The organism is Bradyrhizobium sp. (genome assembly GCF_035935975.1).
Lineage (GTDB): Bacteria > Pseudomonadota > Alphaproteobacteria > Rhizobiales > Xanthobacteraceae > Bradyrhizobium.
Map to the genome: position 1 here is coordinate 1 of NZ_DASYWN010000053.1, position 56564 is coordinate 56564.

Genomic DNA, 56564 nt, shown 5'->3' on the forward strand with positions numbered 1-56564 from the left:
CGCCTCACGGCAGCCGGAAAGGCCCACAACGCCGCTCTCATCGCCTGCGCGCGAAAGCTCCTGATCTATGCCAATACCGTCCTGCAACGAGGCACGCCGTGGACCGAAAAACTCCTCGGCGTTTAATGGTTGCTACGGCACCGCCCCTGCCGGCGTGCAGTTGAGCCCGAATCCGTCCCCTTTGCCTTGATTCCCACCCCCGCCGTCGATACGGTCCCGCGCGATTCAAAACCCCCGCGAGAGCCTGATCTGACGATGGACGCCTCATTGCCCGCCCATATGCGCCCGGAACGCTCGTTCCAGGGTTTTATCCTCGCGCTCCAGCGATTCTGGGCCGAGCAGGGCTGCGTGATCCTGCAGCCCTACGACATGGAGATGGGCGCAGGTACCTTCCATCCGGCGACGACGCTGCGCGCGCTCGGGCCAAAGCCCTGGAACGCCGCCTATGTGCAGCCCTCGCGCCGGCCCAAGGACGGCCGCTACGGCGAGAATCCGAACCGGATGCAGCACTATTACCAGTTCCAGGTGATCATGAAGCCGTCGCCGCCGAACCTTCAGGAGCTGTATCTGAAGTCGCTCGCCGCGATCGGCATCGATTCCGCCCTGCACGACATCCGCTTCGTCGAGGACGACTGGGAGAGCCCGACGCTCGGCGCCTGGGGTCTCGGCTGGGAGTGCTGGTGCGACGGCATGGAAGTCAGCCAGTTCACCTATTTCCAGCAGGTCGCCGGCTTCGAATGCGCGCCGGTTGCGGGCGAGCTCACCTACGGGCTCGAGCGCCTCGCGATGTATGTGCAGGGCGTCGACCGCGTCTACGACCTCAACTTCAACGGCCGCGAGGGTGACGCCAAGGTCACCTATGGCGACGTGTTCCTGCAGGCCGAACGGGAATATTCGAAGCACAACTTCGAAGTTGCCGACACCGCGATGCTGTTCGAGCAGTTCAAGATGGCCGAAGCGGCCTGCCGGAAATATCTCGACGCCGGCTGGAAGGACGGCAAGCGCGAAGCGCACCTGATGGCGCTGCCGGCCTATGACCAGTGCATCAAGGCGAGCCACGTCTTCAACCTCCTGGATGCGCGCGGCGTGATCTCGGTGACGGAGCGGCAGAGCTACATCTTGCGTGTGCGCGAATTGGCAAAAGCCTGCGGCGAGGCCTGGATCCACACTGAAGCGGGCGGAGCGGCCTGATGCCCGAACTTTTGCTTGAACTGTTCTCGGAAGAGATTCCCGCGCGCATGCAGGCCAAGGCAGCCGACGATCTGCGCCGCCTGGTCACCGACAAGCTCGTTGCCGAAGGCCTCGTCTACGAGGGCGCGAAAGCCTTCGCGACGCCGCGCCGCCTTGCGCTCACCGTGCACGGTATTCCCGCGCGTCAGCCTGATCTCAAGACCGAACGCCGTGGCCCGAAAGTGGGTGCGCCCGATGCGGCCGTGCAGGGCTTTCTGAAAGCGACAGGTCTGAAGTCGCTGGACGAGGCCAAGATCCAGCGCGATCCCAAGGGTGATTTCTACATCGGCCTGATCGAAAAGCCCGGCCGCGACGCGATCGACGTGCTGGCGGAAATCCTGCCCGTCATCATCCGCACTTTCCCCTGGCCGAAATCGATGCGCTGGGGCGCGCGCTCCGGAAAACCGGGCTCGCTGAGCTGGGTGCGTCCGCTGCACGCGATCACCGCGACCTTCGGGCCCGAGACGGAAGATCCCGATGTCGTGAAGTTTTCGGTGGATGGCATCGAGACCGGCCAGACCACCTACGGCCACCGCTTCATGGCACCGGCCGCGATTTCCGTGCGCCGCTTCGAAGATTACGAAGCGAAGCTGAAGGCGGCAAAGGTCATCCTCGATCCGCAGGCGCGCAAGGACATCATCTTTGCCGACGCCAAGGAATTGACGTTTGCGCAAGGCTTCGAGCTGGTCGAGGACCAGGTGCTGCTCGACGAGGTCTCGGGCCTCGTCGAATGGCCCGTTGTGATGATGGGATCGTTCGAGGCGGAATATCTGGCGATCCCCGACGAGGTGATCCGCGCCACCATCCGCAACAACCAGAAGTGCTTTGTCGTCAAGGATCCCAAGACCGGGCAGCTGACCAACAAGTTCGTCCTCACCGCCAATATCGAGGCGACCGACGGCGGCAAGGTCATCGTATCAGGCAACGAGCGCGTGATCCGTCCGCGCCTGTCGGATGCGAAGTTCTTTTACGAGACGGACCTGAAGACCAAGCTCGAGGATCGCCTGCCGAAATTCGAGCAGATCGTGTTCCACGAGAAGCTCGGCACGCAGGCTGCGCGCATCAAGCGCATCGAGCGTCTCGCCGCGGAGATCGCGCCGCTGGTCGGCGCCGATGTCGCCAAGGCGACGCGCGCCGCGCATCTGGCGAAGGCCGATTTGCTGACCGAGGTCGTCGGCGAGTTCCCTGAGGTGCAGGGCCTGATGGGCAAATACTACGCGCTGGCGCAGGGCGAGGACGCCTCCGTCGCCGCCGCGTGCGAGGAGCACTACAAGCCGCAAGGCCCGACCGATCGCGTGCCGACCGATCCGGTCAGCGTTGCGGTTGCGCTTGCGGACAAGATCGACACGCTCGTCGGCTTCTGGGCCATCGACGAGAAGCCGACGGGATCGAAAGACCCGTATGCGCTGCGTCGTGCGGCATTGGGCATCATTCGTTTGATCGCCGAGAACGCGCTGCGTCTGTCGCTTATGAAGGTGGCGGCGTCGGCGCTCGCCGGCCTGTCGGTGAAGCCGGCCGACGCGCAGAAGCTCCCGAGCGATCTGCTCGCCTTCTTCGCCGATCGCCTCAAGGTGCAGCTCCGCGATCAGGGCGCACGTCACGATCTCGTCGACGCCGTGTTCGCGCTCGGCGGCCAGGACGATCTCCTCATGATCGTCCGCCGCGTCGAGGCGCTCGGAAAGTTCCTCGACAGCGACGACGGCAAGAACCTGCTCGCCGGCACCAAGCGCGCCAGCAACATCCTCTCGATCGAGGAGAAGAAGGACAAGCGGACCTTCGACGGTGCGCCCGATGCCGCGCTCTACAGCCTCGGCGAGGAGAAGGCGCTGGCGAAGGCGATCGGCGAGGTGAAGGCGGAGGCGAGCACCGCCGTCGCCAAGGAGGACTTTGCCGCTGCCATGAGCGCGATGGCAAAGCTGCGCCCGCCGGTCGATGCGTTCTTCGACAAGGTTCGCGTCAACGACGACGATGCCAAGGTGCGCGAGAACCGGCTGAAGCTGCTGAACGAGATCCGCAGCGCGACGCGTGCGGTGGCGGATTTCTCGAAGATCCAGGATTGAGGCGCGCTGGCGCGACAAACAGCGCTGTCATTCCGGGTTCGGTGCTGCGCACCGCCCCGGAATGACCGCTCAACAAAAAAGCCCCGCCCGGCGGGGGGAAGACCGGGGCGGGGCCTGATGTCCGAGACAAGCTTCACGCGTCAGCCTGATTGATGTGACGCGCCGGACATCGAGTTGAACGACGGCGTTTTCAGGCGAAGCGGGCACCCGTTCGCGAGAAGAAAACGCGTCAAACGAGGGGCTAGTCCATCACCTCGACGATGCGCCGTGAGCGCGGCTCGACCAGCACGGTCTCGCCGTTCACGACGGTGTAGCGATAGGTGGTGGTGCCGAAACGTTGCGGTACGTCATAATAGGTGATGCCGGTCTCGGGTAAGGTGGCACCGACCACCACGCGATCCGGAATTCTGAAGGCCGGCACACGCTGTTCGACGACATAGTCACGGAAAGCCGGCCGCTGCTCGACCGTTATGGTCGGGCCGCTATCGACGACGACGGGCGCGCGCCCAACCGTGATACCGGATTGCGCGGACGCCGCGATCGGCGAGCCGAGCGCGACGCCAAGCGCTGCGAGGGCGAGAATCCTGTTCCGCATAGGCAACTCCTTCGAAGTGATTTTAGCCGGCGCCAATGGCGCGACCGGTTGCCAATGCATGCGTCATGGCAATGTTCCGGGAAAAGCCCTGCCGCATACGCGGCAATTTCGGGCAGTTTTCGCGAAGCCGGGAACCCGCGCGGCGGCCTATGCGTCTCTACCCGCGGAACCCGGTCCGGTATGATCCGGCCGCGATTCGCCTCACACCACGGAAAGACAATTCATGCACATCACCGTCGCTCACATCTCGCCGCTCTTGTCGCTGCTGGCGGGTGTGCTGATTCTGATCATGCCGCGCCTGCTGAACCTGATCGTTGCGATTTTTCTCATCATAAATGGTGCGATCGGGCTTGGATTGTTGAAGTGGCTCCATCTCTAGGCCTTCATTTTCCGGAACTCTTCGACTTGCGCGGGCCTGCTCAAAGTGGTGTAAGGCGCGCGATTTCCCATTCCTCTCGCAGGTTGTGTGCAAGCTATGGCCAAAGCCGCCTCGAAGCCTAATAAAACTCCAGCGAAATCAAAGTCCTCTGCCGCCGCAAAGGCCGCGCCGCCGGCCCGCAAGGCGCTGGCCAAAAGCGCCCCTAAGCCGGTCGCCAAAGCTGCTGCAAAGGCTGCCGTAAAGCCCGCTGCGAAGGCCCCCGCCAGGCCGGCTGCAAAGCCCGCTGCCAAGGTTGCTGCAAAGGCTGTGACCAAGCCGGTTGCCCCGAAGAAGGCGGCCCCGGCCAAGGCGGCACCGGTCACGGCCAAGGCCGGCAAATGGGTCTACACATTCGGCGACGGCAAGGCCGAGGGCCGCACGGAGATGCGCGACCTGCTCGGCGGCAAGGGCGCCAACCTCGCCGAGATGGCCAATCTCGGCCTGCCGGTGCCTCCCGGCTTCACCATCCCGACCTCGGTCTGCACCTACTTCTACGCCCACGACAAGTCCTACCCGAAGGAATTGCAGTCGCAGGTTGAGAAGGCGCTCGACCATGTCGGCAAGTTGACCGGCAAGGTGTTCGGCGACACCAAGAACCCGCTGCTGGTCTCCGTGCGCTCCGGCGCGCGCGCCTCGATGCCGGGCATGATGGACACCGTGCTCAATCTCGGCCTCAACGACGAGACCGTGGAAGCGCTGTCGGAACTGTCGGGCGACCGCCGCTTCGCCTATGACAGCTATCGCCGCTTCATCACCATGTATTCGGACGTGGTGCTCGGCTTCGAGCATCATCACTTCGAGGAAATCCTCGACACCTTCAAGGACAGCCAGGGCTACACGCTCGACACCGACCTGTCCGCCGAGGACTGGGTCGAACTGGTCGGCAAGTACAAGGACGCCGTTGCGCGCGAGACCGGCAAGGACTTCCCGCAGGATCCGCACGACCAGCTCTGGGGCGCGATCGGTGCGGTGTTCTCATCCTGGATGAACGCGCGCGCGGTGACCTACCGCAAGCTGCACGACATTCCGGAGTCCTGGGGCACCGCGGTCAACGTGCAGGCCATGGTGTTCGGCAACATGGGCGAGACCTCGGCGACCGGCGTTGCGTTCACGCGCAACCCCTCGACCGGCGAGAGCAAGCTCTACGGCGAGTTCCTGATCAACGCGCAGGGCGAGGACGTGGTGGCGGGCATCCGCACGCCGCAGGACATCACCGAGGAAGCGCGCAAGGAGTCGGGCTCCGACAAGGCGTCGATGGAAGCGGCGATGCCGGAGGCCTTCAAGGAGCTGACGCGGATCTACACGCTGCTCGAGAAGCACTACCGCGACATGCAGGACATGGAGTTCACGGTCGAGCAGGGCAAGCTGTGGATGCTGCAGACCCGCGGCGGCAAGCGTACCGCGAAGGCGGCGCTGCGCATCGCGGTCGAACTCGCCAATGAAGGCCTGATCACCAAGAAGGAAGCGGTGACGCGGATCGATCCGGCATCGCTCGATCAGCTGCTGCATCCGACCATCGATCCCAACGCCAAGCGCGACGTGATCGCGACCGGCCTGCCGGCTTCGCCCGGTGCGGCCTCCGGCGAGATCGTGTTCTCGTCGGATGAGGCGGCCAAGCTCCAGGGCGACGGACGCAAGGTCATCCTGGTCCGCATCGAAACCAGCCCGGAAGACATCCACGGCATGCATGCCGCCGAAGGCATCTTGACCACCCGCGGCGGCATGACCTCGCATGCGGCGGTGGTGGCGCGCGGCATGGGCAAGCCTTGCGTCTCCGGCTGCGGCACGATCCGCGTCGATTACGGCCGCGGCACCATGAGCATCGGCTCGCGCACCTTCAAGACGGGTGACGTCATCACCATCGACGGCTCGCTCGGCCAGGTGCTCGCCGGCCGCATGCCGATGATCGAGCCGGAGCTCTCCGGCGAGTTCGGCACGCTGATGAACTGGGCCGACCAGGTCCGCAAGATCGGCGTCCGCGTCAACGGCGACACGCCGGACGATGCGCGCACCGCGATCAAGTTCGGCGCCGAAGGCATCGGCCTCTGCCGCACCGAGCACATGTTCTTCGAGGAGACGCGCATCCGTACGGTGCGCGAGATGATCCTCTCCGAGGACGAGCAGTCCCGCCGCGCCGCGCTGGCAAAGCTGCTGCCGATGCAGCGCGCCGACTTCGTCGAGCTGTTCGAGATCATGAAGGGCCTGCCCGTCACGATCCGTCTGCTTGATCCGCCACTGCACGAGTTCCTGCCGCACACCCATGCCGAGGTCGAGGAGGTGGCGCGTGCCATGAACACCGATCCGCGGCGCTTGGCTGACCGCGCGCGCGAGCTCTCGGAGTTCAATCCGATGCTCGGCTTCCGCGGCTGCCGTATCGCGATCGCCTACCCTGAAATCGCCGAGATGCAGGCCCGCGCGATCTTCGAGGCGGCGGTTGAGGCCGAGAAGCGCACCGGCAAGGCCGTCGGCCTCGAGGTGATGGTGCCGCTGATCGCGACCAAGATGGAGCTCGATCTCGTCAAGGCACGCATCGACGCCACCGCGAAGGCGGTGATGCGCGACAACAACACCAAGATCGCCTATCAGGTCGGCACCATGATCGAGCTGCCGCGCGCTTGTCTGCTTGCAGCCGAGATCGCGGAGAGCGCCGAGTTCTTCTCGTTCGGCACCAACGACCTCACGCAGACCACCTACGGCATCAGCCGCGACGACGCGGCGAGCTTCCTCGGTCCCTACGTGACGAAGGGTATCCTTTCGGTCGATCCCTTCGTCGCGCTCGACCAGGAAGGCGTCGGCGAGCTCGTCAAGATCGGCGTCGCCCGCGGTCGCAAGACGCGCCCGAAGCTCAAGGTCGGCATCTGCGGCGAGCACGGCGGCGATCCCGCCTCAGTCGCCTTCTGCCACAACATCGGCCTCGACTACGTCTCCTGCTCGCCCTACCGCGTGCCGATCGCGCGGCTTGCCGCCGCGCAAGCCGCACTCGGCAAGGCGGTTGCGAGCCAGGCGTAAGCGCGAGTTGAAATGTTGAATGCGAAGAGGCGGGGCCAAAACCCCCGCCTCTTTCATTTTGGGCGGGACTGCATCCACGCCGTCATTGCGAGCGCAGCGAAGCAATCCAGACTGCCTCTGCGGAAAGACTCTGGATTGCTTCGCTACGCTCGCAATGACGAGACTGCGGGACGGCCTTGCCACACACTCGTTCTCATCGCCCGCCTTCGCGGGGCATGACACCAACCATGTCGAAGCGTCGCGCAACGGAACTCACCGCGCGTCCCATAATGATACGCGCCGTCAAGAGTTCCTTCACCATACGCATTGACCGTTCGTTTACCGCTTCTCGCGACGCGGCATTTACCAACGCGCAGCATCGCTCCGTGAAAACACCTGTGTTCGCTTGAGTGTGCCGCGCGCGCAACGCCGGTTAACGCCCCGGCAACCTAAATTAGATACTGACAATAAAGATCGAATTGCACGGACGTACTGAGTTCGATCTGACGAGCGTAAGCGTAGCGTGAGCGTGTTGATGTCAGTGTTGCGTAACCATCCGAAGGGCGCGCGGTTCGCGTCCTTCGGAATCGGTCTCTGCATCTTCGCATTGATGCCCAGAGAGACCGGCTATCAGGACATTGCTTCTCTGCTGGCGCGTCAGCCCGGCGTCGCCGAGCGCTGGCAGAAGCAGGTCTATTCCGCGGCGTCCTCGATCCAGCTCGCCACCTACAGTTTTTCCCGCCCCATCGGCACCTCGGTTCCGCAGAGCGCGATGGTTCGCCTCGCAAGCCTCGATGGCCGCGACGTCACCGGCGCGATTGCCCGCAATCCGGCGCTCCAGGCGCCACCGCGCTATCAGGCCGCGGATTTCCCCAAGGTCGATCGCTCGCTGAAGGGTGACCGCCTCGCAACCGTGACGCCCGCGCTGGCGCCCGAGACGGCCGCACCGGCTTCAGTGCCCGCGCAGGAAGATCCCGCGACGTCGAACAGCTCGGTGTTCGGTGCCAAGACCGCCGCGTTACCCCAAGCCATGTCACAAGCCATGTCGCCAGAGTCCGCGGCCGCGCTCGACCCGGAGCTTGCCGAAGCGCTGCGCGCGCCGCCGCTGCCGCAATATTCCAATCCGCCGCAGGCCAGCGACGTCGCGCGCTCGTTTGCGGTGCAGCCGCTCGAGGCGCTGAAGCGGGCCACCGCGCCGGCCGCGCCCGCGCGCGATCCTTTCAGCGTCAAGACCTCGAACCTGTTCTTCGGCAGTTCCTCGCTCGGCGGCAATGTCGAAAGCATCGAGAGCTGGCAGCCCGGCGCCGAGCCGCTGATCGTGATGGCCGACCCCGACATGAAGGTGACGGCCTCGCTGACGCCGCCGACGGCGGAGATCGCCAAGGATATCGAAAGCGGCGAGAGCGTCGCGCCGAAGGGCGAGGTCAACGCCGACAACCAGCGCGCCAAGTCGCCGGCGGAGCGGCTCGCGCTCGACGACAAGGCGCGCGTGAAGTCGGAAAAGTGTCTCGCCGAGGCGGTCTATTTCGAATCCCGCGGCGAGGCCGTGCGCGGCCAGATGGCGGTGGCGCAGGTGGTGATGAACCGCGTGTTCTCAGGCAAATACCCTGACACCGTGTGCGGCGTGGTCTATCAGAACAAGTATCGCCACTTCGCCTGCCAGTTCACCTTCGCCTGCGACAACAATCCCGACGTGATCCGCGAGCCCGAAATGTGGGACCGCGCCAAGAAGATCTCGAAGGCGACGCTCGACGGCCAGATCTGGCTGCCGGAAGTCGGCAAGTCCACGCATTACCACGCCTATTGGGTGCGCCCGTCCTGGGTCGCCGAGATGAAGAAGATGTACAAGACCGGCGTGCACACCTTCTACCGCCCGCGCGCCTGGGGCGACGGCAGCGAGGAGCCGAGCTGGGGCACCCCGGCACAAACCGCCGCGCTGTCGGCCGAGCTCGCGCAGGAAGCTAAGAGCTCCGCCGAGCTGGGCGCGACCGAGCGGAGGTAGTTTGCCGTAACTCTCGGCGCTTGCGGCCATCCTTCGAGACGCCCGCCGTTGGCGGGCTCCTCAGGATGAGCTTCCGTTCCGCGTCGAAATCTTCGACCCTCATGGTGAGGAGCGCCGCTTGCGGCGCGTCTCGAACCACGAGGCCGAGCTGGTTCTCAGCTCACGCCTCGATATCTAGCGCGCAATCAAAGTTCGGCGCCGAATGCGTAAGTGCCCCAGCCGAAGCATAATCGACGCCGGTCGCCGCGATCGCGGCGATCGAGTCCAGCGTGACGCCGCCGGACGCTTCCAGCTTGAGGCGCCCCTCGTTGATCCGTACCGCCTCGCGCAACGTCGCAAGATCCATGTTGTCGAGCAGCACAGCGTCGGCAAGGCCGGTGTCGAGCACCTCGCGCAATTGCGGCAGCGTATCGACCTCGATCTCGATCTTGACGAGATGGCCGGCATGGGTGCGGGCGCGCTCCAGCACCGGGCGGATGCCGCCGGCGACCGCGATGTGGTTGTCCTTGATCAGGATCGCATCGTCGAGCCCGAAGCGATGGTTGAAGCCGCCGCCGCAACGTACCGCGTATTTCTCCAGCGCCCGCAGTCCCGGCGTGGTCTTGCGCGTGCAGCAGATCCGCATTTTCGTGCCTTCGGTGTGCGCGACGTAGTCGGCCGTCAGCGTCGCAATGCCCGACAGCCGGCCGACGAAGTTCAGCGCGGTCCGCTCGGCCGTGAGGATCGCGCGGGCAGGCCCGGAGATCGTCAGCACCTGCTGGCCGCGGGCAACGCGTGCGGCGTCGCGGACATGGGCGCGGACCTCGATGTCGGTTGAGAGCTTTTGCAGCGTTGCCAGCGCCAGCGGCAGGCCGGCGATCACGCCGGATTGCCGTGCCACGAGGATCGCCTGCGCCTTGGTTGCTTCCGGTATTGTGGCGAGCGAGGTGATGTCGCCGGCGCGGCCGAGGTCCTCGTCGAGGGCGCGATGCACGGCCTCGTCGATCGCGAGCGGCGACAGGAAGGCGTCGGGATAGAGCAGGGAGGCTGAGGTGATCATAACAAAACTCCGTCAGGCGATCATGGGTTGCGCAAGGCGCGGCAGGCGGTCGCTCAAGCTCTCCGCGACCTCGCGCGCCGCGGTGAGCGTCGTCATCGTTCGCTGCGCCAGCGCGGGCAGCTCCACAGGATAATCGGAACGGAAATGCGCGCCGCGGCTCTCGCGCCGGCTCCATGCCGCGGCGGCGACGAGCAGGGCCGCTGTCGCCATGTTGCGGATGGTGATGTTCGCTGCCGTGCGCTCGAGCGCGGCGAAGTTTTGCACGGCGTCCGCAAGCCCGTCGCCATCGCGGATCACGCCGACATTGGCGCTCATCATCGCACGTAGCTGCTTCACGCTTGCTGCGTCCGGTATACCCCCGCGCGGCGCCACCAGTGCGTCGGGAAGGCGGCTCGGCGAGGGGATCGCGCGGCCGGCGATGTCGTCGGCGATCCGCGCGGCGTAAACCACGGCCTCCAGCAGCGAATTGGAGGCGAGGCGGTTGGCGCCGTGCGCGCCGGTGGACGACACCTCGCCGCCGGCCCAGAGTCCGTCGATCGAGCTGCGGCCGCGTGCGTCGACCGCGATGCCGCCCATGTGGTAGTGCACGGCCGGCGCGATCGGGATCGCTTGCGTCGCCGGATCGATGCCGGTGGCGATGCAGCTTGCATGCACGGTCGGGAATTTGTCCGCAAAGCGCGCGCCCAGTGCTTCTCGCGCGTCGAGGAAGGCGCCGCGTCCTGCGGCGATCTCGGCGAACACGCCACGGGCCACGATGTCGCGCGGCGCGAGTTCGGCAAGCGGATGGCGCGCGAGCATGAAGCGCTCGCCATTGTCGTTGATCAGCGTCGCGCCTTCGCCGCGCAGCGCCTCCGTCGCCAGCGGCGCCGGATCGCGCCCCACCATGATGGCGGTCGGGTGGAACTGCACGAATTCGGGGTCGGCGATCACGGCGCCGGCGCGGGCCGCGACGGCAAGGCCGGAGCCGCTGGCCTCGAACGGATTGGTGGTGACGGCATAGAGATGGCCGAGGCCGCCGGTCGCAAGCACGACCGTGCGCGAGGCGAGCAGGACCGGCCGTGCCGCGGGATTGCCGGCCTCGCGCAATTGAAGACCGGTGACAGCGCCGTCCTCGGTCAGCAGCGCTTCGGCGACAAAGCCTTCGATCAGCCGGATCGACGGCGTGCGGCGCACGGCCTCGCCCAGGGCCGCGATGATCGCCGCGCCTGCACCGTCGCCGCGCACATGCACGATGCGGCGTGCGGAATGTGCGGCTTCCTGTCCCACGGCGAGCCGACCTTCGAGGTCGCGGTCGAACGGCACGCCATAGGCGAGCAGATCGTGGATCCGCGGCGCCGCCTCGCGCGCGATGCCGAGCGCGACCGCTTCATCGACGATGCCGCCGCCGACCGCGATGGTGTCGGCGGCATGCGCTTCCGGCGTATCGCCTTCGGCCACCGCCGCTGCGATGCCGCCCTGTGCCCAGGCGGAGGACGCGCCCTGTCCGAGCGGTGCGGCCGATATCAGCGTCACCGGCCGTGGCGCGAGCTTCAGCGCGCAGAATAATCCGGCGAGACCGCCGCCGACGATGACGACGTCGTCGGTGGAGCGGGTGAGGTTGTGGATGTTGTCTTGCATGGTGTGCTCTCAATTCTTCAGATTGATCATCCGCTCGACCGAACGGCGCGCGCGCTCGGCAAGCGCGGGATCGATCGTGACTTCCTCGCCGAGCGTCAGCAGGCTCTCCAGGATGTTGGCGAGCGTGATGCGCTTCATGTGCGGGCAGAGATTGCAGGGACGCAGCATCTCGACGTCGGGCAGCTCGGCGCGGACATTGTCGGCCATCGAGCATTCCGTGATCATCACCAGGCGCCGCGGCCGCCGTTCGCGCACCCAGTTGATCATGTGTGCGGTCGAGCCGGTGAAGTCGGCCTCCGCCAGCACGTCCGGCGGACATTCCGGATGTGCGATGATCTGCACGGAGGGATCGGCCTCGCGATAGGCGCGCAGCTCCTCGCCCTTGAAACGCTCGTGCACTTCGCAGGCGCCTTTCCAGGCGATGATCTTCACGTTGGTCTTCGAGGCGACGTAGGTTGCGAGATAACGGTCGGGCAGGAAGATCACGGTCGGCGCGTTGAGGCTCTCGACCACCTGCACCGCATTCGACGAGGTGCAGCAGATGTCGACCTCGGCCTTCACTTCCGCCGAAGTGTTGACGTAGGCGACCACGGGCACGCCGGGAAACTTTTCACGGAGCAGGCGGACGTCCGCGCCTGTGATGCTGGCGGCCAGCGAGCAGCCGGCGCGCGAGTCCGGGATCAGCACCGTCTTGTCCGGGTTGAGCAGCTTCGAGGTCTCCGCCATGAAGTGCACGCCGCACTGGACGATGATGCCTGCTTTCACCTTGGTGGCTTCGACCGCGAGCTGGAGCGAGTCGCCGCCGATGTCGGCGACGCAGTGGAAGATCTCGGGCGCCTGGTAATTGTGCGCGAGGATCACCGCGCCGCGCGCCGCCTTCAGCTCGTTGACGGCGTGAATAGTCGGCGCCATCAGCGGCCACTCGATCGGCGGGATCACGTCCTTGACGCGCGCGTAGAGCGGGGCCGTGGCGCGTTCGACCTCCGCCGTCCATTCCAGCGAGGGCATCGGCAGCGAAGTGCCCTGTCGCGGCGGCGCGGCGCGAGGAGAGGTGGTTTGGCCCTGAGGCCGGCCTGCGAAGTCGTCGGGGCCGTAAAGTCCAGTGATCGGCATGGAAGCCTCCCGTGAATGCTAATTATGCTCTATTTGAGTATATATGGGTCCTGAGAAATCCGGCCGAGAGGGCCGGTGGATTCGCCAGGGCTTACATATACTCAATCTGAGTAAATCAAAGATAACACGCGACGGAGGACGCCGCTAGGCCCGGCCGCACACATTCCCGTCAAGACGCGCCGGCGCGCGTCAGGCGAGGCCGCATTGAAATGCAATGCTCCCGCGATAGCTCTCCGTGGAACGCAATCACTTTTGACTTGGGGTTTTCATGCATCTGCATTAAACGGCTGACTCGCGGTGACTTATTCCGGACCGCCAACGACAGATGAGGAACACCATGTCGACGCAAGTGGGCGAACTCGGTCCGGCTTCCCGTTCCTCCTCCTGGCGTACGCCGGCGATCATCATTCTCTGCGGCTGTGCCATCGGCATGCTCGGCTTCGGCCCGCGCTCGGCGCTCGGCTTCTTCGTGCAGCCGATGAGCCATGAGTTCGCCTGGGGCCGCGACGTGTTCGGTCTCGCCATCGCCGTGCAGAACCTGTTGTGGGGCCTGGGCCAGCCGCTCGCCGGTGCTGTCGCCGATCGCTTCGGCCTGTTTCGCGTGATGTGCGTCGGCGCGCTGCTCTATGCCGGCGGTCTCTTGCTGATGCGCTATTCCTCGACGCCGCTGTCGCTCAACTTGGGGGCGGGCGTCATGGTCGGCTTCGGCCTTGCCGGCTGCTCGTTCAATCTGGTGCTGTCGGCGTTCACAAAGCTGTTGCCGGCGGAGAAGCGCGGCCTCGCGCTCGGCGCCGGCACGGCGGCGGGCTCGTTCGGGCAGTTCCTGTTCGCGCCGATCGGCGTCGCGCTGATCGACAATTTCGGCTGGCAGCAGGCGCTCACCGTGTTCGGCTTCCTGATGCTGCTGATCATCCCGCTGTCGCTGGCGCTCTCGACGCCGCGGGTCACGACCACGGCCAATGCGGCGCCCGCGGACGAGCAGACGTTTACGAAAGCGCTCGCCGAAGCCTTCGGCCATCGCTCCTACGTGCTGCTCGTGCTCGGCTTCTTCACCTGCGGTTTCCAGCTCGCCTTCATCACCGTGCATCTGCCGGCCTTCCTGGTCGATCGCGGCATCTCGACGCAGACCGGCGGCTGGGTGATCGCGGCGATCGGTCTGTTCAACATCATCGGATCGCTCAGCGTCGGCTATCTCCAGAATAGCTTGCCCAAGCGCTACATCCTCTCGAGCATCTACTTCACGCGCGCGCTGGCCACGCTGGCCTTCATCTCGTTCCCGATCACACCGTTCTCGGCGATCGCGTTTGGCGCCATCTCCGGCCTGACCTGGCTGTCGACGGTGCCGCCGACCTCCGCTCTGGTGGCGTTGATGTTCGGCACGCGCTGGCTTGCCACGCTCTATGGCTTTGCCTTCGTCAGCCATCAGGTCGGCGGTTTCCTCGGCGTCTGGCTCGGCGGCATTGTGTTCGAAAAGTTCGGTTCCTACACGCCGATCTGGTGGCTCTCGATCCTGTTCGGCGTGCTCTCTGCGCTGATCAATCTTCCGATCGTCGAGAAACCGGTTCATCGGGCGGTTGCGCAGCCTGCCTGATCGGCTAAACAATCCCGACCAACAAGTCAGGGAGTGCAGTCGTGGCCACATTCAAGGCGATCCGGATCGACAAGGCGGACAAGGGCACCACCGCCGCGCTCACGCAGTTCGACGAAGCCGAGCTGATGGACGGCGACGTCACCGTCCGCGTCGAATGGTCGACGCTGAACTACAAGGATGGCCTTGCGCTCACCGGCAAGGCGCCGGTGGTGCGCCGCTTCCCGATGATCGCCGGCATCGATTTCGCCGGCACGGTCGAAGCCTCCTCGCATCCGCAGTGGAAGGCGGGCGACAAGGTCGTCTGCACCGGCTGGGGCATGGGTGAGACCCATCTCGGCGCCTATGCCGAGAAGGCGCGGGTGAAGGGCGACTGGCTGGTCGCCTTGCCGCAGGGACTGTCGACGCGGGATGCCATGGCGATCGGCACGGCCGGCTTCACCGCAATGCTATCGGTGCTGGCGCTGGAGAAGCACGGCCTGTCGCCGAAGAGCGGCCCCGTCGTGGTGACGGGCGCGGCCGGCGGCGTTGGCTCGGTCGCCACCGCCGTGCTGTCCAAGCTCGGTTACCACGTCATCGCCTCGACCGGCCGTGCCGCGGAAGCGGATTACCTGAAGGAGATCGGCGCGGCCGAGGTGATCGACCGCAACGAGCTGTCGGCGCCGGCAAAACCCCTCGCCAAGGAGCGCTGGGCGGGCGGCGTGGACAGCGTCGGCTCGACCACGCTGGCGAATCTCCTGTCGATGACGAAATACGGCGGGGCGATCGCGGCGTGCGGTCTTGCGGCCGGCATGGACCTGCCGTCTTCGGTCGCACCCTTCATTTTGCGCGGAGTGTGCCTTCTCGGCATCGATTCCGTGATGTGCCCGATCGAGCCGCGAAAAGCTGCCTGGCAGCGTCTGGCGTCCGATCTGGATCGGACGAAACTATCTGAAATCACTCAGGAAATCGCGTTGGACGAAGTGCCGGAATGGGGCGCGAAAATCCTCGCCGGCCAGGTCCGCGGCCGCATCGTGGTAAAAATTCTCTAACGGCGTTCAGACTTTACCAACCAACCTGCTTCAATGTCGCCATGGTTAGTATGGTAAGCAGCGGGTAAAGAGATAAGGCATCGCCCGCTGCGGGGGTTGGTTCGGAGTAGAGCATGCTTGCGCGTATTGTGTTGGGGGCTGTTACGGCGGCAGCGACGTTTGCGCCGGCCATTGCTGGAAGCATGAACGCCGACGAGGCGCGCCGCTTCGTCGCCGGCAAGGTATTCGCCTTCACCTGTTTCGACGGCACCCGCGGCGCAGGCCGCATCCTCGACGACATGGGGGCCGCCGGTGCGGTGCAGTTCTCGGGCTCGGGCCCGGTGAAGCATCTCCGTCTTCCCGGCAACACGCTCCAGATCCGCGGCCAGAACGTCTGTGCCTCGATCAAGGGCATTCCGTTCGAGCCCTGTTTCAACCTTGAAAAGACCGACGACCGCAGCTTCCGCGGATCGGTCTCCGGCATGGGCTTCGCCTATTGCGACTTCCACCACCAGGGCGGCAACCAGATGCTGATGGCGCGCGCCGTGGCGCGTCCGCGCTCGCTGCGTTCGTCGGAGCACACCGGCTCGGTCGGTGCCTCCAACACCGAAGTTGCCGCGCGCGTCGAGACGCCGCGGGTCGACAGCGGCCGCCTCGAGCCGGTGAAGTCCGAAGCCAGATCAGAGCCTGCCAAGGGCGAGGCCCCGCTGGAGCTGCGCCGCTCCACCCAGTGAGCCGGCTGCGCGAGACCGCTCGCGCATCCTGTCATTGAAAGCCCTCATCGATCGCGAAGCCGCTGCGCCGTAGTCTTACGGACGGCGGCTTTCATGCGTTGGTAGCGACTCGCGTCCCAGTTTGCCCAGGGCCGGGGGGCGCAAGGGTTCTACCATGTCGCTGTACTTCTTTCGCATCAGTACCGGTCGCTATTCCGGTGCGGCCGACCAGCCCTACGAGTTCGAGGACCGCGCAGCCGCCTGGGCCGAGATGACCGAGGTCTGCGCCAATCTGCTCGGCAGCATCGCGCGCAACATGAAGCCGAATGCCAAGTGGAGCATGGAGCTGCTCGACGAGGACAGGAAGCCGGTCTTCCGCGTCAGCCTCGTCGGCGAGAAGATGTGCTGACATTGCCCGCGGGACCGGCGCGCGCGTTAACGAACGCAAAGTCTGTTAATTCGCGAAGCCTCGTCTGCTTGCGCGTGAAACGTGTGCAAGTCTGCGGATTTGAGCAGCGATTTCCGTACTTCTACCCAACGGCTCCGGCTCGCACTTAACGTTAATGAGGAATCTCGCGGCTAACCTTCCCAGGATGTTCACGCGCTTCGTCGCGACAATGCGTATCCGGGATTAGCTCGATGTCGTTTATTCAGAACCTGCGAATTGGTACCAAGCTCGCCATTACCTCCGCGCTCACCATCGGCCTCGTCGCGCTGATGATCTTCCTCCAGATGAGCGGCGGCGCCCAAGTCCAGCGGCTTGGCACCGGAGCGGCGGGACAGCAGGCGATCGCGCAGAATGCGGCGGAAGCGAAGGCCTCGGTTCGCGGCATGCAGATCGGCATTCGCGACATCCTGACGTCTGCCTCGCCGGCCGAGATGCAAAAGGCCGTCACCTATTTCAACGACCGTTTGACGGCTGCCACGAAATTTTCGGGCGAAATGGCGAAGCTCTCGCAATCACCGGAGAACCGCAAGCGGATCGATCGCCTCACCGTGCTGATCGGTGATTTCAGCAAGGGCCAGTTGCAGATCGAGGCGATCCGCAAGCAGGAGCTCGCACTCGAAGGGAAGAAGGACAGCGAAGCGGCGGGGCAATATGCCAAGCTGACCGCCGAGGTTGATCGCATCCGCAAGGAGACTCTGGCTCCGATCAACGAAGAGATCTCGGAGCTGACCAACAAGATCACGGAATTTGCCAAGCAGAGGGCCATCGAGACCCGTGCCGAGGCGGAAGCCGAAGCCGTCTCCGTCGAGCGGACGTCGTTCATCACCGGCATGCTGGTCGCGCTCGTTCTGATCGGCGCGTGCATCTTCTCCGTCTTCAGCATTGCGCGGCCGATGCGTGCGTTGACGGTCGCGATGGAGAAGCTCGCCGGTGGCGACTTCTCGGTGGTGCTGCCGGGCCTCGGCCGCAAGGACGAGGTCGGCGAGGTTGCCGGCGCCGTCGAGAAATTCAAGATCGTGTCCGAGCAGAAGGCGCGCGAGGAAGCGGAAGCCAAGATGCGGCAGGACCAGATCGCGGCCGAGCAGCGCAAGGCCGAGATGCGCAGGCTCGCCGACAGTTTCGAAGGCGCCGTCGGCGAGATCGTCGGCACGGTGTCATCGGCCTCGACCGAGCTCGAAGCATCCGCGACGACGCTGACCTCGACGGCGGAGCGCACGCAGCAGCTCACCACCGTGGTTGCCGCCGCCTCGGAAGAAGCCTCCACCAACGTGCAATCGGTGGCCTCCGCCACGGAGGAGCTGTCGTCCTCGATCACCGAGATCAGCCGTCAGGTGCAGGAATCCGCGCGCGTGGCGAGCGAGGCCGTCGGTCAGGCCCGCACCACGACCGAACGCGTCAGCGAGTTGTCCAAGGCAGCGACGCGCATCGGCGACGTCGTCGAGCTGATCAACACCATTGCGGGCCAGACCAATTTGCTCGCTCTCAACGCGACGATCGAGGCGGCGCGCGCCGGCGAGGCCGGCAAGGGCTTTGCGGTCGTCGCCTCCGAGGTCAAGGCGCTCGCCGAGCAGACGGCGAAGGCAACCGGCGAGATCGGCCAGCAGATCTCGGGCATTCAGGCCGCAACGCAGGAATCGGTCGGCGCCATCAAGGACATCAGCGACACCATCGAGAAGCTGTCCGAGATCTCGTCGACCATCGCCGCCGCAGTCGAAGAGCAGGGCGCGGCCACGCAGGAAATCTCCCGCAACGTGCAGCAGGCCGCACAAGGCACGCACCAGGTCTCGTCCAACATCACGGATGTGCAGCGCGGCGCCAGCGAGACCGGATCGGCCTCCTCGCAGGTGCTGTCCGCGGCGCAGATGCTGTCGGGCGACAGCGATCGTCTCAAGCTCGAGGTCGGAAGATTCCTGGAGACGGTGCGGGCGGCGTGACGTCGGCCTTACCGACACGAATTCGAACGGCCGTCGTGCGGGTGTGCACGACGGCCGTTCGTATTCATGCTGCGATGCCGTGACGAATGGCATGCACGGTTAACTTTCCAGAAAAGCGAAACGGGCATCATCTGCTCAATTTCCCGGCACGATTCGCTGTCGCCTCGCCATTTCATCTCAAGCACTTTGGAGCTCGTCCATGAGCCGCCTTTCCATCCGCCTGACCCACAAGGTGATGGCGATCGGGCTCTTCGGCCTCGTCGGTCTCGTCGCCTTCGGAGCGATCTACGAGATCGGCAGCTTGTCTCAGGATGCCTCCCGCGACGTTGCCAACCGGGCGCGAGCGATCGCCGATCTCGACAAGCAGCTCTCGATCGAGATGCTGGAGGCCCGCCGCAACGAGAAGAATTTTCAGCAGCGCCGTACCGAGAGTTACGCCAAGGCCCATGCCGAGCTGATCGGGCCGATCAACCGCGATTTCGGCGAGGTCGAGCGGTTGATGGCGGCTGGCGGCATGCGCGCGCTGGCGGACAAGATGAAGCAGGCCCAGGACGGCTTCAAGCGTTACGCCTCGGACTTCGCAGCGCTGGTGGCGGCCGAGACCAGGCTCGGGCTGAACGAGACGCTCGGCCTCTCCGGCTCGCTTCGCGGTGCGGTGCATGACATCGAGGCCAAGCTGAAGGAGATCGACGATCCCAGGACGACGACCTGGATGCTGATGATGCGCCGTCACGAGAAGGACTTCATGCTGCGGCGCGACCCGAAATACATCGCCGAGGCGAAGAAGGCCGCGGTTGAATTCTCCAAGGCGATCGAGGTCGTCGCGGTTCCGACGGCGGTGATGACCGACATCACGGCCAAGCTGCAGAAATACCAGTTCGAGTTCGCGGCCTGGGCCGAGACCGCACAGCAGAGTGCGGCGCTCGACGCCGCCATGATGAAGACCTTTCGCGAGATCGAGCCTGTGATGATCGAGGTGCGGACCGCCGTCGATGCCATGTACAGGCAGGCCGATGCCGCGGAGGCTGCGACCCGCGACGCCGTCCGCTTCTGGATGGTGGCCGCCTTCGGCATCACGGTCGTTGTGCTCGCCGCGGTCGGCTTCCTGCTCGGACGTTCGATCTCGAAGGCACTCGCCGCCATGGTCGGCGCGATGACGCGGCTTGCGCGCGGCGAGCTCTCGATCTCCGTTCCCGGTATCGGGCGGACCGACGAGATCGGCGAGATGGCCGGTGCCGTCGAAGTGTTCAGGACCAACATGGCGGAGGCCGAGCGGCTGCGTACGGAGCAGGCCGAGGCCGAAGCGCGCGGGCGCGAGCAGCGCAAGGCCGACATGAAGCGTCTCGCCGACACGTTCGAAGGCGCGGTCGGCGAGATCATCGAGACCGTGTCGTCGGCGGCGACCGAGCTCGAGGCCTCCTCCAACACGCTGACGCAGGCCGCCGAGCGCGGCAACGGGCTTGCGACCGCCGTGGCGGCAGCCTCGGAGGAGGCTTCCGCCAACGTGCAGTCGGTGTCCTCGGCGAGCGAGGAGATGACCTCCTCGATCACCGAGATCAGCCGTCAGGTTCAGGCATCCGCGCGTGTCGCCGACGTCGCGGTCGGGCAGGCCCAGCGCACCAATGCGCGTGTTGCCGAACTGACCAAGGCCGCCTCCCGCATCGGAGACGTGGTCGAACTCATCAACACCATCGCCTCGCAGACCAACCTCCTGGCGCTGAACGCAACCATCGAGGCGGCGCGGGCGGGCGAAGCGGGCAAGGGCTTTGCGGTGGTTGCGACCGAAGTGAAGGCGCTCGCCGACCAGACTGCGAAGGCCACCGGCGAGATCAGTCAGCATATCGGCGCGATCCAGACCGCCACGCAGGACTCGGTCGGCGCGATCAAGGAGATCGGCGACACCATCGCACAGATGTCGGAGATCTCCTCGACCATCGCCGCGGCGGTGGAGGAGCAGGGCGCCGCGACGCAGGAGATCTCCCGCAACATCCAGCACGCCGCTCACGGCACCTCGGACGTCTCGGCGAATATCGGCGAGGTCCAGCGTGGCGCCGGCGAGACCGGCGCCGCTTCGGCGCAGGTCCATTCGGCGGCACAGTCGCTGTCGCAGGAGAGCAACCGGCTGAAGAGCGAAGTCGCGCGCTTCCTGGAGTCGGTGCGGGCGGCCTGAGTACCTCAGCCGGTCCGCTCAAATCGCGTATCGCGGTGTGCTGGTATGGCGCTCCGCGACGTCCGCTGCGCTGCAACACATGGTTGCGGAACACATAACAACGGCGACAGCGATTTCCGTAGTTTCACGTAGGTTCCTGTTAACGCCTGTTTGCAACTATGTGCGCAATCTTACCGGATAAGAACCAGCCAGCATTGTTGGAATGACTTCCGTCCTGTCGTCCGTCGCGACGATGGCGGCGCGATCACTCGTGCGTTGCTTGGTATCATCGGGATTTGTCGTGATGTCGAAGTTGTCGATCGTCTTCAAGCTTCTGACCGTGTTGTCGGTCCTCGTGCTCTCGCTCGCCGGCGTCGGCGTGACCGCGATCGGCACCATGCAGAACATCAATTCGCACACGGTCGAGATCGCGGAGAGCTGGTTGCCGAGCGTGCGCGCGCTCGGCTCGCTGCGCGCCGACATCAACGAGCTGCGCGTCGCGCTGCGCCTGCACCTGATGCAGGACACGGCTGAAGGCAAGGAGGCCGCCGAGAAGCGCCTCGCCTCGTTGCAGGCGCGCATCGACCAGACCCGCAAGGTCTACGAGCCGCTGATCACCTCAGCCGAAGAGCGCTCGCTCTACCAGCAGTGGACCAAGGCGTGGGCCGATTACCTGAACGGCGTGCAGGACGTGATGGCGCTGTCGCGCAAGAGCCCCGGCAAGTTCCCGACCGATGCCAACGAGCTGTTGCAGACCAAGGTCGCGAAGATGGCCCAGGCGGCCGACCCGTTGCTCCAGAAGGGCATCGAGATGAACAACCGCGGCGCCGAGCTGGAGACGAAGCAGGCGGCTGACAGTTACGCCATGATCTTCCGCGTGCTGGTCGGCATCATCGTGTTCTCGGTCGTGATCGCGATCGGCGCGGCCTATTATCTCGTGCGCGACGTGTCGCGCGGCATTGCCTCGATCATCAAGCCGATGCAGTCGCTCGGCGAGGGCGATCTCTCGGCCGACGTGCCGCATCGCGGCGAGAAGACCGAGATCGGCTCGATGGCGGATGCGCTGCAGATCTTCAAGGAGGCGCTGATCGCCAAGCGCGCAGCCGATCAGGCCGCCGCGGCCGATGCCGAAGCCAAGATCGAGCGCGGCCGCCGCGTCGATGCCATCACCCGCAAGTTCGAGGCGATGATCGGCGAGGTCGTCGGTACCGTCTCCGCGGCGTCGACCGAGCTCGAGGCGTCCGCGACGACGCTGACCGGCACCGCGCAGCGCGGCCAGGAGCTCGCGACCGTGGTTGCTGCGGCCTCAGAGGAAGCCTCCACCAACGTCCAGGCCGTGGCATCAGCCTCTGAGGAGCTGTCGTCCTCCATCACCGAGATCAGCCGCCGCGTGCAGGATTCGGCGCGGATGGCGGCGGAAGCCGTCGAGCAGGCCGCGCGCACCAACGAGCGCGTCAACGCGCTGTCGCAGGCGGCCTCGCGCATCGGCGACGTCGTCGAGCTCATCAACACCATCGCGGGCCAGACCAATCTGCTCGCACTGAACGCGACCATCGAGGCGGCGCGCGCGGGCGAAGCCGGCCGCGGCTTCGCGGTCGTCGCATCCGAGGTCAAGGCGCTGGCCGAGCAGACCGCGAAGGCGACCGGCGAGATCGGGGCGCAGGTGTCGGGCATTCAAGCGGCAACGCAGGAATCCGTCAGCGCGATCCAGGAGATCGGCGGCACCATCGAGCGGCTGTCCGAAGTGTCCTCGGCAATTGCGGCCGCGGTCGAGGAGCAGGGCGCGGCCACGCAGGAGATCTCGCGCAACGTCCAGCAGGCCTCGGTCGGCACGCAAGAAGTCTCGTCGAACATCACCGACGTGCAGCGTGGTGCGATCGAGACCGGCGAGGCCTCGGTCGAGGTGCTGTCCGCGGCAAAATCGCTGGCGACCGACAGCACCCGTCTCAAGGTCGAGGTCGCGCAGTTCCTGGATTCGGTCCGCGCGGCCTGATCTTCAACTTCCCGTCTGCGGAGCCGGCGGCGGCGTCACCTGCCGCCGGAACAGGATGCGCTGGTAGAGCCATCCGATCGCGACCAGCACGACGCCGAGGCACATGAACGACAGCGCGCGGTAGACGCCCGTCAGCGTCGACATGTCGATGACGAAGGCCTTCAGGATCGTCAGCGCGATCACGGCGGCCGACGCCAGCCGCGCCCGCTCCGAATTGACCAGAATGCCGACGCCGAGCAGCACCACGCCGAAGGCGAGCCAGCCGATCGAATAGGTGTACTGCTCCGCGCCCGTCGTCGGTCCCGTCGAGAGGATCGGGCCGTGATAGAAGCGGCGGATCGTCAGCGTGACATAGACGAGCGCGAACAGCAGCGCGCCGCACGCAATGGTGTTGGCGTAGACTTTGCCGCGCTCGCCGACCACGGCATAGGAGAGCAGCAGCATCAGCACCGCCGGCAGCGCGTAGCCGAGCAGCAGCAGGTTGAACACGGCGCCGCCGACATCGATGTGCCAGATCAGCGGGTTCTCCAGCATCAGGAGGCCAAACAGGCTGATGATGCCGGCGATCGCGGTGAGCACGATCGCGCCGACATTGTGCACGATGCTGCGGCTGCGCAGCCGCAGGCGCTCCAGCCCAATCGCCATCGCGAGCGAGACGCAGACCTGCAGCGCGCATTCGAGCAGCGACGGCGCCGCAATCATGTCGCCGCCGGTCGCAAGGTGGCGGATTTGAGCGAAGGCGAGCAGCGCGGTGAAGAGGATCGCGGCCGCTTCGACCACGCGCAGCGGCGCATCGTCCGCGCGGCGGCGCAGGAAGATGCTTGCGCCCCAGAACGAGGCCGCCGGCAGGCCGTAGCCCCAGAGCAGCCAGTTGAAGATCGGCGTGGTGCCGACGGCATCGCCGACGATGCGCGGATCGTAGGCGATGCGCGCGGTGACGATCGCAGCGAAGATGGCCGCGAGCCGGCGCAGCACCGGGATCGGCCGCTGCAGCGAGATCCAGGCGGTGCCGAGCGACATCAGCGCCAGCGCAATGGTGAGCCAGCCCTTCTCCAGCGCGAACGTCAGCGCCAGCGCGAGCGCGCCGAGCGTGCCGGTCGCGAACAGCGCGATGGAGGTCGGCGCGCCCGGCCGGTCTTCGCGGCGGCTGAGGGCCTCGGTCGCAGCGCCAAAGGCCGCGGCGAGCAGCACCGCGAGGATCGCGAACGGGATCGAGCGGTCGAGATGGGCGATGCGCGCATAGAGCGCAACGAGGGTCGCGATCGGCGTTGCGACCGCCGCCGCTGACCACACGACGGGAATGATCGGCGAGCTCGATCGGCCCTGCGCGAAAAAGCCCGCGATGCCGAAGCCGGCGGCGAAGACTGCGGCCATCACCAGATGCAGCGTCACCGAGCCGTCGGTCGCGACCGGTCCGACGCCCGGGATCGGGCCACCCGGCAGCACCAGCATATCGGGATTGGCGCGCACCGCCCATTCGGCGAACACGATGAAGACGGTGGCCGCAGCCGCGCCGAGCGCGCCGGTGGCCGCGGGCGCACGCCAGGCGACGAACAGCGTCCCGCCGACCAGCAGCGTGTAAGCGATCAGCGCGAGATCCGCATGCGAGCTCGACAGCACGATCAGCATGGCGCCGAACAGATAGGCGCCGAGCGAGCTCGACGACACCGGCTCGATCTCGCCATCCTCGATGGTCGGGCCGAACATGAAGCCGCAGACCACCAGCAGTGCGGCGAGCACGAAGCCCGCGATGACATGGAAGGCGTGCGGCGCGACCTGCAGATCGCCGGTGTCGAGGCCCGGGAAGACCCACAGCACCGCAAAGGCGATGGTGGTCACCGCGAGCCAGCGCCACAGCCGGATCCGGGCGAGACCAAAACTCGCGGCGGTGACGATGGCGAGATAAATGTAGAGCGCCCAATAATCCGGCTTGCCGCTGGAAACGAGGATCGGCGTTGCGAAGGCGCCGACCACGCCGAGGCCGGCGAGCGCAGGTCCGTGCAGAAGTGCCGCGGCGAGCGTGCTCATCGCAACGATGCCGAGCAGCACGAAGGCGGTGGCGGGCACGAGGAAGCCGTAGAGCGCGTAGGCGGCATAGATGGTCGCGAACGCCACTGCCGTTCCGGCCGCGGTGAGGATCGCGGGGATGTTGGCGATGGGCAGAGCCTGGATGTTGGAGATGTCCTCCTTGCGGCGCGACCATTCGCCGGCGCCGAGCAGCGCGGCTGCGAACAGGCCGCCGAGGAACACGCGCACGCCGGGGCCGAGCAGGCCGGCCTCGATCGAATAGCGCACCATGAAGAAGCCGCCGAGCGCGAGTGCAAGGCCGCCGATCCACACCACCCAGCGCGTGCCGAGGCGCTCCTCGAAGCCGGGCGCTGGCGTGGGCAAAGGTGGCGGTGGCGGAGGTGCGGCGGCCTCGCTGCTCGCTTCGAGCGGCGGCGGTGCAACCTCTGCGGTGACGAGCGGAGGCGGTGCCTGCTCCGCTTCCGGGGCAAGCGGCGGCGGCTCCGCCGCGGCCGTTGCGGGTGCTGCTTCGGCCTGCACCTGCGCGGGCACCAATGGCGGCGGCTGCACCCGACGCTGCGCGTAAAACATCTCTTCGAGCGTGTTCAGCTTGCGGCGCAGCTCGGCCGCTTGGCTCGAGGCCTTGATAGCGACCAGGAAGGCGACGATCGCAATGATCAGCGCAAAGACGTCGAACGGGCCGTCGAACATGAAGCCTCCAGGCAACCGGCGGGCAGGGGCCGGTCCCACAAATCCTAGGATCTAGCGCCGGGAGCGGACGCGCAAGCCCGGCGCGGGCCGCTCCTGGAGCACGTCGCGGCGGAAGCGGTAGAGCGCTGCCGGACGTCCGCCCGTCTGTGTCGACATCACCCCGGTCGGTTCGACCAGGGCTTCGGTTTCGACCAAACGGCGGAAATTCTGCTTGTGCAGGTGGCGGCCGGAGATCGCCTCCACCGTGTACTGCAATTCGGTAAGTGTGAACTCGGCGGGCAAAAGTTCAAACACCACAGGACGATACTTCAGTTTCGCGCGCAGCCGCGCGATCCCCGTGGCGAGAATCCGGCGATGGTCGAACCGCATGGAGGTGCCGAGCGCGGGTAGGGTCTTGCGCGCTAATGCCGCAGGACGGCCGTCGCGCCGGGCTTCCTCGACCAGCCCGGCCTCGTAGAGCAGCTCGTAGCGGTCGAGCACGCGCTCCTCGTCCCAGGGCGCGCCATCGAGGCCGAAATAGAACCGCACGCGATCCCTCCGCGGCAATGCGCGCGTCGTCTCCGGCGTCTCCTCCTCGGCCCATTTGGTCAGCGCGGGAATGATGTCGCGCGCGATGATCGCGGGTGGCTCCTCGCGCCAGTCTTCCCAGGGCAGGAAGCGATACCACGGCTCGAAGCTCGCGCCATCAGCGGCAAGCTCGCCGCCGACGGCGCGCGTCAGCGCGAGATAGCCGATCGACACCATATGCGCGCCGGTGTCGGCGGCCTCGGCATGGCGGCCGCGATCGCCGAACGTATAGAGCTGCTCGACATAGCCGAGCCGCAGGCCCGCCTGCGCCTCGACCCAGGCGCGCAGGCCGATCTCGAAGGTGCGATGGCTCAGCGCATCGAACGGGCCGAACGGCAGGCCGGCGAGCCCGTCACTGCCGCGCGCGGTGAGAATCAGCGGCTCGTGATCCTCGATCGCGACGATCGCCGCGGTCAGGCCGATCTCGATCGGCGTCAGCAGCTTGTCGCTCATGCGATGGTGATCGGAGCTGTCATTCGAGCTCGATCACGAAGGGGCGGCCCTCGACCATCATCGCGCCCGGGCCCATCTCGTCGAGCGCGCGCAGCATGCGGCCGTTGCGCCCCAATGCGCGGTCGGCAAGGCCGACGATGCGGCGGTTCGGCGAGGCGACCGGCGAGGCCGCACGGATCTTTTTGGCGATCTCGATCTCGTCGCGCTCCGGATTGAGCGCGCAGACAGCGGCGAACGCGCTCGCGGTCGAGCGGCTGATGCCGGCATAGCAGTGCACCACCAGCGGCGCAGCGCGGTCCCAGGCGCGCACGAAATTCAGCACCTGGTCGATATGCGCTTCCGACGGCGCGACAAAGCCGTCCATCTCCTCGGTGATGTCGTCCATCGACACCTTGAGATGGTTGGCCGGCAGCACGGACACCGGCCGCGCTACCTGCTCGACATTGGCCATCACGGTCAGCACATGGCTGGCCCTGGTGAGGCGGACGGTTTCGGGAAGAGCGGCGAGGGAACAGACGTGGATCATGGCGGACCTTTTTGCCGCTGATTATAGCGAGCGCTCGTAGGGTGGGCAAAGGCGCATCGCGCCGTGCCCACGATTTCGCAACTGCGCGCTCGTCGCTCAGTTTGGTGGGCACGCTTCGCTTTGCCCACCCTGCGAAGGGATGGGGCTTACGCAAACACCGCGCCAAACCGCTCCAGGAACTGCTTCTCGGCCCGCGCCGCGGTCCAGGGCGTGAGGTAGTCGCGCCGGACGCTGTCGGAGAGGCCCGGATCCTTGCCGAACAGGCGCTTGGCTTCGCTCTCGCTGAAGCCGGCAAGCTCGGTCGCCTCGAGATAGGCTGCACCGCGATCGGCGGCCTTGATGGCTTGCGTGATCTCGTCGGGCAGCGACGGCGGCAGGCCGAAGCGGATATGGATGGCGCCGAGCAGGCGCTTCTCCACCGCCTTGTAATGACCGTCGAGCACGGCCTTGAACGGCGAGATCATGTCGCCGATGACGTATTCGGGGGCATCGTGCAGCAGCGCCGCAAGCCGCATGCGCTCATCGACGCGCGGCATCTCGTGCCGCAGCACGGTCTCCACCAGCAGCGTGTGCTGCGCGACCGAGAAGATGTGTGCGCCGGTGGTCTGCCCGTTCCAGCGTGCGACGCGCGCCAGTCCATGCGCGATGTCGGCGATCTCGACGTCGAGCGGGGAGGGATCGAGCAGATCGAGCCGCCGGCCCGACAGCATGCGCTGCCAGGCACGAGACTCCGCGCCGTGCGCGGTCTTCTTGGCGGTCATTTGGCCTTGAGGCGCGGCTTGCGCTGCAGCTTGCTGCAGGTCGCGTGGCAGTGGCAGTCGACGAGATGGTCGTTGACCATGCCGGTCGCCTGCATGAAGGCGTAGACGATGGTCGGGCCCACGAATTTGAAGCCGCGCGAGGACAGCTCTTTCGAGATCTGCACCGATAGCGGCGTCGAGGCCGGCACGCTCGCGGTGGTCTTGAAATTGTTGACCTTGGGTTGTCCGCCCATGAAGTCCCACAGCAGCTTCGAGAAGCCGGGGCCCTTCTCCATGATGTCGAGATAGGACTTCGCGCTCAAAATCGTGCCGTCGATCTTGGCGCGGTTGCGCACGATGCCGACGTCGTTCATCAGCGCGTGCACCTTCTTGTCGGTGTAGCGCGCGATCTTCTCCGGCTGGAAATCGTCGAAGGCTTTGCGGAAATTGTCGCGCTTGCGCAGGATCGTGATCCAGGACAGGCCAGCCTGAAAACCGTCGAGGATCAGCTTTTCATACAGCGCGCGATCGTCATACTCAGGCACGCCCCATTCGGTGTCGTGATAGGCGACATAGAGCGGATCTTCGCCGGGCCACGGGCAGCGGGTCTTTCCGTCGGGGTGAAGGCGCGGGGCTCGGCTCATGTCGTGGGCTGCTTTGCGGGAATGCGGACGACATCGGGTTCGGCGAGCCTCACGGCGAGGCCGCCGGCGGTGAGCGGCTGGCCGGCATCGAGCGCATCGGCAACGCGGTCGATGCGCACCAGCGCGATGCCCTTGCCCTGCGCCGACGAGCCCATCGTGCCGACCGACTTGTCCCCGGCCATCACGCTGACGCCGGCTTCCGGCGACAGATCGTCGAGCAGCACCTTGACGCTGCGGGTACGCGCCGTGCCGCGATGCTGCATGCGCGAGACGACCTCCTGGCCGACATAGCAGCCCTTGTCGAAATCGACGCCGGCGAGGCGGTCCATGTTGGTCTCGTGCGGGAATGCATCGCTGTACATGAAATCGAGCCCGCCGCGCGGCACGCCGAGTGCGATCCGGTGCGCCTCGTAGTCGGCCGCATCGATCAGCTCGGCGCCGATCAGGTCCGACAGCTTCTGCTTGAGATCTTCGGGGATCAGGATGCGGGTGCCGAGCGCCTCATTGCGCGGATCTGCGAAGGCGAGGTCCGGTTGCGCTGTGGGCTGGCCGTCCCAGGCCGCGAGCACGCCGAGATCGAGGTTTTCCACGGTGACCTTGGCACGCAGCTTGTAGAATTTCAGCTTGGTGGCGAGGTTCTCTGCCAGCGCCTTCGGGCAGTCGATCAGGAACCCGCCGCCATGGCCGGCAGGCACTTCCGTGATCAGGAAATCCACGATGATCTTGCCCTGCGGCGTCAGCAGCGCGCCGAATCGCCCCAGGCCCGGCTTGAGCCTGTCGACATCGGTGGTGATGAGGCCGTTGAGGAAGTTGCGCGCGTCATCGCCCGCGACCTTGATCACGGCCCGGTCGGGAAGAAACGCTGATTTCATGCGAAAATCTCTTGCGACATGGTGCTCCGGAACGTAAGCCCGCAAGGCATAAACGACAAGACCTCAAGCCCTGCGCTTGGGGATGAGAGAGGCCTCAAGCCATGACCCAGCGTTTCGATGTGATCCTCAAGGGCGGCACCGTCGTCAACCAGGACGGCGAGGGCGTTCGCGATATCGGCATCACCAACGGTCGCATCGCCGAGCTGGGCCCGCTGTCGCAGGCGTCCGCGGCCGAGGTGATCGATTGCAAGGGCCTCCACATCCTGCCCGGCGTGATGGACACGCAGGTGCATTTCCGCGAGCCCGGGCTGGAGCAGAAGGAAGACCTCGAGACCGGTTCGCGCAGCGCCGTGATGGGCGGCGTCACTGCCGTGTTCGAGATGCCGAACACCTCGCCGCTCACGGTGACGGAGGCGACCTTCACCGACAAGGTGAAGCGCGCCCACCATCGCATGCATTGCGATTTCGCCTTCTTCATCGGCGGCACCCGCGAGAACGTGCAGGATCTGCCGGTGCTCGAGCGCGCGCCGGGCTGCGCCGGCGTCAAGGTGTTCATCGGTTCCTCGACCGGCGCGCTGCTGGTGGAGGACGACGAAAGCCTGCGTCGCATCTTCCAGGTGATCCGCCGCCGCGCAGCCTTCCACGCCGAGGACGAATATCGCCTCAACGAGCGCAAGTCGCTCCGTATCGAGGGCGATCCGCGCTCGCATCCGGTCTGGCGCGACGAGACCGCGGCGCTGATGGCGACGCAGCGCCTGGTCAAGCTCGCGCATGAGACCGGAAAACGCATCCACGTGCTGCACATCTCGACCAAGGAAGAGATCGAGTTCCTGCGCGACCACAAGGACGTCGCGTCCTGCGAGGCGACGCCGCATCATCTCACGCTGGTCGCGCCCGAATGCTACGAGCGGCTCGGCACGCTGGCGCAGATGAACCCGCCGGTGCGCGGCGCCGATCACCGCGCCGGCATCTGGCGCGGCATCGAGCAGGGCATCATCGACGTGCTCGGCTCCGATCACGCCCCGCACACGCTCGAAGAGAAGCAGAAGACCTATCCGGCATCGCCTTCCGGCATGACCGGCGTGCAGACGCTGGTGCCGCTGATGCTCGACCACGTCAACGCGGGCCGTCTGTCGCTCGCAAGGTTCGTCGATCTCACCAGCGCCGGCCCCGCGCGCCTCTACAACATGGCCTGCAAGGGCCGCATCGCCGCCGGCTATGACGCGGACTTCACGGTCGTCGACTTGAAACGCAGCGAAACCATCACCAACAAATGGGTGGCTTCCAAGGCCGGCTGGACGCCGTATGACGGTGTTCGCGTCACCGGCTGGCCCGTCGGCACCTTCATCCGCGGCCGCCGCGTGATGTGGCAGGGCGAACTGGTGACGGCCTCGCAGGGCGAGCCGGTGCGCTTTCTGGAGACGTTGAAGCAGTAGGGGGAAGGTTGGGCTCCTTGCTCTGCTGTCATGCCCCGGCTTGACCGGGGCATCCAGTACACCGCAGCGCCAGTTGGCTGATACGGCCGCCTCCTCTGGAATACTGGATTGCCCGCTTTCGCGGGCAATGACAGAGTGTCGGGAAGCACAAGCTCAATTGGGAGAGAGCAATGTCCCAACCGACCGCCCTCATCACCACCGAGCAGCTCGCCGCCATCCTCGGCGATCCCAATCTCCGCCTCTACGATTGCACGACCTATAACGAGCCGGTGCCGCCGGGCAGCGACGTGCCGTATCGCGCGGTCCCCGGCGACAAGACGTTTGCGGCCGGCCACATCCCCGGTGCCGATTTCCTCGACCTTCAGGGCGAATTCTCCGACACCTCCGCGGGGCCGCTCTTCATGATGGCCGACGTGCCCCAGCTCGAGGCCGCTTTCGGCCGCCACGGCCTCGATGCGTCCAAGACCATCGTGCTCTACAGCATCGGCACCATGATGTGGTCGACGCGGTTCTGGTGGATGCTGCGCTCGCTCGGCGTCGATGCACGCGTGCTCGACGGCGGCCTCGACAAATGGAAGGTTGAGGGCCGGCCGATCGTAACAGGCGCACCGAAGGGCTATCCGGCGACCACCTTCAAGGCGACACCGCGCGCCGGCTTCTTCGTCGACAGGAACACCGTGAAGGCGCGGATCGGCGATCCCACGACTGTGATCGTCAATGCGCTCGGGCCGCAGTTTCACCAGGGCCTCGAGCCGAGCCGCTACGGCCGGCCCGGCCGCGTGCCCGGCAGCGTCAACGTCCCGGCGGCGACGCTCGCCAATGCCGACAAGACATTGACGACGCTGGCGGACGCCGAAGCGAAATTCGCGGCGGCAGGCGTCACGCGCGACAAGACCGTGATCTGCTATTGCGGCGGCGGCATCTCGGCGACGATCGACCTGCTCATGCTGACGCAGCTCGGCTACGACAAGCTGACGCTCTACGATGCCTCGATGGGCGAATGGGCGAGGGACCCGTCACTGCCGATCGAGACGGATTAGGGCGCACATTCCCGATTGCTCCGGGAATATCTCCCGGCCATCGCGAGACTAATGCTTGTCGGGGGGAGGCGGCTTTCGTGCGATAAACGCAGCAGACTTCGCGATCTTTCGCAAAGTCATTCATCCGTAGACTGGCCCCGCCCATGTGGCGGGGTCATTTTCGGCAAAGCTTATTGCCTGGCGAGCGTGACCGAGAATTCGCCGTTGCGGATGCGGCCGGGAAACCCCTCGACGAATTTCGCCACCGCGTCCTCGCCATAGGTGCCGACCAACTCGGCGAAGGCCGCAAACAGGCTCGCCTGCGCCAGGCAGTCGCCGTCGACGCCTTCGTGGCGTGCTTCGGCCCAGGCCTCGTTGAGATAGCTCAGTGCGGCCTGTTTCTGCTCGTGATCGGGCAGCGGCGCGCGGTCGGGGGCGTAGGAAATCGGCTGGCTCATGAAACTCGATCAGGGCTGGGGCGCGATCCACGGCGATGCGCTGCAGATGAGGTGTAGCACGCGTATTAACGCCCGCTAGGCTACATCTTTAAGAACGGTTAACGGCTGTGAACAAAGACGATGACAGGGTTTCGGCTACCAAACCCTCATGGTGAGGAGGCGCGCTAGCGCCGTCTCGAACCATGAAGGCCCCGCTGCTGCAGCCGGGCCCTTCATCCTTCGAGACGCGCGTTCCGCGCTCCTCAGGATGAGGGATTTACAGTTCAGGATTCGGCTGACCGAAAAATCAGTTCGCGTAACGCGCCGTGAGATCGCGCGAGATCTTCGAGCCTTCCTCGATGTAACGGCGGATCGCCACCGTCGCGGCCGGCGTGCAGCTCCGGTAGGTCTGCTGGAAACCGTTATAGCCGCGGTTGAAGCCGGCGATCATGCGGGTGCGGCGCTCGCCCGAGGGGGTCTCGGCATCGATCAGCGCCTGCATCTCGCTGCGCCATTTGTTGCCCTCGTTGGACCCGCAGATGCCGCGCAGATAGTGCAGGCCGCCCAGAATTTCCGCCAGCCGCTGCAAATCGGCGTCGAACGGCGCCGCCGCGTCCTGGGCCCGGGCGGGCGCGGACGCGCAGGCGAGGATCAGGGCGAAAATGGCCAGAAATCGCGTGGACATCGGCGGGGTGTATGCCTCCTTGGGGCTGAGGACGCAAGGCGGCTCGGTCAGGGGCCGATCAGGCGCGCGGCGGACTGGATGACCTCCTCCAGCCCCCCGGTCAGCTTGAGGTCGCCGAGGCTGCCCAGGGCATCCGGGGCGATCCAGCGGTAATCGTCGAGTTCGTCGTTCAGGGAGGGTTCCCTGGCCACCCAGCGGGCGGCAAAGGACATGATCAGATAATGACCGGCGCCGGGCGCGGCGGGCAGCACCTCGCGCCAGCCGGCAAGGCCGATGATCTCGATCCGGAGCCCGGTTTCCTCGTCAACTTCGCGGGCGAGGGCCTGGTGCAGCGATTCGCCGAACTCGACCCGGCCACCGGGCAGCGAATAGAACCCCTTGGCGGGGGAGCGGGCGCGGCGGGTCAGCAGCACCTTGCCGTCACGGAAAATCGCGGCACTGACGGCGATCTGGGGACGGGTGGGCTGGACGACCGCGGACACGGCTCAATTCGCCATGATGGTGTCGACGTCGGCTTCCGCGCCGCCATTGATGATGCCGCCGCAGGCCGCGATCAGCGGCTTGACCCAGAGGGTGGCCTGCTCGGCGAGGCGAACCCGGGTCGAATCCTTCTCGACCTCGCGCATGGCCGAGCCGACCGCGGTCAGGATCGAGGTCATGGTGTCGGTGATGTGGTCGAATTGGGCGCGGACGGCTGGATCGGCCTTCTCATAGGCCTCGATGGCGAGGTCCCGCGCCTTGAAATTCGATGCCGTGAAATGCTCGGCATAGGACAGCGGCGACCAGGTCAAAAAGTCTTCCGCGCATTCCGGCATGTCCGGGACCATTTCCAGCAGCATCACGGCTTCATTGAAATGGTTCAGATAGTCGGTGGCAAGTCCGGTCCGCGGGTTGATATTGGCCACGCGCAGCCGCTCGGCCCAGGCGGCGGCCTCGGGGCCCGTCTGTACATGCGTCCGCGCGGGTTGGGAGGCCGTTGAGCTCATCTGCGGCAGTGTTAACGTTCGGGGTTAAAAGGACATCAACGGACCCTATATTGGACCAAGGATGTGTGGACGCTTCGTCATAACTTCGGCCCCCGCGGCATTACGGCAACTATTCGGCTACATCGAGCAGCCGAATTTCCCGCCACGGTACAATGTCGCTCCGACACAACCGATTCCAGTCGTTTTGGTCGAGAACGGCGCCCGTCATTTTCGCCTGATGCGCTGGGGATTGTTGCCGAGCTGGGTTAGGGATCCCAAGGGATTCACGCTGCTGATCAACGCGCGCTCGGAGACGGTGCTGGAGAAGCCCGCCTTCAAAAAGGCGATTCGTCGGCGCCGCGGCCTGATCCCGGCCGACGGCTATTATGAATGGAAGTCGATCGACGGCCGCAAGCAGCCCTTCTTCATTCATCGCGCCGACGGCGAGCCGCTTGGCTTCGCCGCGGTGTTCGAGACCTGGATCGGCCCGAACGGCGAAGAGCTCGACACGGTTGCGATCGTCACGGCGGCAGCGGGCGAGGATCTGGCCGCGCTGCATGACCGCGTGCCCGTCACCATCAGCCCGCGCGATTTCGAGCGCTGGCTCGACATCCGCGGCGACGAGGTCGATGGTGTGCTGCCGCTGATGATGGCACCGCGCATCGGCGAATTCGCCTGGCATCCGGTCTCCACCCGCGTCAACCGCGTCGTCAATGACGACGAGCAATTGCTGCTGCCGATCAGCGCGGAGGATATGGAGGCGGAGGCCGAGGCTGCGAAGCCGAAGAAGGCGGTGCGGAAGGTTGCCGCTGCGTCAGATGATGGGCAGGGCTCGTTGTTCTAGGCAGCGGAGTCTTAGACAATCTCCCGCGTCCTCAGCGCCGCAATCTGCCCCGCATCGAACCCCAGCTCGCCCAGCACCGCATCCGTATCCGATCCCAGTTCCGGCGCCATCCGATCCAGCTTGCCGCCGCCATGGGCGAGCTTGAATCCGCTGCCGGCAAAGCGCAGGCGGCCGTAGGGTGTGTCGAGCTCCTGGATCGCGCCGCGCGCCCTAATCTGCGGATGGTCGATGACCTCCTCGACCTTCCAGATGCTGGCGCAGGGCGCGCCGGCGTCTTCCAGAATCGTCTCCCATTCGCGCGCAGGCTTGGCGGCAAGCGCTTCCTCGATGATGGCGCGCAGCGCCGGTTCGTTCTCGTTGCGCGAAAACCAGTCGGCGAAGCGCGGATCCGACAGCGTGTCCTCGCGGCCGAGCGCGGCCATCAGTGCGCGGTATTGTTTTTCGTTGTTGACGGCGAGCAGGATGTGGCCGTCGCCGCATCTGAACAAATTCGCCGTGGCCCGGCGGCTCACCGCCTGGTTGCCCGAAAGCTGCTGGCGATGGCCGGCGACCGACCAGTCCGCGATCTGGCCTGACAGAAACGCCATCGTCGCCTCCAGCATGGAGACGTCGATGAGCTGGCCCTTGCCGGTGCGGTCGCGCTGGTAGAGCGCGCTCGACACGCCGAACGCGGCGGTGGCGCCGGAGAGCACGTCGCATACGGCAAAGCCCGCGCGCGTCGGCCCCGTCTCGGGATGGCCGGTAATCGCCATGATGCCCGACAGCGCCTGCATCTTGCCGTCATAGCCGGGCCGCAGGCGATCCGGGCCGGTCTGGCCGAAACCGGACACCGCGCAATAGATCAGCTTTGGATTGATCGCCGACAGCGCCTCATAGCCGATGCCGAGCTTGTCCATCACGCCCGGGCGGAAGTTTTCCATGACGACGTCGACGGTCGCGGCAAGCTTCTTCACGATCGCGATCGCATCGGGCTTTTGCAGGTCCAGCGTCAGGCTGCGCTTGTTGCCGTTGATGGCCTGGAACGCCGGCGCGAGCCCGCGCTCGGCCCATTCGCGGGACAGCGGCGTGCGGCGCATGTCCTCGCCCTCGCGCCGCTCGACCTTGATGACGTCGGCCCCGAGCAGCGCGAGCTGGTAGCTCGCATAGGGGCCGGCCAGCACCTGCGTGAAGTCCAGGATCTTCACGCCCTCGAACGGTCGCGTCACGTCGCTCTCCCATTGTTTGTTGTTATCGGAGGACGTCAGGCGGCGCGGTTGCCGCGCGCGATCTCCTTCTGCTTGTCGAATTCGGCGCGGCGGCGCGCCAGCTCTTCCGGCGAAAGCTGCGCGACGTTGTTGTAGTCGAGCTTCCAGGAGGCATCCTCGCTCCAGCGCAGCGGCGACTGCATCGTGGTCTGCGGGCCGCTCGCGCTCTCCAGCAGCTTCAGCGCCAGCTCGAGCGTCTGGGCCTGCGAGTCTGTGTCATGCGGCTTGCCGGCGGAATTGCCGAGCGGGAAGTCGCTGAACAGAAAGCGCGGCACGGCGGCGTGCTCGATGATGTCCTTGGCACAGCCCATGACCACGGTCGGAATGCCGTTGGCTTCCAGATGCCGCGCCACCAGCGCCGTGGTCTGGTGGCAGACCGGGCAGTTCGGCACCAGCACGGCGACGTCGACCTTGTCGGCGAGGCACCGCGCCAGAATCTCCGGCGCGTCGGTGTCGAGCGTCACGCGATGGCTGCGATTGGTCGGCGCGCCGAAGAAGCGCGGCGCGACCTCGCCGATCCGGCCCGCGGCGGCTGCCTTCAAGAGCTGCGGCAATGGAAACCAGGTGCCATTGTCGGTCGCCGTGGTGTGCTTGCGGTCGTAGCCGATGTGAGAGATGCGCAAATCGTGCTGCTGCGACGTGTCGCCCTCATAGACCTGGTAAAATTTCGCGCTGCCATTATACGCCGCGCCCGGTCCCTGATCGCCCTTGGTCGGATCATAAGGTGCGGCCGTGGTGATGATGGTGACGCGCGACTGTGCCAGCGGCTTCTTCAGCTTCTGGAACGGCGCCTCGGTGTAATGCGCCCAGCGATACGGCGTGGTGTAGCCGATCGCGCTGTAATAGTCCCGCGTGCGCTGCATATAGGGGACGGGGGAATCATAGTCGGGCGCAAAGCCGAATTCATCGTCGCGCGAAGCTGACATGGGCGCGTCTCCTGGTTCTTGGTTGGAGCCAGACTAGAGATAGTTTTCGGGTTGCTCAACAGGGCGCAGCGCGGCGCAGGACAGAATTGCATTGGGCAATGGCTCGCCGTGCGGCAGGTGCGCTCACCTCGCCCCGCAAGCGGGGCGAGGTGAAGAAAGCACCTACCGGAAAATATGCAGCGCGGCGTATTGCAGCAGCATGATCGCCTTGCCGTCGATGATACGGCCGTCGGCGATCATGGCCAGCGCCTCGTCGATGCCGAGCTCCAGCACCTCGATGTCCTCGCCCTCGTGCGCGAGGCCGCCGCCGGCGCTGACCCGCATCGAGGGCTCGTATTCGGCGATGAAGAAATGCAGCCTTTCGGTCACCGAGCCCGGGCTCATGAACGCTTCGAACACCTTTTCGACGTGGTGCAGGCGGTAGCCGGTCTCTTCCTCGGCTTCGGCGCGGATGCGCACCTCGGGCGAGGCGTCGTCCAATACGCCGGCGGCCGCTTCGATCAAGAGATCGTCGTAGCCGCGGATGAAGGCCGGCAGGCGGAACTGGCGCACCAGGATCACGGTGCGCCCGGCGCGATTATAAGGCAGCACAGCGGCGGCGTTGTCGCGCTCATAGGTCTCGCGGTGCTGCGTCTGCCACTCGCCATTGGCGCGGCGGTACTCGAACGTCGTGGTCTTCAGCGTGGTCCAGCCGTCCGAGAGCACGCGGACGTCCTTGATGCGGACGCGGTCGGAGATGGTCATTGCAATTTTCCGGATACGAGCATGATCCGGAAAAGTGTGAAGCGGTTTTCCGAAAAGATCATGCTCAAAATCATGAGGTGGGAGCGCGGCCGTCGAGCCACTTCTGGAACATCACCGACGTCGATTCCTCGAAGCCGAGCGACTGGTAGAATGCATTCGCCTGCCCATTCTCGCGGCGCACCAGCAACTGCAGCTTGGCGATGCCGGCTTGGCGCAGCCAGTCCTCGGCGGCCGCCATGATCGCCCGGCCATAACCGCGCTTGCGGCCATCGGGATCGACGGCGACGTAATAGACCCAGCCGCGATGGCCGTCATGGCCGACCATGACGGTGGCGACGATCGCGCCATTGTCGCGGCCGATCAGCACGGTGGAATTGTCGCGTCGCCGCGCCAGCGCGATGTCGGCATGCGGGTCGTTCCAGGGTCGCGTCAGGCCGCAGCGCTGCCACAGCGCCACGACGTTCTCGACATCGGCATCGTTGATCGCGTCGATCGCAAGAGCGCTCACAGCACCTTCCCTGGATTCATGATGCCGTGCGGATCGAGCATCGCCTTGATCGCGCGCATCAGCTCGATCGCGGTCTTGTCCTTGACGTCGGGCAGCTCGTCGCGCTTGAGCACGCCGATGCCGTGCTCGGCCGAGATCGAGCCGCCCATGCGCAGCACGATCTCGAACACGACGGCGTTCATCTCGTGCCAGCGCGCGAGGTAATCGGCGGTGTCGGCGCCGATCGGCTGGCTGACATTGTAATGCAGATTGCCGTCACCGAGATGGCCGAACGGCACCGGCCGCGCGCCCGGGATCAGCTTCACCACGGCGGCGTTGGCTTCCGTGATGAATTCAGGCACGGCGGCGATCGGCACGGAGATGTCGTGCTTGATCGAGCCGCCCTCGGGCTTCTGCGCCGAGGACATCTCCTCGCGGAGCTTCCAGAAGCCGTTGCGCTGGGTGAGGTTGGCCGCGATCACGGCGTCGTCGACGATTTCCTCTTCCATGGCGCGGGCCAGGATCGTCTCCAGCGGCGTGCGCGCGTCGTCGCCGGGGGAGGACAATTCCATCAGCACGTACCAGGGATGCTTCTCGGCAAGCGGATCGCGCACGTCGATGCCGTGGCGGACCGAGAAGTCCACCGCCATCTCCGACAGCAGCTCGAAGCTCGTCAGCGCATTCGCCGCCTCGCTCTGCGCGATGGTCAGCAGCTTGAGCGCCGCCGCCGGCGATTTCAGCCCGACATAGGCGGTCTCGACCGCCCGCGGCTTCGGAAACAGCTTGAGCGTCGCCGCGGTGATGATGCCGAGCGTGCCTTCGGCGCCGATGAAGAGGTTGTGCAGATTGTAGCCGGTGTTGTCCTTCTTCAGCTTCGACAGCACGTTGAGCACGCGCCCGTCGGCGAGCACGACCTCCAGCCCCAGCGCCATCTCGCGCGCGACGCCGAAGGCGAGCGCGGCGGTGCCGCCGGCATTGGTCGAGAGATTGCCACCGATGGTGCAGCTTCCTTCCGCACCTAGCGAGAGCGGAAACAGCCGGTCCACGTCGGAGGCCTTCTGCTGCGCGATCTGCAGCACCACGCCGGCCTCGCAGGTCATGGTGTTGGAGGCGGTGTCGACCTCGCGGATCTTGTCCAGGCGCCGCAGCGACACCACCACCTCGCCATTATGCGGCGTCTGCCCGCCGACGAGCCCGGTGTTGCCGCCCTGCGGCACCAGCGCGATCTTGTGCGCGGAGGCGAGCTTGCAGATCGCGGAGACTTCCGCGGTCGAGCCCGGGCGCAGCACCAGCGGCGAGCGGCCGTGGAACAGATTGCGCTCCTCGGTGACGTAAGCCTGGATGTCGGTCGCATCGGTGATGGCGTGCTTGTCGCCGACGATCTTGCGGAATTGGTCGATCAGCTCGGGCGCGAGCGGAGGGGTGGCGGATTGATTGATGTTCATTGTCTCGTCTCTTCTTCCACTCTTATTTTGCGCACGATCTTATCGGAAAACCGCTGCACACTTTTCCGGATCGTGCGCTATCGTGCCACCGCAGCGCGCCGCAGCCGGTCGTTGATCGCTTCGCCCAGGCCTTCCTCGGGGATCGCCATCACGGCGATCGCCTTCGGCGCTTTCGCGTCGAGGCTGCGAAGATAGCCGAACAGATTGGCGGCGGCTTCATCGAGATCAGCCGCGGGCGACAAATTCATGACGGCGGCGGCGGCATCAACACCAGGCAGGCGCGCGGACCCGAACGCCAGCAGCGCTTCGTCAGGCGCAACCTCCTGCGCCTTGAGCCGCACATGAGCGCGTGGCGCGTAATGCGAGGCCAGCATGCCCGGCGCCAGCGGCTGGCTGTCGTCGCTCTCGGCCTCCAGAGGCGGTCGCGCCAGGGGGGCGCCCAGCACGGCCTCGATCCGCTCGCGGGACAGTCCGCCGGGGCGGAGCAGCATCGGTGCCTCGAAGCAGCCTACGATGGTCGATTCGACGCCGACCGCGACCGGCCCGCCGTCGACGATCAGGTCGATCCGCCCCGCAAGGTCGCTCGCGACATGGGCTGCCAGCGTCGGCGAGACATGGCCGGAGATATTTGCGGACGGCGCCACCACGGCGCCGCCAAAGGCGCGGAGAATCGCCTCCGCCACCGGGTGGGCGGGAATGCGGATCGCGACCGTGTCGAGGCCCGCGGTGGCGAGATCCGAGACCGGGCAGTCGTCCGTCTTCGGCACCACCAGCGTCAGCGGCCCCGGCCAGAACGCCTCGGCAAGCTTCAAAGCGCGCGCGTCGAACCGTCCGATCCGGCGCGCGGCCGCGAGGTCGGGCACATGGGCGATCAGCGGATTGAAGGCCGGCCGCCCCTTGGCGCTGTAGATATGGGCGACCGCCGTGGCATTGGCGGCATCCGCGCCGAGCCCGTAGACGGTCTCGGTCGGAAACGCGACCAGCCCGCCGGCGGCCAGAGTTCGGGCGGCGGCCTCGGCGGCAGCCGCCCCGGCCGGTAAAATCAGCGTTTCAAGACCCGTTTTCACAGGGGCAAAATTCCTTATCTCGGCCGCTTGCGGTGCGCCAAACCCGACGCTATAAGCCGGCCTCTTGTCGGAGTGTGGCTCAGCCCGGTAGAGCACTGCGTTCGGGACGCAGGGGTCGCAGGTTCGAATCCTGCCACTCCGACCATCATTTCAATGACTTATAGTTTCCGGGGCGACGCGGCGCAATGAATTGCGCCTTGCGTCTCCAACATACCTCTCGCGAATTGCGTGTTTCGGGCATTTGAGTGCCCGATAAGTTGTGTCCAGTCGGGTTCCGGCCCTCGGTGCCCGTTCGGGCGGCAGACATTGGCGGAAGATTTTCAGCGCTTCATTATTTTATGAGCCGGTGCGCCAGTATTTCGATTTCCAGAGCCCCTGTTGCATTCAAGCCCCCAACCGTTGCGCGCTTTGAGCTGCCCAACGTCCTGCATGAACGAAACGAGGCAGGTTCTGCCATCGAGTTCTTCGGCGCGAGTGACGCCGAACAGGACGACGAGGAAAGGGAGCGCGCGATGGGATTGAAGCGCAGAAGATTCGAGCAGACTGAGTCGCTCGAAGATCGGATCTCTGAGTTCGCGGAAGAGATGAGGCGGCAGTTCTCCACACACGCTTCTCAAACTAAGCCTGCCGACGAGAGTGTGTAGACCTTTGATCAACGAAGGGGCTTGAGACAGTCGGGGATGTCCGAAATCGGCCCGATGTTGAGTTTGCATTGTATTCGCCGAGTTGGCCCGGACAACGTCCAGTTGTTGCGCAGCCTGTTCGGACCGTCGCGGCCATGAGGTCGACCAATGGATGATCCTCTCATACCCCATTTGGGTGATGCGACGATCGATGCTCTATGTCAGCGGGATAAGTGATGATCGGCATGCCGCCGAGATGCCAGCGTCGTCCGCTATTGGCGGCAACGAACGAGTTGGAGGGCGGCTAAGGTCAGCTTCAGAGCGAGCGCACAAGACAAGCATTTATCAGTCATCGATCAAGCAGGATGAGCGATTTTTTTGAGATACTGATCCGCTTAGGCGGACGGGTTATTGGTTTTACGATTTGTTGCTTTTTACTCTACCAGGCGTGGCAAGCGGGCCGCTCGGCGCTCTTGGGCCAGACTGCCGACATTGCTGCCCCTGGACGCAACCCTGGCTCCGCTTCATCAAGATTCGCCGCGGCTTTGTGGTCAGCCACAACTCTCATAATGGCCGCGATCGGCTTTGGTGCGGTGTTTGGTCTTGATGTCCTCGGCACCCTTCTTCGTCTTTTCAGTTTGGCGTCCTGAGGCGAGCAAGGGGAATCGGAGGTCTGATTCAGAGGTTGGACTCTGCTCTTGCACGAGCGAGCGTGGTCAGCTCTCCGGCTGACTCCGAACGCGGCGCCGCTCGATCTCCTCGCCTCGCTACGCTCATACCCCATTTGGGTGATGCGCCCTGCCATCAGTCCGCGGCGTTCATCCCTTTTAGAACGAGGACATCTGCGGAAGACCGCAATTGCAGTTGTCAGGCACAACCACTTTAACTAGCTTTTTCGGCGGCAATTTTGCCACCTTAGGGGTATTTCAAAAATGACCAAGAGGATCCCGTTCATTCTGGCATTTGTAACTGCTGGCGGACTGTTTGCGGTCCAGGCCGACGCCGCTCAGACAGCTTACGTCGCGGCGTCGGCGGCTAGCCCGTCTGCCGCCTGTACCATCACTGCACCCTGCACCACGATCGCAGCGGGACTCACCTCCGCCAATGCCGGCGGAGAAGTCGTCATCTTGGACTCCGCGACATACAACGAAGCCCTCAACATCACCAAAACCGTTGTGATTACCGCGCCGAACCGTCCGATCATTGTTCCACCGGGCGGTAGCTCGGCCTTTACTTTGGCCACTGCCAACGTCACTCTCAGCCTTTCAGGGGTGATCATCGATGGAGCCGGAGGGACGGCGTCGGGCATCAATGTAACCAACGGCCGGAATCTGTTCGTGTCGGATACCTCTATCAGGAACTTCACTGGCCCGGGCGTCGCGGCCATCTACGTGACGCCTCCCTCCGGCGTGAACTTCGGCATGTTCGTGACCGGCACCAGCACGAGCGGCAACAACGCCGGAATTGTCGCCGATGGCTCGGCCGGAGGGACCGTTCGCGCCAGCGTGCGCAACTCGCTGGTTTCGGTCAACACCAACGGTGGACTTATCGCACTCGCAAACGGCCCCGGAGCCGCAGTTTTCCTTCTTCACCAGGTGCTGGTGCAGGGCAACGGCGTCGGCATTGCGACGTCCGGCGGTGCTGGATTTCTAGTCGACGATTCTCGGATTATCGGCAACAGCAAAGGAATCTCGGCAGGTCCCGGTTCCTTCATCCTGTCCTACGGCAACAATAACGTGGCCGGGAATTTCGGAAACGACGGCGCGTTCACCGGCCCTGTCGCACTCCAATAATCGCCTAAGCACCTCCGGACGAACCCAGGTTCGTCCGGAGGTGCGGTTTGAGATTGTTATCAACGACTGGCGATGGCTCGCCGCGTCTCGTTGAGATCTTTTTCGAAATCGGCAGCAGCCGATTTCCTTCGATCGTTGTCGAGACGCCATCGACTGTTGGCGGTTCTTTCACGGTTGGTGCTCACTGCGCAATTGTTGGAAAATCCAACGGACGATTGGCCTCGAACCAGGCGCACAGTGCAGGGCCACCTTCCAGACCGGCAAATCGCCGCCTTCAACATCGAGCACATCTCGTGCGCAAATCTGTCGCGCAAGCAATCGGGATTTCGACGACGCTGCATCTACGCGCTCGCGTGACCGGTGATGCCGTCGCGCGGCATAACCGGTTGCCAACCGGTCGGGCCGGCGGCTAGATGGGCGCATAGTCGATCGCGCGTTCGAGGGCGCGATCGGCCAATAACAAAAAACGGGGTTGGAAATCATGAACAAGACAATCATCGCGCTAGTTGCAGCGTTTGGCTTCGTTGCTTCCGGGGTGTCATGGGCGGCGTGGCCGGAGGACAAGCCGATCGAGGTCGTCGTCGGCTTTGCGCCGGGCGGCGGGACCGATGTCATGGCGCGCAAGCTTCTTCCCTTTGTCGAGCGCGCGCTCGGCGGCAAGGCGAAATTCGTCGTCATGAACAAGCCGGGCGCCGGCGGCGAGATTGCCTTTGCATCGATCGCGCGCGCACAGCCCGACGCCTACGCGATCGGCGTCGTCAACGTGCCGGGCTACAACTTCCTGCCGATGACCCGCAAAACCCAATACACCACGGATGAAATCCGGCTGGTCGCGCGGGTCGTCGAAGATCCGAATGTGGTCGTGGTGCCCGCGGACAGCAGGTTCAGCAATCTGCCGGATGTCATTGCCGCACTGCGCAGCAAGCCGGGCTCGGTGACCTTCGGTCACAATGGCGCCGGCACGAACGGTCATTTGGCCATTCGCATGCTCGCAGCAGTCGCGAAGGTCGAGCCCAACGAGATTTCCTACAGAGGAACGGCGGCGCAGAGGACCGATCTGTTGGGCGGACATCTGGAAGTCGGGATGGTCAGCCTCAGCGAGATCCCTGAATTGCACGGCACCAGCAAGGGGCCGCTTCGCGTCATCGCGATCCTGTCGAAGCAGCGCTTTGCTTCGCTGCCCGACGTTCCCACCGCAGAAGAGGCAGGCTTTCCGGTCATTTCGACGGCAGAACGCGGCTTCGCGGTCCCGAAGGGCGTTCCGGACGACATCGTCAAGAAGCTGGAAACCGGGATAGCCGAGGGCCTGCGTAATCCGGAGTACCTGACGGGCTCGCCCGGGGACGAGCCCGTGATCGCTTTCATGCCCGGTGCAGAGTGGCAGAAGCGCCTCGACGACATGTCCGAGGCGCTGCGTCCTTTCGCGGAGCAGATGCGGGCGAGCGAACAGAAATAATCCCGTCGCAGGCAGCTTTGGCGCGGCTACCGCCGCGCCACCAGCACGCCGATCAGGAACGCCACTATCAGCGACGGCAGCGGCGCCTCGCGCACCATGCCGCGAACGATGTCGGGCCAGTGCTGATCAGGGACGAGTCTTGAAGATGCGAGTCTTGGCGACCTGACCTCAGCCATCGGCGTCATGCCCCAGTTTGAGGCGAGATCGGTGATCTCGCTCGATGCCAGGCGCGAGCCGTCGCGGACGCGGAAGATCGCGGCGTCGGATCGCTCGTTGGGCGCGAGCGCCATCAGCGTCGCGATCGCGGTCCGCAGCGTCATCTCGCCAAAGCCTTGCAGCCGCACCGACTCCTCGGGATCGGACGTCATGCGAAATCCCTCACAGCGCCAAATTCTTCACGATGCAAAGTGGTGCGCGATGGTGAATGCAGCCGTCGCGCACAGGACCAGCGTGGAAACCGCGCCGGCCACGCCGCGCGCGAGATGGGCTCGCGTCAGGTGTCTGGTCATGATTTTGCTCCATGCTCAACATGGAAATGGCGCCGCGCGGCGTTGGTTCCCTGCGGAGCCGCCGAATCGTCGACTGGTAGGATGGGTCAAGCGAAGCGAAACCCATCACCTGTGTCCCCCGGGAGATGGGCGATGGGTTTCGCTGGCGCTCTACCCATCCTACGGCACCGCCGCCAAATCGTCCGGCCGCGCCTACCTCCGCAGCAACTCGCTCAACGCCTCCGTCGCCTCGGCGCAGCGGATGTCGTCGATCTCGCGCGACAGCCTGAGCGCGCTCGATCTCAGCTCGTCGAGCTTCCAGCTCTCCGGACTCTGGCCTTCGAGCTGGCTGAGACGCTTGTTCAGATCGTCCAGTCTCGTTTGGAGCTGCCCGATGCTGGCGGCTCCATTCACTTTCCAAACGCGTTGTGCACGCATCGTAAATCCCCTGTCGTCTCACGGTGTTGTGAGAGCGGTTCGTGGCCGGAATGGGAGTTTCTCTTGTCCGGCTTCAGACGGTGGGGAACCGTTGCAGATCGGCAACGAAAGTTCCCATACTGAAGGAACATGACTGCAGATCAGGTCGAAAAGGCATGGAATTTGATTGTGCCCCGGCGACCAGCAAACGAAGGACAAGATAGTGGCGAGATTTGTGAATGTTGCAGCCGGCCAGCTTGGCCCCATTGCGCGAGCCGAGACGAGAAGCGAGGTCGTGGCACGCCTGATGGCCTTGATGCGCCAGGCCCACGCCAATGGCTGCGACCTGATCGTCTATCCCGAGCTCGCGCTGACCACGTTCTTTCCGCGCTGGTATTTCGAGGATCAGGCCGAGATCGACACTTTTTTCGAGCGCGAGATGCCGGGGGCGGAGACGCAGGCGCTGTTCGACCTCGCGCGCAAGCTCGGGATCGGCTTCTATCTCGGCTATGCCGAGCTGACGGCCGAGGACAGCCTTGTCAGGCGCTACAACACGTCCATCCTCGTCGACAAGAGCGGTGCGATCGTCGGCAAGTATCGCAAGGTCCATCTGCCCGGCCATGCCGAGCATGAGCCGTGGCGCAAATTCCAGCATCTGGAGAAGCGCTATTTCGAACCGGGCAGCGGCTTCGGCGTGACCGAGGCTTTCGGCGGCGTGATGGGCATGGCGATCTGCAACGACCGCCGCTGGAGCGAGACCTATCGGGTGATGGGCCTGCAGGGCGTCGAGATGGTGATGATCGGCTACAACACGCCGGTGCACAATCCGCCCGCGCCCGAGCACGACGATCTCTCGCTGTTCCACAATCATCTGGTGATGCAGTCCGGCGCCTATCAGAACGGCACCTTCGTGGTCGGCGTCGCCAAAGCCGGCGTCGAGGAGGGCGTGGACCATATCGGCGGCAGCTGCATCATCGCGCCCTCCGGTGAGATCATCGCGCGATGCACGACCAAGGGCGACGAGATCGCGCTCGCCCGCTGCGATCTCGATCTCTGTCATTCCTACAAGCGCACGACGTTCAATTTCGACATTCACCGCCAGCCAAGGGCCTACGGGATGATCGTCGAGCGGAAGGGCGTGACGACGATGGCGGATGGGTCGAAGGTGAAGCAGAAGGGATGATGTCCTGTAGCCCGGATGGAGCGCAGCGCAATCCGGGAAAGTGGCAAGTGCCGGGTGAGCGGCCCCGGATTACGCTGCGCTCCATCCGGGCTACGGTGCCCGCGCAGCAAGCGCTGGCATCGTTCGCGGTTGCCAGCCTTCGGGAAAAGGTATCTTGTGAACATCGTGCCGCCAGAGATCACCGGATGCGCGTTTCCGAACCTGGCGATCAAGGCCGCAGGACTTCCTCCGTCACATCGGGCATCGCCATGCTGAGGTCATTCGACCAGCTCCGCCAGACAGCTAGTCCGGATCGCCTCGTTGCCGCCGACGACGCGTACGCGGCGCTGGCCGGCAGCGGCGAATACGCCATGCCGTGGCATTGGCACGATTGCCTGATGTTCATTCTGCCGAGTTGCGGAACGATCGAGCTCAAGCACGAGGACCGGCGCGCCGGAACGTGGCTCTCGCACGACCGGTTCGCCGTCGTGCCGGCCGACCGGGCTCATGAAACGCGGGCCGGCATCGGCGCGCACAGCCACATCGCCCTCTATGTCACCGGTCCCGCGCTCGACAGGTTCGAACGGGAGATCGGCTCGCTGAGCGAATTCCGGCGGCGCACGCGCAAGGCCGCCCTGTTTCACCGCACGGCGAAGCTGCGTGCCCTGCACGAATTGTCCGCGCGGGACGAAGGCGGCGCTTACGGCAATGCGCGCATCCGCCATGGCCTGTCTTCCGCGCTGCTGGTGCAATGCATCGCCGAGGTCATGACCGGCGAGATCGTGTCGGACGTGTCGCACCGCGAGCACGGCATGACGCTGGTCGAGGACATCAAGCAATATCTGATGTTGCACATGGACCGGACCATTCCGCTCGATACGCTTGAAGCACGCTTCGGCGTGTCGCGGCGCCATATCAGCCGCCTGTTTCGCGAATTCACCGGACTGTCGATCGGCGAATTCCAGCAGAGGGCGCGCCTCGACAAGGCCTGCGAGCTGCTCGGTGCAACCGACCTTCCCATCGCCGAGATCGCGTTTCGGGTTGGATTCGACAGCGGCGCGGCGCTGGCCCATGCCATGCGCCGGGCCGACGGCTGCTCGCCGGGCGAAGTCCGCAAGCGCATGGCCCGTTCAAGCAAGATTTGAGTCCCGTTCGAACACCCTTTCGGGCAGCGGCGATCGTAACCTGCTGCCGGTGAGTTCTGCGCGATGGCTCGAAAGAGCGCGCGCCACGGGGACGGGTGATGAACAATTTGAATCAGCAGGTTCGATTGGTCCGTGTGTTCGCCGCGGGGCCTGACGGCGGCAACCCGGCCCCGATCGTCATCGATGCGGCCGGATGGTCGGATGCGCAGATGCAGCAGGTGGCCGGCACCTATGGCCATGAAAGCGGATTCGTGCTGCCGCCGCCGCCCGGATCGGATTGCGACTTCGAATTCCGCTTCTGGGTCCCCAATCACGAAATGTCCATGTGCGGACATGCGACCGTCGGCGCCGTCTGGCTGCTCGCGCAGCTCGGCCTCGTGTCGGGCGATCGTCTGAAGATCCAGACGAGGAGCGGCAAGGTCGCGGCGCGGATTCTGCGGTCAGCGGGACAGGATGTCCTCGTCGAGGTTTCCCAGCCCGCGGGCGAGGTCGAGCCGCTCGCGGATGCCGACGCAGCCCGGGCTGACATCCTCGCGGTGCTCGGCATCGGCGCTGCCGATCTCGCCCCGCAGCCGATCCAGAACGCCAGAACCAGCCGGGTCAAGACTCTCGTCCCGCTGAAATCCGTCTCGGTCCTCGACGGCCTGAGCCCGGACTTCAGCAAGGTCGAGCAACTATGCGATCGTATCGGATCGACCGGCCTCTATCCCTACGCGATCTCGGATTCCGGTCGGCAGGTCGTCGATGCCCGCCAGTTTCCACGATCGTCCGGCTATCCGGAAGACGCGGCCACCGGCATCGCGGCATCGGCCCTGTCGTTCGGGCTGCTGTCGAACGGATTGGTCGAAGCATCCGACCGGCAGATCACCGTGCGTCAGGGCCGCGCGATGAAGCGTCCGTCCGAAATCCGGGTTCGCTTCAATCTCGATGGAGGGCGCGTTGATGGCTGCTGGCTGAGCGGCATCGTGCAGCCGGCCGAAGACGAAAAGCTTTAGCCGGACAAGTCAACCACGGAGCCTTCGTCGATCATGTCGTCCTCAGCCTTCGAGTCCGCTTACGGCTTTCCCCGCAGCGATGTCCGCCTGTCCAACTGGCGGCAGTCGCCCTGGAACGCCTGGTCATTTCGCCACGTCTGCGAACTCATTCCGATCGCGCGCATCTCGGCAACGCCAGGACTGACCGAAGAGCCTCGCGTCGACAGGGAAGACCTCGTTCGACGGGAGTTCGGTGTTGACGGAGAAGACGTGACCGTCGCGGACCTGCTCCGGAAAACCTCGACCGACGCGCTCGTGGTGATGAAGTCGGGCCGCATCGTTGCCGAGTTTCATGCGCCGAACTTCACGTTGCAGTCGCGTCACATCCTGTTCTCCGCAAGCAAGTCAGTGACGGCGATCGTCGCCGGCATTCTGCATGGCGAGGGCCTGCTCGATCTTGACGAGGCCGTGCCGGCCTACGTGCCGGAGCTCAGATCATCCGCCTATGCGGATGCCTGCATCCGCGACGTTCTCGACATGCGGATCAGCCTCGACTTCGAAGAAACCTATCAGGATCCGCGCGGCGATTTCGCGCGCTATCGCCGCGCCGGCCTGCTGGAGCCCGTCGAGCCCGGGCAGGTCCGGGAGACCCTCATCGAATTTCTGTCGTCGTTGCAGAAGGGGGCCGGGGAGCATCGTGGTCCCTTCCGTTATGCATCTCCGAATTCCGACGTTCTGGGCCTGGTCCTGGAGCGTGCATCCGGCGAACGGTTTGCAGATCTCGTCACAGCCCGTCTCTGGCAACCGCTCGGGGCGAGGCAGGATGCCTATGTCACGGTCGACGCTTCAGGCGCGGCCCGGTCCGGCGGCGGCATCTGCATGACCCCGCGCGACCTCGCCCGCATCGGCGAGATGATGCGATCGGGCGGCGTCGTTGGCGGGCGCCGTATCGTACCCGAGGCGTGGGTCCGCGACACGGTTTCGGGCACGCCATCGGGGCAATGGAATGCAGGCAAGCTCGCCGACTGGCTGCCTGGAGGCAGCTATCGGAGCAAATGGTATCAAAGGCGCGCCGGTAGCGAGGCCTACTTCGCCCTCGGCATCCACGGCCAGTGGCTGTACGTCGATCCCCGCGCCGAGATGGTCGTCGCGAAGTTCTCGTCACAGCCGGTCGCCGTTTGCAACGACGCGAAGCGCCTCAATCTCGCGCTTTTCGACGCGCTTGCGGCAATGGCTTGAATTTGCCCGTCGGGCAAAACACCCGCCATTCCGTCAACCCCTGCCGACGAAAATATTCCACTTTACCGAAATTCGGATTTGTCGTATGTCTCGCCCATCCCGGCTCATCCTCGAGGGGCGATCATGTTGTCGTCACGATGCGCGAGCCGGGCTTGCGGTGGACGCGGCAGCGTCGGGCGCGAGGGTGAAGGGCAGGGCGGATTGCTCCGTGAGCCCAGAACTTCGTGCCGACGAGCGGCGCTGTCAGGTTCGTTTCGCCAGTAAGTTTCCGGCTCCGTCGACAGGGCTGGGAAAACTGCGGTGAACACGCGAACCGTGCGTACGGCAAAACCGTGTGGTCCTGGCCGTCGTTGCTACGGTCAAGCCCTGGCGGATGCGGCAGTCGCGTCAACCGGCGCGGTGCCGGCGACTTTCGCCGAGGTGAGGGAGGCCAAAGGGAATTCGGCTCCCGGGAGAGCACGGCATAAGCCGTCCGACCATCGCGCAGGGAAGGCCGTGTGTTGGGCTTCACCTGTATGCTGCTGTGCGGTCTCCTTGCGCACCCTTTCGCGCAGCAGACCGCGGGTGCCGCCGGCACCCGGCCTTCCCTGCGCCCTCTTGGGAAAGAGGGCGGAGTGATGAAGCAAAGCTCGGGTGATTAAGCCGCGAGAGTGCGAAGGCGTGTCTGCAAGACCGTAGGATGGGTAGAGCGCAGCGAAACCCATCATGTTTCCGCGAGGAGGATGCGCGATGGGTTTCGCTTCGCTCTACCCATCCTACGAGTGCGCGTGTCTGAGACCTGCACTGCCGCCCCGTACACCGTCATTGCGAGCGCAGCGAAGCAATCCAGAATCTTTCCGCGAAGGGATTCTGGATTGCTTCCTCGCTTCGCTCCTCGCAATGACGGTGTGGGGGCGGTGTTGCGCTCCACGCCACGCTCGTGCCCACCCCCCAATCACAACTCCGTGTCTTTATTCGGAAACGATCATTCCCTATTATCCCGCAATGCAAAAAGTCGCCCGCCAATCGCAAGCCGTCGCCCGTCCGCCCGGTCGTCCCCGGGAGTTCGACATGGATACCGCGCTCGACCGCGCCGTGCGGGTGTTTTGCGAGCGCGGCTACCATGCGACCTCGATCGGCGATCTGACCGCCGCGATGCGGCTCGCCACCGGCAGCGTCTACAAGGCGTTTCGCGACAAGCAGGCCGTGTTCCTGGCCGCGTTCGAGCGCTACGCCACGGTGCGCCGGGAGCAGACCCGCAGCGCGGCCGCGCGGGGCGCCAACGGCCGCGAGCGGCTGCGCCATATGCTGCTGTCCTATGTCGAGCACTCCCAGGGGATCGAGGGGCGCCGCGGCTGCATCGTGGTCGGCGGCGCGGTCGAGCTCGCCGCGCTCGATCCGGAAGTCCGCGCCCGCGTCAACGCCCAGCTCGAGACCAACGAAAGCTTCATCGCCGGCCTCATCCGCGAAGGCCAGGCCGACGGCTCGATTCCCGCTCACGTCGTGCCCGAGGATACCGCGCGGCTGATGATCTGCATCACCCAAGGCATGCGGGTCGTCGGCAAGGCGCGCCTGCCGCTCGACGGCGACCGGCTGGTCGGCGTCGCGATGAAACTGCTCGCCTGAATTCTTGTCTTATTAGGGAATGAACGTTCCCGATCTTTCGGAGATTTGCGTCAATGACGATGAATGCCACGATCGAGACCGCGCCCGAGCCGGATGCGGTGTCGCAGCGACTGACCTTCGTGCTGGCCGCGGCCTGTGGCATGGTCGCCGCCAACATCTACTATGCCCAGCCGCTGATCGCCCCGATCAGCGCCGCGCTCGGCCTATCGCATGCCGCGGCGGGGCTGATCGTCACCATGACCCAGGTCGGCTACGGCATCGGCCTGCTCTTCATCGTGCCGCTCGGCGATCTCGTCGAGAACCGTACTTTGATCTGCTCCGTCATCACGCTCGGCGCCGCATCGCTGCTTGCGGCCGCCTTCGCCACCCATGCGCTGCCGTTCCTGATCGCCGCGCTCTTCATCGGGCTCGGGTCGGTCGCGGTGCAGATCATCATTCCCTATGCCGCGCATCTGGCGCCCGAAGCGATCCGCGGCCGCGTCGTCGGCAACGTCTCGACCGGCCTGATGCTCGGCATCATGCTGGCGCGTCCGGTGTCGAGCTTCGTCACCGCGGCCTCGTCCTGGCATGCGGTGTTCTTCGCTTCCGCCGCCCTGATGATTGTGCTCGCCACCGTGCTGTGGATGACGCTGCCGAAGCGTAAGCCGGTCGTGCGCATGCATTACGGCACGCTGCTGCTGTCGATGCCGTACCTCGCCCTGCACACGCCGCTGCTGCGGCGCCGCGCGCTCTACCAGGCCAGCCTGTTCGGCTGCTTCACCCTGTTCTGGACGGTGGCGCCGCTCCAACTCGCCGGCGCGTTCGGCTTCAACCAGACCGGAATTGCGCTGTTCGCGCTTGCCGGCGTCGCCGGTGTGTTCGCCGCTCCCATCGCGGGCCGGCTCGCCGATCGCGGTCACAGCCGGATCGCGACCCGGGTTGCGATGCTGCTCGCGGCCGCGGGCTTCCTGGTGACCTATCTCGGCGCACCCGGCTCGATGCTGAACCTGATCTGCCTGGTCGTGGCGGCGATCGCCATCGATATCGGCGTGCAGGGCAACGTCGTGCTCGGCTTCCGCGCCATCTTCGCGCTCGGGCACGAGCATCGCAGCCGCCTCAACGGGCTCTATATGGCGACGTTCTTCGCGGCGGGCGCCGCCGGCTCCGCGGTCGGCGCCTGGGCGTTCGCGCAAGGCGGCTGGGTGCTGGCGTCGGCCATTGGCCTTGCGCTTCCCGTGGCGGGCCTGCTCTACGCGGCGACCGAGTAGCCGCCGGATGCGGCCGGGATAGTGCGTTGCGGCCGTTTACCGGTCCCGAAGTGACGCAATTTCCATCTCGCGGATTCCGCGCCGCTGTAGTACTTTGGTCGCAAGCGGACCTGGTTAACGGGCGGCAGGGGGAGGCCAATGAGGCGTGCGGGTTTGTTAGGCGTACCGCGACTACGGCCGTGGTCGTGGCAGGCGTTTGTGCTCGGATTTGTCGTCGTCGCAGTGTCGGCGATGCTCCAGGGCATCTGCGTCGCGCTCGGCGCAAAGCTCTATTTCGCGGCATTCCTTCCCAGCCTGTTCGTGCTCGGGCTCGTCGCAGGTGCGCCGGCGGCAGCCTTCGCCGCGCTGCTCACCGTCCCGCTGGTGTGGTGGGCGTTCATCCCGCCCTTCTTCCAGTTCACGCCCCTGTCCAGCGCCAATGCGGATTCCGTCAACCTGTTCTGCCTGCTCGCCGTGCTTCTGATCGGCCTTGCCGATCTGTGCCGCGAGACGATGACGCTCGCTGGCCGCGGCGGCTTGAAGTCCCGGGGCGAAAGCGCGGCAACGAATTCGCAATAAATGCGTGGCGCGCGCCCGCCGGCGTTGCGTCCGCGCAACAGTCCGGCAACCATCCGCGAATCTGCTCTGCGCCGCTAACTTTTCAAAAAAGATTTGGCCGCAATTTCTCCCCCGGGAATGACGAGGGAGTTTTCGGACATGAACGGCCAAATAAGCGGACACGCCATCATGGAGAACGTGCGCCGCTATCGCGGCATCGCATCGCTCTATCGGCAGACCGCTGCATTCCGCCCGGGCCAGAGCTGGTCGCTGCTGGAGCAGGCGCGGGAATGGGAGGACCGCGCGCTGTCGGAGCTGGAAGCCTATTTCGCGGCACGCATGGATTATGCGACACCGCTCGCGGCCTGATCGTTAACCATCGCGGGACCGAGGTTAGCGGCGGGTCAGAACCTGTAGCTCGCCTGGACCCGTACCGTGCGGCCTTGCCCCGGCGAAATATTGTTGTTGCCGTCCGCGGAGGCCCAGTAGCCGCGGTTGAAAATGTTCTCGACCGTCAGCTGTGCGCGCCAATTGGCATCGATCGTGGCGTAGACGCCGGCATCGAAGCGCACGAAGCTCGGCAATCTCACCGTGTCGTCGGACGATGCAAACGAATCGCCGAAATAGATGATGCCGAGCGCGGCCGCCCACATCGGCGTGAACTGATATTTGTTCCACCAGGCAAATTGATTGTACGGCACGAGCTGCACGCGATTGCCGGGCACGACCGTTGCCGACGTCGCGCTGGTGATCTTCGCATCCGTGTAGGCATAGCCGAGCGAGGATTGCCATTGCTCGGTGACGTAGCCGACCAGGCTCGCCTCGAAACCGCGCGTCAGCGTGCTGCCGGAGGGCAGGAAGAAGCCGGGATTGTTGCCGTCGGCGATCGGCTGGTTGGTGCGGTTGAGGTTGTAGATCGCGGTCGAGAACAGCAGCCTCGGATTGGCGTTCCACTTCATGCCGACCTCGGTGTTCTCGAACTTCTGCGGCTGAAGGATCAGCGTGCCGTCGTTGAGCGCGGAGAACTGGTCGCCGGAGGCGGGCAAATAGGAGATGCTGTAGGCGGTGTAGACCGACATCGTCTCCATCGGCTTGAGGATCACGGCCGCCTGTGGCGAGACCAGATTGTCGGTGCGGTTGCGGTTGATGTTGGTGTTCATGTCCAGCGCCGACATCTCGAAACGATCGAACCGCGTGCCGACGATGAGCTGCAGCGCGCGGGAGAACTCGATGGTGTCGCGCAAGTAGCCGGACTCGACGTTCAGCGCGTATTTGCTGTTGGAATCGGGCGTCGTGACGCCGTCGCCGTTCACGCCGGTGAAGTGATGGATGAAGTTGACCGGCCCGAAATAGGTCGGCGCGAACGGATTCTGGACGACGGTGTTGGTGCCGTTCGGGAAGATTCCGGTATTGCGGATGTCGACGCCGGTCTGGCGGCCGAACTCGGTGCCGAAGCCGACCGTGTGCGCGATCGGGCCGGTCCAGCCCTTGTAGGTGAAGTCGGTCTGGTTGAAGACATTGTCGCGGTTGGTGGTGTGCTGATAGGCGCCGAGATTGACGGCGGTGTCCGCCGGATTGACGGCACCGGCGAGCGGCCCGCCGGTCGGATAGACGTTCTGGTAGAACTTCTGGTAGTCGGCCGCCATCGTGCCGTTGCGCACCGACAGCCCGTTCTGGAAATCGTGCTCGATGATCGCCATGCCGGTCTGAACCGTTGCCTGCGCGGTGTTGAGGCTCGGGCTGCCGAAGAAGACTTGCAGATTCCCGTTCGGCGCGAACGGCGTCGTTGGATTGAAGCGCGTGACGCCGCCGGGAAGGCTCTGCGAGGGATTGCCGCGATCGGCGGTGCGGCCGTCGTGGTAATATTCGTAGGACAGCTTGATCTTGGTGAAGTCGTCGGGCTTCAGCGTGACGGTCGGGTTGATGCCGTAGCGTTCCAGATGGTTGAAGTCACGAAACGCATCGCTGCCTTCGTAGAACACGTTCAGCCGTGCTGCGACGTTGTCATTGACGGCCTGGCCCGCATCGAGCGAGACGCGGCGGTCGCCCCAGGATCCCGTCTGCGCGGTGGCTTGATAGATGCGGGTGCCGTCGGCCTCCTTGAGGGTACGGTTGAGCACGCCGCCGCCGGCGCCGCGGCCGAAGGTCAGGGCGCTCGGACCCTTCAGCACCTCGATGCTCTGGGCGTTGTACAAGTCGCGGAAATACTGCACGTCATCGCGAAAGCCGTTGACGAAGAAGTTGGCGCTGGAATCGACGCCGCGGATGACGAGCTCGTCGCGATTGCCTTCGCCCTGGTGCACCGCGACGCTCGGGACGTAGCGGGTGACGTCAGTGAGGCCCTGGTAATTCTGGTCGCGGATCTGCTGCTGGGTGATGACGGAAAGCGACTGCGGAATGTCGACGATGGGCGTGTTCGACTTGGTGGCGACGGAGGTGCTGTTGGCGAAATAGCCGACCGTGCCGGTGCGGGCGTCCTGCGATGGCATGAACGGCTGCGGCGCGGGCGTTGTCTCCGGCCGACGCGCTGTCTGGGTCCGGCGGGTTCGCGTGCCGCTGGTCCGGCGCGCAGAGGAGGACGGATTGGACCGACGCTGCGTCTCGGGTGCCGTGACGGTGACGGGGGGAAGCGTGACGCCTTGTCCTGACGAAGATTGCGCGAATGCCTGCGGGCCGAGGAGGAATGCACCTGACGTCATCAGTGCAGCCAACACGCTGCGCGCGATCCCCGAACCCTTGCGCCCCGACATATCGCCTGCAGAAGACAAAAGCTCCCCGTTGGCTGCGATGTGGCTCATCGCGCCCTCCCTTACACTTCAAAACTCGCCCGATTTCCCCAGGGATGCGGCCGGACGCGGGGCAAGGCGCGTCCGTTCACGCGAAGTCACTGCGGGGATGAACACGGCGGGCGGCCAGCAATTCCAAGAAACGCGATTTGAATCATTCGAAACAATGCGAGTTCCGGCGATCCCGCGCGCAGGCTTGGGCAATACCCGTGGCGAATACGGAGTTGCCCGGTCATCCGCGTGTGATAGCAACGCGTTCAGATCTCCTAGACGGCCGGGGGCGCGCGATGACCACCTTCAACCGCATCTTCACGACGGAGCGCCTGCTCCAGATCATCGTCGTTCTGGCGGCGACGGTTGCGATGAAGCTGATGGT

At 65.2% G+C, this 56564-nt stretch carries 50 protein-coding genes and 1 tRNA gene; 27 read left to right on the top strand and 24 right to left on the bottom strand.

Annotated features, from left to right (window positions below; translation table 11 throughout):
• Positions 1-255 precede the first annotated feature (255 nt).
• Positions 256-1191 (top strand): glycine--tRNA ligase subunit alpha, encoded by a 936-nt coding sequence (locus VGR99_RS32790; RefSeq protein WP_326904093.1) that lies wholly within the window; start codon positions 256-258, stop codon positions 1189-1191.
• Positions 1191-3290 (top strand): glycine--tRNA ligase subunit beta, encoded by a 2100-nt coding sequence (gene glyS, locus VGR99_RS32795; RefSeq protein WP_326904094.1) that lies wholly within the window; start codon positions 1191-1193, stop codon positions 3288-3290. The genes VGR99_RS32790 and glyS overlap by 1 nt, the downstream gene beginning before the upstream one ends.
• A gap of 241 nt (positions 3291-3531) precedes the next feature.
• Here glyS and VGR99_RS32800 read toward each other — a convergent pair whose 3' ends face one another.
• Positions 3532-3885, bottom strand: coding sequence for a DUF1236 domain-containing protein (locus VGR99_RS32800; protein ID WP_326904095.1), 354 nt, complete (start codon positions 3883-3885; stop codon positions 3532-3534).
• A gap of 223 nt (positions 3886-4108) precedes the next feature.
• Here VGR99_RS32800 and VGR99_RS32805 point away from each other — a divergent pair, with 223 nt between their 5' ends.
• Positions 4109-4264 (top strand): DUF3096 domain-containing protein, encoded by a 156-nt coding sequence (locus VGR99_RS32805; protein WP_014497329.1) that lies wholly within the window; start codon positions 4109-4111, stop codon positions 4262-4264.
• Here VGR99_RS32805 and VGR99_RS32810 read toward each other — a convergent pair.
• Positions 4261-4578 carry a hypothetical protein gene (locus VGR99_RS32810; protein WP_326904096.1) on the bottom strand — a complete coding sequence of 106 codons (318 nt, stop codon included), beginning with the start codon at positions 4576-4578 and terminating at the stop codon, positions 4261-4263. The genes VGR99_RS32805 and VGR99_RS32810 overlap by 4 nt on opposite strands.
• Between VGR99_RS32810 and ppdK the strand changes: the two genes are divergently transcribed.
• Together ppdK and VGR99_RS32820 are read left to right on the top strand one after the other, a co-directional pair.
• On the top strand, positions 4571-7312 hold the full coding sequence (gene ppdK, locus VGR99_RS32815) for a pyruvate, phosphate dikinase (protein ID WP_326904097.1): 2742 nt from the start codon (positions 4571-4573) through the stop codon (positions 7310-7312). The two genes, VGR99_RS32810 and ppdK, sit on opposite strands and share 8 nt — an antisense overlap.
• Before the next feature lie 514 nt (positions 7313-7826).
• The gene (locus VGR99_RS32820) at positions 7827-9293 is read left to right on the top strand and encodes a cell wall hydrolase (protein ID WP_326904098.1); all 1467 of its coding nucleotides are present in this window, start codon (positions 7827-7829) and stop codon (positions 9291-9293) included.
• A gap of 160 nt (positions 9294-9453) precedes the next feature.
• On the opposite strand, the gene nadC is transcribed toward VGR99_RS32820, so the two are convergent.
• The 3 genes from nadC to nadA are packed head-to-tail and all read right to left on the bottom strand — an operon-like array spanning position 9454 to position 13062.
• Positions 9454-10332, bottom strand: a complete 879-nt coding sequence (nadC, locus tag VGR99_RS32825; RefSeq protein WP_326904099.1) for a carboxylating nicotinate-nucleotide diphosphorylase — start codon at positions 10330-10332, stop codon at positions 9454-9456.
• Positions 10333-10344: 12 nt separating this feature from the next.
• Positions 10345-11949 (bottom strand): L-aspartate oxidase, encoded by a 1605-nt coding sequence (locus VGR99_RS32830; RefSeq protein ID WP_326904100.1) that lies wholly within the window; start codon positions 11947-11949, stop codon positions 10345-10347.
• Between the two features lie 9 nt (positions 11950-11958).
• A complete protein-coding gene (gene nadA / locus VGR99_RS32835) occupies positions 11959-13062 on the bottom strand; it encodes a quinolinate synthase NadA (protein ID WP_326904101.1) in 1104 nt (367 codons plus the stop codon).
• Between the two features lie 337 nt (positions 13063-13399).
• On the opposite strand from nadA, the gene VGR99_RS32840 reads away from it, so the two are divergent.
• The 7 genes from VGR99_RS32840 (at position 13400) to VGR99_RS32870 (ending at position 22897) form a co-directional block, all read left to right on the top strand.
• Complete coding sequence (locus tag VGR99_RS32840; RefSeq protein ID WP_326904102.1) at positions 13400-14653, top strand: MFS transporter; 1254 nt, start codon at positions 13400-13402, stop codon at positions 14651-14653.
• 41 nt (positions 14654-14694) lie between these two features.
• Positions 14695-15681 carry an MDR family oxidoreductase gene (locus tag VGR99_RS32845; protein ID WP_326904103.1) on the top strand — a complete coding sequence of 329 codons (987 nt, stop codon included), beginning with the start codon at positions 14695-14697 and terminating at the stop codon, positions 15679-15681.
• Between the two features lie 113 nt (positions 15682-15794).
• A complete protein-coding gene (locus VGR99_RS32850; RefSeq protein ID WP_326904104.1) occupies positions 15795-16394 on the top strand; it encodes a hypothetical protein in 600 nt (199 codons plus the stop codon).
• 154 nt (positions 16395-16548) lie between these two features.
• Positions 16549-16782: a DUF6894 family protein gene (locus tag VGR99_RS32855; protein ID WP_326904105.1), complete on the top strand. Its 234-nt coding sequence runs from the start codon at positions 16549-16551 to the stop codon at positions 16780-16782.
• A 230-nt stretch (positions 16783-17012) separates the two neighbouring features.
• Positions 17013-18755 carry a HAMP domain-containing methyl-accepting chemotaxis protein gene (locus VGR99_RS32860; RefSeq protein ID WP_326904106.1) on the top strand — a complete coding sequence of 581 codons (1743 nt, stop codon included), beginning with the start codon at positions 17013-17015 and terminating at the stop codon, positions 18753-18755.
• 199 nt (positions 18756-18954) lie between these two features.
• On the top strand, positions 18955-20925 hold the full coding sequence (locus VGR99_RS32865; RefSeq protein WP_326904107.1) for a methyl-accepting chemotaxis protein: 1971 nt from the start codon (positions 18955-18957) through the stop codon (positions 20923-20925).
• 283 nt (positions 20926-21208) lie between these two features.
• Positions 21209-22897 carry a methyl-accepting chemotaxis protein gene (locus tag VGR99_RS32870; protein ID WP_326904108.1) on the top strand — a complete coding sequence of 563 codons (1689 nt, stop codon included), beginning with the start codon at positions 21209-21211 and terminating at the stop codon, positions 22895-22897.
• Between the two features lie 3 nt (positions 22898-22900).
• On the opposite strand, the gene VGR99_RS32875 is transcribed toward VGR99_RS32870, so the two are convergent.
• The 6 genes from VGR99_RS32875 to VGR99_RS32900 form a co-directional block, all read right to left on the bottom strand.
• A complete protein-coding gene (locus VGR99_RS32875; protein WP_326904109.1) occupies positions 22901-25615 on the bottom strand; it encodes a DUF2339 domain-containing protein in 2715 nt (904 codons plus the stop codon).
• 51 nt (positions 25616-25666) lie between these two features.
• Positions 25667-26635, bottom strand: coding sequence for an NUDIX hydrolase (locus VGR99_RS32880; protein ID WP_326904110.1), 969 nt, complete (start codon positions 26633-26635; stop codon positions 25667-25669).
• A gap of 19 nt (positions 26636-26654) precedes the next feature.
• Positions 26655-27161 carry a tyrosine phosphatase family protein gene (locus tag VGR99_RS32885; protein ID WP_326904111.1) on the bottom strand — a complete coding sequence of 169 codons (507 nt, stop codon included), beginning with the start codon at positions 27159-27161 and terminating at the stop codon, positions 26655-26657.
• 146 nt (positions 27162-27307) lie between these two features.
• Entirely contained in the window at positions 27308-27922 is a 615-nt protein-coding gene (locus VGR99_RS32890; RefSeq protein ID WP_326904112.1) for an HD family hydrolase, read from the bottom strand.
• Positions 27919-28545 carry a DNA-3-methyladenine glycosylase I gene (locus VGR99_RS32895; protein ID WP_326904113.1) on the bottom strand — a complete coding sequence of 209 codons (627 nt, stop codon included), beginning with the start codon at positions 28543-28545 and terminating at the stop codon, positions 27919-27921. Before VGR99_RS32895 ends, VGR99_RS32890 begins: the two co-directional genes overlap by 4 nt.
• Positions 28542-29417, bottom strand: coding sequence for a folate-binding protein (locus VGR99_RS32900; RefSeq protein WP_326904114.1), 876 nt, complete (start codon positions 29415-29417; stop codon positions 28542-28544). Before VGR99_RS32900 ends, VGR99_RS32895 begins: the two co-directional genes overlap by 4 nt.
• Before the next feature lie 101 nt (positions 29418-29518).
• Between VGR99_RS32900 and VGR99_RS32905 the strand changes: the two genes are divergently transcribed.
• Both VGR99_RS32905 and VGR99_RS32910 read left to right on the top strand, forming a co-directional pair.
• Positions 29519-30853 (top strand): dihydroorotase, encoded by a 1335-nt coding sequence (locus VGR99_RS32905; RefSeq protein WP_326904115.1) that lies wholly within the window; start codon positions 29519-29521, stop codon positions 30851-30853.
• A gap of 170 nt (positions 30854-31023) precedes the next feature.
• On the top strand, positions 31024-31893 hold the full coding sequence (locus VGR99_RS32910; RefSeq protein ID WP_326904116.1) for a sulfurtransferase: 870 nt from the start codon (positions 31024-31026) through the stop codon (positions 31891-31893).
• Positions 31894-32063: 170 nt separating this feature from the next.
• Here the strand turns inward: VGR99_RS32910 and VGR99_RS32915 are convergent, their stop codons facing one another.
• From VGR99_RS32915 to VGR99_RS32930, 4 genes are all read right to left on the bottom strand, one after another.
• Positions 32064-32330 carry a hypothetical protein gene (locus VGR99_RS32915; protein WP_018323382.1) on the bottom strand — a complete coding sequence of 89 codons (267 nt, stop codon included), beginning with the start codon at positions 32328-32330 and terminating at the stop codon, positions 32064-32066.
• 286 nt (positions 32331-32616) lie between these two features.
• Entirely contained in the window at positions 32617-32994 is a 378-nt protein-coding gene (locus tag VGR99_RS32920; protein WP_326904117.1) for a TIGR02301 family protein, read from the bottom strand.
• A gap of 47 nt (positions 32995-33041) precedes the next feature.
• The gene (locus tag VGR99_RS32925; RefSeq protein WP_326904118.1) at positions 33042-33476 is read right to left on the bottom strand and encodes an NUDIX hydrolase; all 435 of its coding nucleotides are present in this window, start codon (positions 33474-33476) and stop codon (positions 33042-33044) included.
• 3 nt (positions 33477-33479) lie between these two features.
• Positions 33480-33980, bottom strand: coding sequence for a hypothetical protein (locus VGR99_RS32930; RefSeq protein ID WP_326904119.1), 501 nt, complete (start codon positions 33978-33980; stop codon positions 33480-33482).
• A 61-nt stretch (positions 33981-34041) separates the two neighbouring features.
• Here VGR99_RS32930 and VGR99_RS32935 point away from each other — a divergent pair, with 61 nt between their 5' ends.
• Positions 34042-34803 carry an SOS response-associated peptidase gene (locus VGR99_RS32935; protein ID WP_326904120.1) on the top strand — a complete coding sequence of 254 codons (762 nt, stop codon included), beginning with the start codon at positions 34042-34044 and terminating at the stop codon, positions 34801-34803.
• 11 nt (positions 34804-34814) lie between these two features.
• Here the strand turns inward: VGR99_RS32935 and VGR99_RS32940 are convergent, their stop codons facing one another.
• The 6 genes from VGR99_RS32940 to VGR99_RS32965 all read right to left on the bottom strand — a co-directional run bounded on the left by VGR99_RS32940 (position 34815) and on the right by VGR99_RS32965 (position 40716).
• Positions 34815-36008 (bottom strand): CoA transferase, encoded by a 1194-nt coding sequence (locus VGR99_RS32940; protein WP_326904121.1) that lies wholly within the window; start codon positions 36006-36008, stop codon positions 34815-34817.
• A gap of 35 nt (positions 36009-36043) precedes the next feature.
• Positions 36044-36973, bottom strand: a complete 930-nt coding sequence (locus VGR99_RS32945; protein WP_326904122.1) for a glycine reductase — start codon at positions 36971-36973, stop codon at positions 36044-36046.
• A gap of 162 nt (positions 36974-37135) precedes the next feature.
• Positions 37136-37717 (bottom strand): NUDIX domain-containing protein, encoded by a 582-nt coding sequence (locus VGR99_RS32950; protein ID WP_326904123.1) that lies wholly within the window; start codon positions 37715-37717, stop codon positions 37136-37138.
• A gap of 70 nt (positions 37718-37787) precedes the next feature.
• Complete coding sequence (locus VGR99_RS32955; RefSeq protein WP_326904124.1) at positions 37788-38225, bottom strand: GNAT family acetyltransferase; 438 nt, start codon at positions 38223-38225, stop codon at positions 37788-37790.
• Positions 38222-39649, bottom strand: a complete 1428-nt coding sequence (locus VGR99_RS32960) for an FAD-binding oxidoreductase (protein WP_326904125.1) — start codon at positions 39647-39649, stop codon at positions 38222-38224. Before VGR99_RS32960 ends, VGR99_RS32955 begins: the two co-directional genes overlap by 4 nt.
• A gap of 77 nt (positions 39650-39726) precedes the next feature.
• Entirely contained in the window at positions 39727-40716 is a 990-nt protein-coding gene (locus VGR99_RS32965) for an L-threonylcarbamoyladenylate synthase (RefSeq protein WP_326904126.1), read from the bottom strand.
• A 68-nt stretch (positions 40717-40784) separates the two neighbouring features.
• Between VGR99_RS32965 and VGR99_RS32970 the strand changes: the two genes are divergently transcribed.
• The 4 genes from VGR99_RS32970 (at position 40785) to VGR99_RS32985 (ending at position 44588) form a co-directional block, all read left to right on the top strand.
• Positions 40785-40861: transfer RNA gene (locus tag VGR99_RS32970), tRNA-Pro, on the top strand.
• 843 nt (positions 40862-41704) lie between these two features.
• Positions 41705-41989 carry a hypothetical protein gene (locus tag VGR99_RS32975; protein WP_326904127.1) on the top strand — a complete coding sequence of 95 codons (285 nt, stop codon included), beginning with the start codon at positions 41705-41707 and terminating at the stop codon, positions 41987-41989.
• Between the two features lie 282 nt (positions 41990-42271).
• On the top strand, positions 42272-43132 hold the full coding sequence (locus VGR99_RS32980) for a hypothetical protein (protein WP_326904128.1): 861 nt from the start codon (positions 42272-42274) through the stop codon (positions 43130-43132).
• Positions 43133-43745: 613 nt separating this feature from the next.
• Positions 43746-44588: a tripartite tricarboxylate transporter substrate binding protein gene (locus VGR99_RS32985; RefSeq protein WP_326904129.1), complete on the top strand. Its 843-nt coding sequence runs from the start codon at positions 43746-43748 to the stop codon at positions 44586-44588.
• 26 nt (positions 44589-44614) lie between these two features.
• Here VGR99_RS32985 and VGR99_RS32990 read toward each other — a convergent pair whose 3' ends face one another.
• Together VGR99_RS32990 and VGR99_RS32995 are read right to left on the bottom strand one after the other, a co-directional pair.
• Positions 44615-44956, bottom strand: coding sequence for a hypothetical protein (locus VGR99_RS32990; protein ID WP_326904130.1), 342 nt, complete (start codon positions 44954-44956; stop codon positions 44615-44617).
• A gap of 333 nt (positions 44957-45289) precedes the next feature.
• On the bottom strand, positions 45290-45514 hold the full coding sequence (locus tag VGR99_RS32995) for a hypothetical protein (protein ID WP_326904131.1): 225 nt from the start codon (positions 45512-45514) through the stop codon (positions 45290-45292).
• Positions 45515-45716: 202 nt separating this feature from the next.
• On the opposite strand from VGR99_RS32995, the gene VGR99_RS33000 reads away from it, so the two are divergent.
• The 8 genes from VGR99_RS33000 (at position 45717) to VGR99_RS33035 (ending at position 53771) form a co-directional block, all read left to right on the top strand.
• Positions 45717-46676 (top strand): N-carbamoyl-D-amino-acid hydrolase, encoded by a 960-nt coding sequence (locus VGR99_RS33000; protein WP_326904132.1) that lies wholly within the window; start codon positions 45717-45719, stop codon positions 46674-46676.
• Positions 46673-47800, top strand: a complete 1128-nt coding sequence (locus VGR99_RS33005; RefSeq protein ID WP_326904133.1) for an AraC family transcriptional regulator — start codon at positions 46673-46675, stop codon at positions 47798-47800. Before VGR99_RS33000 ends, VGR99_RS33005 begins: the two co-directional genes overlap by 4 nt.
• Before the next feature lie 98 nt (positions 47801-47898).
• Positions 47899-48795, top strand: coding sequence for a PhzF family phenazine biosynthesis protein (locus tag VGR99_RS33010; protein ID WP_326904134.1), 897 nt, complete (start codon positions 47899-47901; stop codon positions 48793-48795).
• A gap of 33 nt (positions 48796-48828) precedes the next feature.
• Entirely contained in the window at positions 48829-50013 is a 1185-nt protein-coding gene (locus VGR99_RS33015) for a serine hydrolase (protein WP_326904135.1), read from the top strand.
• Positions 50014-50997: 984 nt separating this feature from the next.
• The gene (locus VGR99_RS33020) at positions 50998-51618 is read left to right on the top strand and encodes a TetR/AcrR family transcriptional regulator (RefSeq protein WP_414645206.1); all 621 of its coding nucleotides are present in this window, start codon (positions 50998-51000) and stop codon (positions 51616-51618) included.
• Positions 51619-51671: 53 nt separating this feature from the next.
• Positions 51672-52865 carry an MFS transporter gene (locus tag VGR99_RS33025; RefSeq protein ID WP_326904137.1) on the top strand — a complete coding sequence of 398 codons (1194 nt, stop codon included), beginning with the start codon at positions 51672-51674 and terminating at the stop codon, positions 52863-52865.
• 138 nt (positions 52866-53003) lie between these two features.
• Complete coding sequence (locus VGR99_RS33030) at positions 53004-53423, top strand: DUF4118 domain-containing protein (protein ID WP_326904138.1); 420 nt, start codon at positions 53004-53006, stop codon at positions 53421-53423.
• A gap of 138 nt (positions 53424-53561) precedes the next feature.
• Positions 53562-53771 (top strand): hypothetical protein, encoded by a 210-nt coding sequence (locus tag VGR99_RS33035; protein ID WP_326904139.1) that lies wholly within the window; start codon positions 53562-53564, stop codon positions 53769-53771.
• 35 nt (positions 53772-53806) lie between these two features.
• On the opposite strand, the gene VGR99_RS33040 is transcribed toward VGR99_RS33035, so the two are convergent.
• Positions 53807-55891: a TonB-dependent siderophore receptor gene (locus VGR99_RS33040; RefSeq protein WP_326904140.1), complete on the bottom strand. Its 2085-nt coding sequence runs from the start codon at positions 55889-55891 to the stop codon at positions 53807-53809.
• Positions 55892-56564: the final 673 nt, after the last annotated feature.

Excerpts from the sequence above, each read along its gene's own strand:
- VGR99_RS33010 (WP_326904134.1), top strand. The coding sequence starts at position 47,899 with ATGAACAATTTGAATCAGCAGGTTCGATTGGTCCGTGTGTTCGCCGCG.
- VGR99_RS32900 (WP_326904114.1), bottom strand. The coding sequence starts at position 29,417 with ATGAAATCAGCGTTTCTTCCCGACCGGGCCGTGATCAAGGTCGCGGGC.
- VGR99_RS33005 (WP_326904133.1), top strand. The coding sequence starts at position 46,673 with ATGATGTCCTGTAGCCCGGATGGAGCGCAGCGCAATCCGGGAAAGTGG.
- VGR99_RS32905 (WP_326904115.1), top strand. The coding sequence starts at position 29,519 with ATGACCCAGCGTTTCGATGTGATCCTCAAGGGCGGCACCGTCGTCAAC.
- VGR99_RS32880 (WP_326904110.1), bottom strand. The coding sequence starts at position 26,635 with ATGAGCGACAAGCTGCTGACGCCGATCGAGATCGGCCTGACCGCGGCG.
- VGR99_RS32840 (WP_326904102.1), top strand. The coding sequence starts at position 13,400 with ATGTCGACGCAAGTGGGCGAACTCGGTCCGGCTTCCCGTTCCTCCTCC.
- nadA (WP_326904101.1), bottom strand. The coding sequence starts at position 13,062 with ATGCCGATCACTGGACTTTACGGCCCCGACGACTTCGCAGGCCGGCCT.
- VGR99_RS32855 (WP_326904105.1), top strand. The coding sequence starts at position 16,549 with ATGTCGCTGTACTTCTTTCGCATCAGTACCGGTCGCTATTCCGGTGCG.
- VGR99_RS32975 (WP_326904127.1), top strand. The coding sequence starts at position 41,705 with ATGAGCGATTTTTTTGAGATACTGATCCGCTTAGGCGGACGGGTTATT.
- VGR99_RS32960 (WP_326904125.1), bottom strand. The coding sequence starts at position 39,649 with ATGAACATCAATCAATCCGCCACCCCTCCGCTCGCGCCCGAGCTGATC.
- VGR99_RS33040 (WP_326904140.1), bottom strand. The coding sequence starts at position 55,891 with ATGCCATCGCAGGACGCCCGCACCGGCACGGTCGGCTATTTCGCCAAC.
- VGR99_RS32895 (WP_326904113.1), bottom strand. The coding sequence starts at position 28,545 with ATGAGCCGAGCCCCGCGCCTTCACCCCGACGGAAAGACCCGCTGCCCG.
- VGR99_RS33025 (WP_326904137.1), top strand. The coding sequence starts at position 51,672 with ATGACGATGAATGCCACGATCGAGACCGCGCCCGAGCCGGATGCGGTG.
- VGR99_RS32890 (WP_326904112.1), bottom strand. The coding sequence starts at position 27,922 with ATGACCGCCAAGAAGACCGCGCACGGCGCGGAGTCTCGTGCCTGGCAG.
- VGR99_RS32980 (WP_326904128.1), top strand. The coding sequence starts at position 42,272 with ATGACCAAGAGGATCCCGTTCATTCTGGCATTTGTAACTGCTGGCGGA.
- VGR99_RS32995 (WP_326904131.1), bottom strand. The coding sequence starts at position 45,514 with ATGCGTGCACAACGCGTTTGGAAAGTGAATGGAGCCGCCAGCATCGGG.
- VGR99_RS32885 (WP_326904111.1), bottom strand. The coding sequence starts at position 27,161 with ATGATCCACGTCTGTTCCCTCGCCGCTCTTCCCGAAACCGTCCGCCTC.
- VGR99_RS32950 (WP_326904123.1), bottom strand. The coding sequence starts at position 37,717 with ATGACCATCTCCGACCGCGTCCGCATCAAGGACGTCCGCGTGCTCTCG.
- VGR99_RS32935 (WP_326904120.1), top strand. The coding sequence starts at position 34,042 with ATGTGTGGACGCTTCGTCATAACTTCGGCCCCCGCGGCATTACGGCAA.
- VGR99_RS32870 (WP_326904108.1), top strand. The coding sequence starts at position 21,209 with ATGTCGAAGTTGTCGATCGTCTTCAAGCTTCTGACCGTGTTGTCGGTC.
- VGR99_RS32790 (WP_326904093.1), top strand. The coding sequence starts at position 256 with ATGGACGCCTCATTGCCCGCCCATATGCGCCCGGAACGCTCGTTCCAG.
- VGR99_RS32985 (WP_326904129.1), top strand. The coding sequence starts at position 43,746 with ATGGCGCGCAAGCTTCTTCCCTTTGTCGAGCGCGCGCTCGGCGGCAAG.
- VGR99_RS32805 (WP_014497329.1), top strand. The coding sequence starts at position 4,109 with ATGCACATCACCGTCGCTCACATCTCGCCGCTCTTGTCGCTGCTGGCG.
- VGR99_RS32920 (WP_326904117.1), bottom strand. The coding sequence starts at position 32,994 with ATGTCCACGCGATTTCTGGCCATTTTCGCCCTGATCCTCGCCTGCGCG.
- VGR99_RS32860 (WP_326904106.1), top strand. The coding sequence starts at position 17,013 with ATGTCGTTTATTCAGAACCTGCGAATTGGTACCAAGCTCGCCATTACC.
- nadC (WP_326904099.1), bottom strand. The coding sequence starts at position 10,332 with ATGATCACCTCAGCCTCCCTGCTCTATCCCGACGCCTTCCTGTCGCCG.
- VGR99_RS32820 (WP_326904098.1), top strand. The coding sequence starts at position 7,827 with ATGTCAGTGTTGCGTAACCATCCGAAGGGCGCGCGGTTCGCGTCCTTC.
- VGR99_RS32875 (WP_326904109.1), bottom strand. The coding sequence starts at position 25,615 with ATGTTCGACGGCCCGTTCGACGTCTTTGCGCTGATCATTGCGATCGTC.
- VGR99_RS33035 (WP_326904139.1), top strand. The coding sequence starts at position 53,562 with ATGAACGGCCAAATAAGCGGACACGCCATCATGGAGAACGTGCGCCGC.
- VGR99_RS33015 (WP_326904135.1), top strand. The coding sequence starts at position 48,829 with ATGTCGTCCTCAGCCTTCGAGTCCGCTTACGGCTTTCCCCGCAGCGAT.
- VGR99_RS33020 (WP_414645206.1), top strand. The coding sequence starts at position 50,998 with ATGCAAAAAGTCGCCCGCCAATCGCAAGCCGTCGCCCGTCCGCCCGGT.
- VGR99_RS32945 (WP_326904122.1), bottom strand. The coding sequence starts at position 36,973 with ATGTCAGCTTCGCGCGACGATGAATTCGGCTTTGCGCCCGACTATGAT.
- VGR99_RS32915 (WP_018323382.1), bottom strand. The coding sequence starts at position 32,330 with ATGAGCCAGCCGATTTCCTACGCCCCCGACCGCGCGCCGCTGCCCGAT.
- VGR99_RS32800 (WP_326904095.1), bottom strand. The coding sequence starts at position 3,885 with ATGCGGAACAGGATTCTCGCCCTCGCAGCGCTTGGCGTCGCGCTCGGC.
- glyS (WP_326904094.1), top strand. The coding sequence starts at position 1,191 with ATGCCCGAACTTTTGCTTGAACTGTTCTCGGAAGAGATTCCCGCGCGC.
- VGR99_RS33030 (WP_326904138.1), top strand. The coding sequence starts at position 53,004 with ATGAGGCGTGCGGGTTTGTTAGGCGTACCGCGACTACGGCCGTGGTCG.
- VGR99_RS32930 (WP_326904119.1), bottom strand. The coding sequence starts at position 33,980 with ATGAGCTCAACGGCCTCCCAACCCGCGCGGACGCATGTACAGACGGGC.
- VGR99_RS32910 (WP_326904116.1), top strand. The coding sequence starts at position 31,024 with ATGTCCCAACCGACCGCCCTCATCACCACCGAGCAGCTCGCCGCCATC.
- VGR99_RS32850 (WP_326904104.1), top strand. The coding sequence starts at position 15,795 with ATGCTTGCGCGTATTGTGTTGGGGGCTGTTACGGCGGCAGCGACGTTT.
- VGR99_RS32990 (WP_326904130.1), bottom strand. The coding sequence starts at position 44,956 with ATGACGTCCGATCCCGAGGAGTCGGTGCGGCTGCAAGGCTTTGGCGAG.
- VGR99_RS32865 (WP_326904107.1), top strand. The coding sequence starts at position 18,955 with ATGAGCCGCCTTTCCATCCGCCTGACCCACAAGGTGATGGCGATCGGG.
- VGR99_RS32830 (WP_326904100.1), bottom strand. The coding sequence starts at position 11,949 with ATGCAAGACAACATCCACAACCTCACCCGCTCCACCGACGACGTCGTC.